Annotated in this window: 70 protein-coding genes (2 of these 70 only partly in view); 18 read left to right on the top strand and 52 right to left on the bottom strand. The window is 38.2% G+C overall.

Going from position 1 to position 55,756, the window contains the following annotated elements:
* Both J2X07_RS02770 and J2X07_RS02765 read right to left on the bottom strand, forming a co-directional pair.
* Positions 1–187 carry the beginning of an STAS domain-containing protein gene (locus J2X07_RS02770; RefSeq protein WP_396193559.1) on the bottom strand. The gene continues 635 nt to the left of window position 1, outside the view, so 187 of the gene's 822 nt are visible here — the first part of the coding sequence; the start codon lies at positions 185–187; the stop codon falls past the left edge of the window.
* Between the two features lie 89 nt (positions 188–276).
* Positions 277–525, bottom strand: coding sequence for a hypothetical protein (locus J2X07_RS02765; RefSeq protein WP_310256203.1), 249 nt, complete (start codon positions 523–525; stop codon positions 277–279).
* Between the two features lie 376 nt (positions 526–901).
* Here J2X07_RS02765 and J2X07_RS02760 point away from each other — a divergent pair, with 376 nt between their 5' ends.
* Complete coding sequence (locus J2X07_RS02760) at positions 902–1,693, top strand: TIGR00266 family protein (protein WP_310256201.1); 792 nt, start codon at positions 902–904, stop codon at positions 1,691–1,693.
* Positions 1,694–1,840: 147 nt separating this feature from the next.
* Here the strand turns inward: J2X07_RS02760 and J2X07_RS02755 are convergent, their stop codons facing one another.
* The gene (locus tag J2X07_RS02755; RefSeq protein ID WP_310256199.1) at positions 1,841–2,626 is read right to left on the bottom strand and encodes an STAS domain-containing protein; all 786 of its coding nucleotides are present in this window, start codon (positions 2,624–2,626) and stop codon (positions 1,841–1,843) included.
* Positions 2,627–2,778: 152 nt separating this feature from the next.
* On the opposite strand from J2X07_RS02755, the gene J2X07_RS02750 reads away from it, so the two are divergent.
* A complete protein-coding gene (locus tag J2X07_RS02750) occupies positions 2,779–3,660 on the top strand; it encodes a YegS/Rv2252/BmrU family lipid kinase (protein WP_310256197.1) in 882 nt (293 codons plus the stop codon).
* A gap of 307 nt (positions 3,661–3,967) precedes the next feature.
* Here the strand turns inward: J2X07_RS02750 and J2X07_RS02745 are convergent, their stop codons facing one another.
* Together J2X07_RS02745 and J2X07_RS02740 are read right to left on the bottom strand one after the other, a co-directional pair.
* Entirely contained in the window at positions 3,968–4,486 is a 519-nt protein-coding gene (locus J2X07_RS02745) for an AAA family ATPase (protein WP_310256195.1), read from the bottom strand.
* Positions 4,487–5,015: 529 nt separating this feature from the next.
* Positions 5,016–5,198, bottom strand: coding sequence for a hypothetical protein (locus tag J2X07_RS02740; RefSeq protein WP_310256193.1), 183 nt, complete (start codon positions 5,196–5,198; stop codon positions 5,016–5,018).
* A 110-nt stretch (positions 5,199–5,308) separates the two neighbouring features.
* On the opposite strand from J2X07_RS02740, the gene J2X07_RS02735 reads away from it, so the two are divergent.
* On the top strand, positions 5,309–5,701 hold the full coding sequence (locus J2X07_RS02735) for a hypothetical protein (protein WP_310256192.1): 393 nt from the start codon (positions 5,309–5,311) through the stop codon (positions 5,699–5,701).
* A gap of 160 nt (positions 5,702–5,861) precedes the next feature.
* Positions 5,862–6,314: an ASCH domain-containing protein gene (locus J2X07_RS02730; RefSeq protein WP_310256190.1), complete on the top strand. Its 453-nt coding sequence runs from the start codon at positions 5,862–5,864 to the stop codon at positions 6,312–6,314.
* Between the two features lie 237 nt (positions 6,315–6,551).
* On the opposite strand, the gene J2X07_RS02725 is transcribed toward J2X07_RS02730, so the two are convergent.
* Positions 6,552–6,941, bottom strand: a complete 390-nt coding sequence (locus J2X07_RS02725) for a VOC family protein (protein WP_310256188.1) — start codon at positions 6,939–6,941, stop codon at positions 6,552–6,554.
* A 151-nt stretch (positions 6,942–7,092) separates the two neighbouring features.
* Between J2X07_RS02725 and J2X07_RS02720 the strand changes: the two genes are divergently transcribed.
* The 3 genes from J2X07_RS02720 to J2X07_RS02710 all read left to right on the top strand — a co-directional run bounded on the left by J2X07_RS02720 (position 7,093) and on the right by J2X07_RS02710 (position 8,454).
* Positions 7,093–7,380, top strand: coding sequence for a hypothetical protein (locus J2X07_RS02720; protein ID WP_396193558.1), 288 nt, complete (start codon positions 7,093–7,095; stop codon positions 7,378–7,380).
* 136 nt (positions 7,381–7,516) lie between these two features.
* Positions 7,517–7,966 (top strand): GNAT family N-acetyltransferase, encoded by a 450-nt coding sequence (locus J2X07_RS02715; protein WP_310256186.1) that lies wholly within the window; start codon positions 7,517–7,519, stop codon positions 7,964–7,966.
* A 158-nt stretch (positions 7,967–8,124) separates the two neighbouring features.
* On the top strand, positions 8,125–8,454 hold the full coding sequence (locus J2X07_RS02710) for a hypothetical protein (RefSeq protein ID WP_310256185.1): 330 nt from the start codon (positions 8,125–8,127) through the stop codon (positions 8,452–8,454).
* Between the two features lie 149 nt (positions 8,455–8,603).
* Here the strand turns inward: J2X07_RS02710 and J2X07_RS02705 are convergent, their stop codons facing one another.
* The 7 genes from J2X07_RS02705 to pepT all read right to left on the bottom strand — a co-directional run bounded on the left by J2X07_RS02705 (position 8,604) and on the right by pepT (position 13,322).
* Complete coding sequence (locus J2X07_RS02705; RefSeq protein ID WP_310256184.1) at positions 8,604–9,461, bottom strand: aminoglycoside phosphotransferase family protein; 858 nt, start codon at positions 9,459–9,461, stop codon at positions 8,604–8,606.
* Between the two features lie 18 nt (positions 9,462–9,479).
* On the bottom strand, positions 9,480–10,064 hold the full coding sequence (locus tag J2X07_RS02700) for a GNAT family N-acetyltransferase (RefSeq protein WP_310256183.1): 585 nt from the start codon (positions 10,062–10,064) through the stop codon (positions 9,480–9,482).
* Positions 10,054–10,611 carry an NUDIX hydrolase gene (locus tag J2X07_RS02695; protein ID WP_310256182.1) on the bottom strand — a complete coding sequence of 186 codons (558 nt, stop codon included), beginning with the start codon at positions 10,609–10,611 and terminating at the stop codon, positions 10,054–10,056. The genes J2X07_RS02700 and J2X07_RS02695 overlap by 11 nt, the downstream gene beginning before the upstream one ends.
* Positions 10,612–10,890: 279 nt before the next feature.
* On the bottom strand, positions 10,891–11,241 hold the full coding sequence (locus J2X07_RS02690; protein ID WP_310256180.1) for a hypothetical protein: 351 nt from the start codon (positions 11,239–11,241) through the stop codon (positions 10,891–10,893).
* Positions 11,234–11,614: an NUDIX hydrolase gene (locus J2X07_RS02685; protein WP_310256178.1), complete on the bottom strand. Its 381-nt coding sequence runs from the start codon at positions 11,612–11,614 to the stop codon at positions 11,234–11,236. Before J2X07_RS02685 ends, J2X07_RS02690 begins: the two co-directional genes overlap by 8 nt.
* Positions 11,615–11,645: 31 nt before the next feature.
* Positions 11,646–11,873 carry a hypothetical protein gene (locus J2X07_RS02680; RefSeq protein WP_310256176.1) on the bottom strand — a complete coding sequence of 76 codons (228 nt, stop codon included), beginning with the start codon at positions 11,871–11,873 and terminating at the stop codon, positions 11,646–11,648.
* A 216-nt stretch (positions 11,874–12,089) separates the two neighbouring features.
* Positions 12,090–13,322, bottom strand: a complete 1,233-nt coding sequence (gene pepT / locus J2X07_RS02675; RefSeq protein ID WP_310256174.1) for a peptidase T — start codon at positions 13,320–13,322, stop codon at positions 12,090–12,092.
* Between the two features lie 139 nt (positions 13,323–13,461).
* Here pepT and J2X07_RS02670 point away from each other — a divergent pair, with 139 nt between their 5' ends.
* The 3 genes from J2X07_RS02670 (at position 13,462) to J2X07_RS02660 (ending at position 17,617) form a co-directional block, all read left to right on the top strand.
* The gene (locus tag J2X07_RS02670; RefSeq protein WP_310256173.1) at positions 13,462–15,048 is read left to right on the top strand and encodes a spore germination protein; all 1,587 of its coding nucleotides are present in this window, start codon (positions 13,462–13,464) and stop codon (positions 15,046–15,048) included.
* Positions 15,049–15,059: 11 nt separating this feature from the next.
* Positions 15,060–16,268 (top strand): Ger(x)C family spore germination protein, encoded by a 1,209-nt coding sequence (locus J2X07_RS02665; protein WP_310256172.1) that lies wholly within the window; start codon positions 15,060–15,062, stop codon positions 16,266–16,268.
* A gap of 248 nt (positions 16,269–16,516) precedes the next feature.
* Positions 16,517–17,617 carry a GerAB/ArcD/ProY family transporter gene (locus J2X07_RS02660; protein WP_310256170.1) on the top strand — a complete coding sequence of 367 codons (1,101 nt, stop codon included), beginning with the start codon at positions 16,517–16,519 and terminating at the stop codon, positions 17,615–17,617.
* Between the two features lie 272 nt (positions 17,618–17,889).
* Here the strand turns inward: J2X07_RS02660 and J2X07_RS02655 are convergent, their stop codons facing one another.
* The gene (locus J2X07_RS02655; RefSeq protein ID WP_310256168.1) at positions 17,890–18,903 is read right to left on the bottom strand and encodes a Gfo/Idh/MocA family protein; all 1,014 of its coding nucleotides are present in this window, start codon (positions 18,901–18,903) and stop codon (positions 17,890–17,892) included.
* A 168-nt stretch (positions 18,904–19,071) separates the two neighbouring features.
* Here J2X07_RS02655 and J2X07_RS02650 point away from each other — a divergent pair, with 168 nt between their 5' ends.
* Positions 19,072–19,368, top strand: a complete 297-nt coding sequence (locus tag J2X07_RS02650) for a hypothetical protein (protein ID WP_310256167.1) — start codon at positions 19,072–19,074, stop codon at positions 19,366–19,368.
* 59 nt (positions 19,369–19,427) lie between these two features.
* Here J2X07_RS02650 and J2X07_RS02645 read toward each other — a convergent pair whose 3' ends face one another.
* The 5 genes from J2X07_RS02645 to J2X07_RS02625 all read right to left on the bottom strand — a co-directional run bounded on the left by J2X07_RS02645 (position 19,428) and on the right by J2X07_RS02625 (position 23,262).
* Positions 19,428–20,114: a hypothetical protein gene (locus J2X07_RS02645; protein WP_310256166.1), complete on the bottom strand. Its 687-nt coding sequence runs from the start codon at positions 20,112–20,114 to the stop codon at positions 19,428–19,430.
* 38 nt (positions 20,115–20,152) lie between these two features.
* Positions 20,153–20,614 (bottom strand): hypothetical protein, encoded by a 462-nt coding sequence (locus tag J2X07_RS02640; RefSeq protein WP_310256165.1) that lies wholly within the window; start codon positions 20,612–20,614, stop codon positions 20,153–20,155.
* 102 nt (positions 20,615–20,716) lie between these two features.
* Entirely contained in the window at positions 20,717–21,976 is a 1,260-nt protein-coding gene (locus J2X07_RS02635) for an aminopeptidase P family protein (protein ID WP_310256163.1), read from the bottom strand.
* Positions 21,977–22,077: 101 nt separating this feature from the next.
* A complete protein-coding gene (locus tag J2X07_RS02630) occupies positions 22,078–22,533 on the bottom strand; it encodes a GNAT family N-acetyltransferase (RefSeq protein ID WP_310256161.1) in 456 nt (151 codons plus the stop codon).
* 39 nt (positions 22,534–22,572) lie between these two features.
* Positions 22,573–23,262 (bottom strand): VanZ family protein, encoded by a 690-nt coding sequence (locus tag J2X07_RS02625; RefSeq protein WP_310256160.1) that lies wholly within the window; start codon positions 23,260–23,262, stop codon positions 22,573–22,575.
* Between the two features lie 203 nt (positions 23,263–23,465).
* On the opposite strand from J2X07_RS02625, the gene J2X07_RS02620 reads away from it, so the two are divergent.
* Positions 23,466–24,545 (top strand): nitric oxide synthase oxygenase, encoded by a 1,080-nt coding sequence (locus J2X07_RS02620; RefSeq protein WP_310256159.1) that lies wholly within the window; start codon positions 23,466–23,468, stop codon positions 24,543–24,545.
* 342 nt (positions 24,546–24,887) lie between these two features.
* Here J2X07_RS02620 and J2X07_RS02615 read toward each other — a convergent pair whose 3' ends face one another.
* Complete coding sequence (locus J2X07_RS02615; protein ID WP_310256157.1) at positions 24,888–25,412, bottom strand: DinB family protein; 525 nt, start codon at positions 25,410–25,412, stop codon at positions 24,888–24,890.
* A 485-nt stretch (positions 25,413–25,897) separates the two neighbouring features.
* Between J2X07_RS02615 and J2X07_RS02610 the strand changes: the two genes are divergently transcribed.
* Positions 25,898–26,308, top strand: a complete 411-nt coding sequence (locus J2X07_RS02610; protein WP_310256156.1) for a DUF2809 domain-containing protein — start codon at positions 25,898–25,900, stop codon at positions 26,306–26,308.
* 118 nt (positions 26,309–26,426) lie between these two features.
* Here J2X07_RS02610 and J2X07_RS02605 read toward each other — a convergent pair whose 3' ends face one another.
* From J2X07_RS02605 to J2X07_RS02550, 12 genes are all read right to left on the bottom strand, one after another.
* Positions 26,427–26,945, bottom strand: coding sequence for a hypothetical protein (locus J2X07_RS02605; protein WP_310256155.1), 519 nt, complete (start codon positions 26,943–26,945; stop codon positions 26,427–26,429).
* Between the two features lie 11 nt (positions 26,946–26,956).
* On the bottom strand, positions 26,957–27,235 hold the full coding sequence (locus J2X07_RS02600; RefSeq protein WP_310256154.1) for a hypothetical protein: 279 nt from the start codon (positions 27,233–27,235) through the stop codon (positions 26,957–26,959).
* 147 nt (positions 27,236–27,382) lie between these two features.
* On the bottom strand, positions 27,383–28,327 hold the full coding sequence (locus J2X07_RS02595) for a Gfo/Idh/MocA family protein (protein ID WP_310256153.1): 945 nt from the start codon (positions 28,325–28,327) through the stop codon (positions 27,383–27,385).
* Between the two features lie 581 nt (positions 28,328–28,908).
* Positions 28,909–29,463, bottom strand: coding sequence for a hypothetical protein (locus J2X07_RS02590; protein ID WP_396193577.1), 555 nt, complete (start codon positions 29,461–29,463; stop codon positions 28,909–28,911).
* A gap of 161 nt (positions 29,464–29,624) precedes the next feature.
* Entirely contained in the window at positions 29,625–29,909 is a 285-nt protein-coding gene (locus J2X07_RS02585) for a hypothetical protein (RefSeq protein WP_310256150.1), read from the bottom strand.
* Between the two features lie 21 nt (positions 29,910–29,930).
* Complete coding sequence (locus tag J2X07_RS02580; protein ID WP_310256149.1) at positions 29,931–30,134, bottom strand: nucleic acid-binding protein; 204 nt, start codon at positions 30,132–30,134, stop codon at positions 29,931–29,933.
* 16 nt (positions 30,135–30,150) lie between these two features.
* Positions 30,151–30,291 carry a hypothetical protein gene (locus tag J2X07_RS02575; protein ID WP_310256148.1) on the bottom strand — a complete coding sequence of 47 codons (141 nt, stop codon included), beginning with the start codon at positions 30,289–30,291 and terminating at the stop codon, positions 30,151–30,153.
* A 15-nt stretch (positions 30,292–30,306) separates the two neighbouring features.
* Positions 30,307–30,732: a hypothetical protein gene (locus tag J2X07_RS02570; protein ID WP_310256146.1), complete on the bottom strand. Its 426-nt coding sequence runs from the start codon at positions 30,730–30,732 to the stop codon at positions 30,307–30,309.
* Between the two features lie 181 nt (positions 30,733–30,913).
* Entirely contained in the window at positions 30,914–31,369 is a 456-nt protein-coding gene (locus tag J2X07_RS02565) for an SRPBCC family protein (RefSeq protein ID WP_310256144.1), read from the bottom strand.
* Positions 31,362–31,682 carry an ArsR/SmtB family transcription factor gene (locus J2X07_RS02560; protein WP_310256141.1) on the bottom strand — a complete coding sequence of 107 codons (321 nt, stop codon included), beginning with the start codon at positions 31,680–31,682 and terminating at the stop codon, positions 31,362–31,364. The genes J2X07_RS02565 and J2X07_RS02560 overlap by 8 nt, the downstream gene beginning before the upstream one ends.
* 107 nt (positions 31,683–31,789) lie before the next feature.
* Positions 31,790–32,476: a hypothetical protein gene (locus J2X07_RS02555; protein ID WP_310256139.1), complete on the bottom strand. Its 687-nt coding sequence runs from the start codon at positions 32,474–32,476 to the stop codon at positions 31,790–31,792.
* A gap of 47 nt (positions 32,477–32,523) precedes the next feature.
* Positions 32,524–32,961 (bottom strand): GNAT family N-acetyltransferase, encoded by a 438-nt coding sequence (locus tag J2X07_RS02550; protein WP_310256137.1) that lies wholly within the window; start codon positions 32,959–32,961, stop codon positions 32,524–32,526.
* A gap of 302 nt (positions 32,962–33,263) precedes the next feature.
* Between J2X07_RS02550 and J2X07_RS02545 the strand changes: the two genes are divergently transcribed.
* Together J2X07_RS02545 and J2X07_RS02540 are read left to right on the top strand one after the other, a co-directional pair.
* Entirely contained in the window at positions 33,264–33,803 is a 540-nt protein-coding gene (locus J2X07_RS02545) for a tetratricopeptide repeat protein (protein WP_310256136.1), read from the top strand.
* Between the two features lie 185 nt (positions 33,804–33,988).
* On the top strand, positions 33,989–35,539 hold the full coding sequence (locus J2X07_RS02540) for an ATP-binding protein (RefSeq protein ID WP_310256134.1): 1,551 nt from the start codon (positions 33,989–33,991) through the stop codon (positions 35,537–35,539).
* Between the two features lie 479 nt (positions 35,540–36,018).
* Here the strand turns inward: J2X07_RS02540 and J2X07_RS02535 are convergent, their stop codons facing one another.
* From J2X07_RS02535 to J2X07_RS02525, 3 genes are all read right to left on the bottom strand, one after another.
* The gene (locus J2X07_RS02535; protein ID WP_310256133.1) at positions 36,019–36,504 is read right to left on the bottom strand and encodes a DinB family protein; all 486 of its coding nucleotides are present in this window, start codon (positions 36,502–36,504) and stop codon (positions 36,019–36,021) included.
* A 417-nt stretch (positions 36,505–36,921) separates the two neighbouring features.
* Positions 36,922–37,344, bottom strand: a complete 423-nt coding sequence (locus tag J2X07_RS02530; protein WP_310256131.1) for a DUF1801 domain-containing protein — start codon at positions 37,342–37,344, stop codon at positions 36,922–36,924.
* Positions 37,345–37,615: 271 nt separating this feature from the next.
* On the bottom strand, positions 37,616–38,851 hold the full coding sequence (locus J2X07_RS02525) for a molybdopterin-dependent oxidoreductase (RefSeq protein WP_310256129.1): 1,236 nt from the start codon (positions 38,849–38,851) through the stop codon (positions 37,616–37,618).
* A 146-nt stretch (positions 38,852–38,997) separates the two neighbouring features.
* On the opposite strand from J2X07_RS02525, the gene J2X07_RS02520 reads away from it, so the two are divergent.
* Positions 38,998–39,981, top strand: coding sequence for a D-2-hydroxyacid dehydrogenase family protein (locus tag J2X07_RS02520; protein WP_310256128.1), 984 nt, complete (start codon positions 38,998–39,000; stop codon positions 39,979–39,981).
* Positions 39,982–39,999: 18 nt separating this feature from the next.
* Here the strand turns inward: J2X07_RS02520 and J2X07_RS02515 are convergent, their stop codons facing one another.
* The 7 genes from J2X07_RS02515 to J2X07_RS02485 form a co-directional block, all read right to left on the bottom strand.
* Positions 40,000–41,295 carry an Nramp family divalent metal transporter gene (locus J2X07_RS02515; RefSeq protein WP_310256127.1) on the bottom strand — a complete coding sequence of 432 codons (1,296 nt, stop codon included), beginning with the start codon at positions 41,293–41,295 and terminating at the stop codon, positions 40,000–40,002.
* Between the two features lie 107 nt (positions 41,296–41,402).
* Complete coding sequence (locus tag J2X07_RS02510) at positions 41,403–42,056, bottom strand: 3-oxoacid CoA-transferase subunit B (protein WP_310256126.1); 654 nt, start codon at positions 42,054–42,056, stop codon at positions 41,403–41,405.
* Entirely contained in the window at positions 42,053–42,736 is a 684-nt protein-coding gene (locus J2X07_RS02505) for a CoA transferase subunit A (RefSeq protein WP_310256125.1), read from the bottom strand. The genes J2X07_RS02510 and J2X07_RS02505 overlap by 4 nt, the downstream gene beginning before the upstream one ends.
* Before the next feature lie 433 nt (positions 42,737–43,169).
* A complete protein-coding gene (locus J2X07_RS02500) occupies positions 43,170–43,505 on the bottom strand; it encodes a DUF3870 domain-containing protein (protein ID WP_310256123.1) in 336 nt (111 codons plus the stop codon).
* Positions 43,506–43,562: 57 nt separating this feature from the next.
* On the bottom strand, positions 43,563–44,132 hold the full coding sequence (locus J2X07_RS02495) for a nitroreductase family protein (RefSeq protein ID WP_310256122.1): 570 nt from the start codon (positions 44,130–44,132) through the stop codon (positions 43,563–43,565).
* A gap of 484 nt (positions 44,133–44,616) precedes the next feature.
* Complete coding sequence (locus J2X07_RS02490; protein ID WP_310256120.1) at positions 44,617–45,195, bottom strand: TetR family transcriptional regulator; 579 nt, start codon at positions 45,193–45,195, stop codon at positions 44,617–44,619.
* Between the two features lie 3 nt (positions 45,196–45,198).
* Positions 45,199–46,188 (bottom strand): aldo/keto reductase, encoded by a 990-nt coding sequence (locus J2X07_RS02485; RefSeq protein WP_310256118.1) that lies wholly within the window; start codon positions 46,186–46,188, stop codon positions 45,199–45,201.
* 180 nt (positions 46,189–46,368) lie between these two features.
* Here J2X07_RS02485 and J2X07_RS02480 point away from each other — a divergent pair, with 180 nt between their 5' ends.
* Positions 46,369–46,692 carry a MerR family transcriptional regulator gene (locus tag J2X07_RS02480; RefSeq protein WP_310256116.1) on the top strand — a complete coding sequence of 108 codons (324 nt, stop codon included), beginning with the start codon at positions 46,369–46,371 and terminating at the stop codon, positions 46,690–46,692.
* A gap of 46 nt (positions 46,693–46,738) precedes the next feature.
* Here J2X07_RS02480 and J2X07_RS02475 read toward each other — a convergent pair whose 3' ends face one another.
* From J2X07_RS02475 to J2X07_RS02460, 4 genes are all read right to left on the bottom strand, one after another.
* Positions 46,739–47,467, bottom strand: a complete 729-nt coding sequence (locus J2X07_RS02475) for an exonuclease domain-containing protein (RefSeq protein ID WP_310256115.1) — start codon at positions 47,465–47,467, stop codon at positions 46,739–46,741.
* Entirely contained in the window at positions 47,467–48,456 is a 990-nt protein-coding gene (locus J2X07_RS02470; protein WP_310256114.1) for a DUF294 nucleotidyltransferase-like domain-containing protein, read from the bottom strand. Before J2X07_RS02470 ends, J2X07_RS02475 begins: the two co-directional genes overlap by 1 nt.
* Before the next feature lie 81 nt (positions 48,457–48,537).
* Complete coding sequence (locus tag J2X07_RS02465) at positions 48,538–49,824, bottom strand: ammonium transporter (protein ID WP_310257370.1); 1,287 nt, start codon at positions 49,822–49,824, stop codon at positions 48,538–48,540.
* A 278-nt stretch (positions 49,825–50,102) separates the two neighbouring features.
* Positions 50,103–50,597: a lactoylglutathione lyase family protein gene (locus tag J2X07_RS02460; RefSeq protein WP_310256113.1), complete on the bottom strand. Its 495-nt coding sequence runs from the start codon at positions 50,595–50,597 to the stop codon at positions 50,103–50,105.
* Positions 50,598–50,723: 126 nt separating this feature from the next.
* Here J2X07_RS02460 and J2X07_RS02455 point away from each other — a divergent pair, with 126 nt between their 5' ends.
* Positions 50,724–51,056: a winged helix-turn-helix transcriptional regulator gene (locus J2X07_RS02455; protein ID WP_310256112.1), complete on the top strand. Its 333-nt coding sequence runs from the start codon at positions 50,724–50,726 to the stop codon at positions 51,054–51,056.
* Between the two features lie 72 nt (positions 51,057–51,128).
* Here the strand turns inward: J2X07_RS02455 and J2X07_RS02450 are convergent, their stop codons facing one another.
* The 6 genes from J2X07_RS02450 to J2X07_RS02425 form a co-directional block, all read right to left on the bottom strand.
* Positions 51,129–51,656 carry an NAD(P)H-dependent oxidoreductase gene (locus J2X07_RS02450; RefSeq protein ID WP_310256111.1) on the bottom strand — a complete coding sequence of 176 codons (528 nt, stop codon included), beginning with the start codon at positions 51,654–51,656 and terminating at the stop codon, positions 51,129–51,131.
* 101 nt (positions 51,657–51,757) lie between these two features.
* Entirely contained in the window at positions 51,758–52,195 is a 438-nt protein-coding gene (locus J2X07_RS02445) for a MarR family winged helix-turn-helix transcriptional regulator (RefSeq protein WP_310256109.1), read from the bottom strand.
* Between the two features lie 67 nt (positions 52,196–52,262).
* Complete coding sequence (locus tag J2X07_RS02440) at positions 52,263–53,297, bottom strand: aldo/keto reductase (RefSeq protein ID WP_310256108.1); 1,035 nt, start codon at positions 53,295–53,297, stop codon at positions 52,263–52,265.
* 32 nt (positions 53,298–53,329) lie between these two features.
* Positions 53,330–54,196, bottom strand: coding sequence for an SDR family oxidoreductase (locus J2X07_RS02435; protein ID WP_310256107.1), 867 nt, complete (start codon positions 54,194–54,196; stop codon positions 53,330–53,332).
* 26 nt (positions 54,197–54,222) lie between these two features.
* Entirely contained in the window at positions 54,223–55,098 is an 876-nt protein-coding gene (locus tag J2X07_RS02430) for an SDR family oxidoreductase (RefSeq protein WP_310256106.1), read from the bottom strand.
* 35 nt (positions 55,099–55,133) lie between these two features.
* Positions 55,134–55,756: the 3' portion of an SDR family oxidoreductase gene (locus tag J2X07_RS02425; RefSeq protein WP_310256104.1), read on the bottom strand. The gene runs 85 nt beyond the window's last position; 623 of the gene's 708 nt are visible here — the last part of the coding sequence; its start codon lies off the right edge, out of view; its stop codon occupies positions 55,134–55,136.

Here is a 55,756-nt window from a genome sequence, read left to right as displayed (position 1 = left end):
TATTGCCAATGAGTGCATACATGACCAGCTTATGTGCATTGTTTAATAGGTCTATGTTTCCGATAAATTGAATTTCTTCAATTTTATTGCGTACATTTTTTGCTTCGTTTAGCAGATTATCTTGAAATTCGCTCCTATTATTCGTGAAGAATTCAACATAATCCTTTTTCAGCGTTAGCCCCATCATTTTCACTCCTATAAATAATTATGTACTATTTCTATTATGGCATAACCCATAAAAAATGGTAGATTACATGCATAAAACAAGACCGCCTTTTACCTGGCAGCCTTGCTGTTTATTTGGAACAGATTTCTTATTTCATGTGCTTGATTAATTGTTTCAGCTTTAATGTCAACATTTAGTTTTCGAATATTGTCACAATAGATGTGGAGTTGTTTGGCTTTTGAATCATTAAGATAAGATGCGAAATTATCAAGTTTGTCTACTTCACTCAGAATTTCTGCTTTCGTGTCTGCATTCTCAATCCTTTTACAACAAGAGTTGATTTGATCATATACAGACATGAATCCCACCTCCTCTATTATACGTTCTATTCCCTATTTATTTTTTTTGAAACAATAACCATCAAAAAAATAGCTTTTTTATAATTAGGCCTCGGTAATCAATCGTGTTACTATTTAACGGAGTCAGAAAACCCGCTCCCTTTCCAGTATCGTTTCATTCATGGGTAGAAGAATTTTTTTGAAACCTATGCCCTCCTCGAACGTATTTTCTTTGTCGGCAAAAAAGAGGATCATTATCTATTCATCTTTGCTTAAGAAAAGATGTTCAGTACGCAGAGGTTTTCCAACTATTTGGCGAATTAATAAGTGTAGACGAAATAGTACCCTTTAGAAAAAATTCTAATTAAAACGATTAATAAAATGGAGGAATTGTAAAATGAACAATCACGAGATCGATTACAAAATTTATGGAGATGACATGCAGTTTGTAGAAGTAGAACTGGATGCGAACGAGACGGTTATCGCTGAAGCTGGTGCTTTGATGATGATGGAAGACGGCATCGATATGGAGACCATTTTTGGTGATGGCTCTTCTAACGCTGGCGGCGGCCTTATGGGTAAACTTTTCAATGCCGGGAAACGTGTATTGACTGGTGAGAGCTTATTCATGACAACATTCACAAACCAAGCACTTGGCAAGAAGCATGTGTCATTCGCTTCTCCCTACCCTGGTAAAATCATTCCGATGGATTTGAGTGAGATGGGTGGAAAAGTGATTTGTCAAAAAGATGCTTTCTTAGCTGCAGCTAAAGGCGTTTCCGTTGGAATCGAGTTTCAGCGTAAAATCGGGACAGGATTCTTCGGTGGTGAAGGATTCATCATGCAAAAACTTGAAGGTGACGGCATGGCTTTCGTTCATGCAGGTGGAACGATTCATAAAAAAGAGCTGGCATCAGGTGAAGTATTGCGCGTAGATACAGGCTGCTTAGTTGCCATGACAAGTGATGTTGATTATAGCATCGAAATGGTAAAAGGCGTGAAGACAGCATTGTTTGGCGGGGAAGGATTGTTCTTCGCAACGTTAAGAGGACCTGGAACGGTTTGGATTCAATCCCTTCCTTTCAGCCGATTAGCTAGCCGAGTATTCGCAGCTGCTCCAAGCCGTGGCGGTTCTTCTGATGAAGGAAGCCTCGCAAAAGGTGTTTTCAATATGTTGAATGGTGATTGATTAAACTTCTAACTACGATTCACATATAAAGAGCTATCCATGGCGGATAGCTCTTTTTTATTGCATTACTTTCTATTATCATTTAATGAAAAGCCAATATATGCTAAGGCTTGCTCTAAATTAGCTCGGATAATTACATTGTCAAACTCAATATTTGAATATAACCCTTATGGCCATGTCGGGTCTAATTCCTGTCAGAATGGGTGTAATCCCCAACAGCCTTAACGCTTTTACTAAATGTATTAAATAATGAGCCACATCACTATCAATATTGCTTACCCCAGATAAATCAATAACAAGATAATTCAGGGATAAAGTTTGACTTCTATTTAATACGATTTCCATAAGCATTTGAGCACGAGCTTGATATAAGTTTCCGATAATCGGTAAAATCGCGATCCCCTTCACAACAGGAACGATTGGAACGGATAATTGATGGATATCATTATTGGCTTTATCTAGCTCGAGTATATATGTGAGCAATGAAGAGAAGGTCTCGAACATTTGAATCTGTTTATCGGTAAATTCAATAGATTTAGTATCCAGCCCGCAAATGGTTCCATAATTCTCTCCATTTTCAAAATAAATCGGTATTCCTATAAAGGAGCCGCTGCCTAAATTTGCAGTTACATTTAGGTTCCGGGTTAATTCGCTCTGATTAATATCAGGAATCAATAAGGGGTTTCGGCCATTATCTACAGATAGCTTGCAATAAGTCTCGTTAAAAGGTAATGTACTTCCTTCTTCTAAAAGAACTTCCTCTCTATTAATCACTTTAACAATTTTATTCGTTTTTTTATCATTTTTAGCGATAAAAATCGTATTTACATCAACGAACTCGCTTATGAGCTGAAGAATACTTGTAGAGGCTTCTTCAAAAGACTTAAACTTTACTGGAACTAATTTTTCATGATCTGATAACATTGCTTCCATTTATTAATAACCTCTTTACCCAAAATTTTTGAATACTGATTTAATAGGTTGATTCTCTACCAATTGTACCACTCTATGAATCATTTCAAACGATTGTTACTTATTCGATGAATTCGGGAATAAAAGATTATGTTCGTTAGGGAGTGAAAACGATGAAAAAAGCGATGATTATTTGTAACCCCTCTTCTGGAAAAGAAGAAGCAGAAAAAAATGTAGACAGTGTGAAAGAGATCCTTACTAAAAAAGGATTCAAAGTCGATTTACGTATGACGGAAAAAGAAAAAGATGCTGAAAATTTTGCTAAGCTTGCTTGTGAAGAACAATTGGATGTTGTCGTTTCTATGGGAGGAGATGGAACATTAAATGAAACGATAAATGGATTAGCCGAACAAGAGCATCGGCCAGCATTAGGCATTATTCCTTTAGGAACAGTGAACGATTTCGCCCGTGCGCTTCAAATCCCGTTAGAGCCTGATCAAGCGATTGCATTATTAAGTGAAGGACATATGAGACCAGTAGACATAGGAAAAATAAACACGACTTATTTTATGAACATTGTTGCTGTTGGAGAAATCGCAGAGGCTTCGTTTTCTGTTTCAGCTAAGAAAAAAACACTTCTCGGTCCATTAGCTTATTTTATTGAAGGGATTAAAACCTTAACTTCAAACCGTTCCTTTTCAATAAAACTTCAGCACGATAATGGAACATGGGATGGTGAGGCTCTGCTGATATTAGCGACTTTAACCAATTCAGTTGGAGGGTTCGATAAAGCTGCACCTGACGCCAAAGTCGATGATGGACATTTAAAATGCATTATCATTAAAGATGCATCCGTTTTTCAAGTGGTGAAGTTAACAGCTTCACTCCTCAAAGGAGAGCATGTAAATCATGATTCAGTAGCGTATATCAGCACATCTTCTTTAAAAATTTCTTCTTCACGCTCTTTATGTTCAAATGTGGATGGTGATCAAGGCTGTGAACTGCCTTTAGAACTTCATGTCTTACCAGAACATATACAGGTATTTGTGCCTTAGATATTTTTCAAACTGCAAAAAAAATGGACAAATGCGATTATTCTAACGTCTTTTGGAGGAGAAATCGTAATTCACAAGCCTTTTTGCAGGTGAATTAGCGTGATAACCAGATATGTAATTATCATCAAAAATGACCAGATTTTCGTCTGGTCGTTTTCTTATGCACTTATTCATTTAAAGCACTTCTTTAGTTGAAGAACGAGTTTTTCATTATATCTAGTGTATTTCCTATGTAATGTAACATTGTCTGAAATAAAATTCTTATCCGGGTGCACCGTTATATTGGGCTGTCGCAACCGTAAATTATTTACTGACGTTGCTGTTTAGTTTCTTCTGCTTGACGGATGATCTCGTCAACGACGTAATCGATCGGTGCGGTAGCGTCGATTATAATCCCGTTTTTGGGAACGCCTTCTTTCGTTTGATGTAAGCGGGAAATCATCTCCCTTTCCTCTGGTCTGCCACCCCAGTCTGTTGGGTCCAGTGCCACTCGCTCATCAATCCGCTGGAGACAGGTTTCCAGGTCTACCTCAAGGACAAAAACGGCGTCAAAGAGATCGATGAATTTTGGAAAATTCCGCGAACCACCGCAGAAAAATGTTACCGCCTCATTCTGATTGGCGACTAAAGCTTTTACTTTATCTACATGCCAAATATGGTTTTCGGGTTTAGAGCCATCCGTCGGGGTACCCGTTTCCGGATCACCTTGATAAGCCAATTCACGGTCACCATGAATGGCATGGTAGCCGCGCCGCTGTAATTCGTTGCAGACCGTAGTTTTGCCGGTGCCGGAAACACCTTCAATCAAATAATTCTTTATGCCCATGATTAGACCCTCCATTCAACTAGATAAGCATATTATATGAGATAGTCTATCTGTTGCTAAAATTTACACGTATCTTCAATAACGTTCAACACAAAGAAGCGTTCATCCTTCTTGAATCAACGCACCCGAGTGCAAAAGATATTGAAAAAAACTTCGAATAAGAAAAACATAGAGAGAATTTAATCTTCCTATGTTTTCATTCATATTAGTTATCTGTTTGTTTTTGCTTCTTTTTCAAATACTCCGAACGTATTTTTTCAAGGTGCTTCTTTTTATCAAATTTCACAGGCGTCTGTTTTTCATGAAACTTTGTCACAGCTACCTGACTTTTGTAATCCAATTGATATTTCCCCACTTTGTTCACCTACTTTTCTTATCTTTAAAGAGAATCTATTCAACAAATATAACATACCTTATTTTACTTAAGTAAACCTTATTACTGTATTAGTGTACTGCTAACAATTACCTCTTTTAGAAAAGAGCCATTTTTTATTATTTAAGACTCCAGTTTCTCTGCTGATAAAGCACGCTAATGCTCTACCGATGAAGACAACCGTTCATTACTCATCATCAAAGCTGCGTTTCGACCCGCTTCTGTTACTTCATAAACGATAAGGTCAGGTTTTCCTTCATTCTGTTTCTTCCCTTGGATCGTTATGGCTTCCTCCCTAAGCAAACGATCAATGGTTTGATAAATACTAGATCGGTGCATACACCCGATTTCAGCTTGGACTTTATTTTAGGCTGTAGACAAGCTTCCCTTTAGAGTCGTACAACATATGAATATTCTAGAGTTCAAAATGAAAGACAAGGAGGTAAATGATGTATAACAACAATCCTTATAACCATCAACATCAGCAATCTTATGACGCCTACGAATTGGCACAAAACCTTGATCGTCCCGACGGTTTTCAAGATGACGTTCCAACTACTCCTCCCCCGCAGCAGCTAACACAGCAATTCAGCCAGCAAATCCCGCAAGGATTTTTCACAACCCAAGCACAAGCCTATCAAATTCGTTCCATGTTGTGCCGTTGCTTAGGCAATTGGGGATTATTAGGCTTACGATTCCAAGGACCATTCGGACGTGACATCTGGTTTTATCCAACGGATATCAGACGAAATAATGTATCTGGCTATACGTGGCAAAATGGCCGCACTCAGCGAGTACGCTATAACTACTCGCAAATCCGCAACTTTATGTGTTTTGGCTAAACAAAAAAACCGCTCTCTATTTTTCAGAGAACGGTTTTTTTATGCCTATAAACTATTACCAGAATTGTACATATGATGCCGTTATCAACATCGTCTATGGTAAATTTAAATAAAAAGAATGAAAACAGAATGAAAACATGCATAGTAAAGGAGAAAAACGATGAATTCAGCCGCACAAAAGTATTGGGATTCGTTTTGGGAGAATAAAGGTCAAGAAAAACCAACATCTGTTAGTGCATGGAAATTCGGAGCAGATCCTGACCATTTAGCTCAATTAGTCATAGATGGTGTTAAAACAGCCACGTGTTCAGGATTGATTTTTTATGAAACGGAAAACGAACCACTGCCTTCTGTTGGTGATTATAGCATTATCTTAAATAGTAAAGATGTGCCTTTAGCCATTATTCAAACAACTGAGGTTCAAATAATGCCTATGATTGAAGTCCCTGAAGATTTCGCAGTTGCAGAAGGCGAAGGCGACAGATCATATCGATATTGGAAAGAAGCTCATATCAAATTTTTTACCGAAGAATTAAGCAAATTAGATCTCGAATGGTCAGAAGATATGTTACTGGTTTGTGAGCGTTTTAGATTAGTAGATGTAAAATCATAAGTAAACCGCCTTTCTGAGAAGGCGGTTTATTCTCAGTAGTTGCCGGTAAACCTAAAAAGACCGTTGAAAGTACACAAAAAACTTACTTAATTATTCGTAAAAATAACATAGTACATGAGGATTATCCATCCCCATGATAGTAGTATTCTGATGCCTCTCGGTATGATTAAGTATTCTGTATAAATTTTATTGAGTAACTTGTTGATGGTCTCCACTCAACCTTTGTAAATATCATATTTAGCTTTTCGGGAAGTTCAGCTGCCACGAGACGCCGAATTTATCTTGCAACCATCCAAATTTTGCACTGAATGGAGACTCGCCCAATGGCATTAACACCATCCCTTCATCTGATAGTTTCTCAAATAAACGGTCGATCTCTTCTTCTGATTCACAGTCTACATATAAGGAAATCGAAGGGGTAAAATCAAAATCATGCTTTACTGAGCTGTCGATACACATAAACTGCTGTCCTTTTAGGGTAAAAGTCGCGTGCAGGACTGTTCCGTCTTGCTGGTGAAGTATATTTGTAACCTCACCGTCTTCAAAAATTGATATATAGAGATTCATAGCTTCTTCAGCTTGTCCTGAAAACATTAAGAATGTCGTGATCTTTTGATTTACCGTCATGTTGATCCTCTCCTTTTAACCATTATAGGTTCTTGATAATTTCGATATATCCATTTAATAACCTCTAAAAAGTTGGCGAATCGGACATTTTCCAATCTTTTCATGTTTTATGTTCACTATACACTACCCATAATAGGAGGATTAGGAGTGGTTGTTTGATATGCTAAGGGATTTTATTGATTTTATGTTTGACGTATTTTCAAATGGCAGTTTTTCCGGACTCGACACCAGAAGAATAGATGCTCACATAAAAGAGTTGAAAAAGTATGATTGGTTTCAACGAGTTTATCATGATGAAAAATATCGGAAACTCTTTTTTACAAATGTTCATGTTCGAAAATATTTACAGAGCAGACGTCGCGTAAATAAAATCATGGATAACCCAGCTGCACGTGAGAAGTTCATGATTTTCCTTGAGAAGCAATCAAAGAAAAGATAAGGGGTCTGTCCCCGGGACAGACCCCTTACATTTTTTACCAATAGGTGTTATTAAGGAATTATTAAGGAGTTATGAAGGAATTTTAAGAATCAAGTGGAATATGGAACAAGCCGCAATTTAGTGTTCAGGAGGAAATATGAATTATCATTTAGAAGTAAGTTTAGAAGAAAACAATGAGTTCGCAGCCTTTTTGGGCAGCCAAATCAGAGAATTTAATAATGAAAATTCATTACATCATAAAGAGTCTAGAAAAAAAGGCGCCGTCCAGCCTATTCATATAATGGTGTCGGATGAAAACAAAAAGTGGCTGGGAGGAATATCAGGACGAGTTTATTGGAATTGGCTTGAGATCGATCACTTCTGGTTTAGTGAACAGATTCGCAGTAAGGGACTGGGGCAAACCTTACTGAAACGTACAGAAGAAATTGCGCTCGAAAAAGGTGCAGTTAAAGCTTTGTTAACGACCTTTGACTTCCAAGCCCGTACTTTTTATGAAAAATATGGCTATACGGTTGTCGGAAAAATTGAAGATTATCCGCCAGGCAGCACATTTTTTACGATGGTAAAGCCGCTTAAGGAAGTGTAAAAATTGTCTAATCAATTAAAGTGTAATGTACAAGTGAACTCGGCTAGAGGAGATAAAAATAAGAAATTGTCTCCTGCTATCAGCATTCCCTCTCATTGGATTTAAGTTGTTTAATAGGCTACTATTATACATATGGTAATAAACGGAAAGGTGATTAAATGAAAAAGTTTTTCTTTTTGATTTGCCTCGTTTTCTTGATATTTGGAACGTATTCTTTAATTAACCAGTATTTCTTTTCAGATGATGCGGATATTCCGCAAACATTATCTTATAACAATCAGAAGTATGTGAGTAAGGACTTCTTTATTCAAACGAATGCAAATCGTCCCAAACCTGATTTTGAGCCTACAACAGATCGTCTAAAGGGTGATAAATATGGTGTGCTAAATGGCGGAAGAATCTTTGAAAATAGTAAAACAAGCGAAATTTATGTAGAAAATGACAGCGCAGATCCATCTAGATTTGTGCTTTATGAATTAAAAAAATAAAGACCGGCCCATTTACAGGAACGGTCTTCATTTTTAATTGGGTTATTTACATAGATTTATAGAAAGGGCATTCATCATTTGTTGAATCATGACCTTCGTTTGTTGGATCATGTGCTCCGTTTGCTCCGTTTGTTGAATCATGCCCTTCATTACTCTCCCTTAAGCACAGTGTCCTTCCAATAGCTCCAAGCTCGTAAATATTCTTCTAAATCGTCAGGATGATGTCTGACACATGTTGCTATTCTTAAGAATAATCCGATCAGCACCTCTTCATACAAGAACTTGTCATCACGACTATTATTTTTTAAATGACTCACTGCCGTATTGATTGTTTCTTTAGTTAGATCATCCGGTGAGGAGCAAAATGCATAAATGAGATCGTAAAGCGGTTCTCCATATACTGGAGTCGGATCAATCACACCGCATAATTTTCGATCATCAAATATAAAGTTGTGTACGCCGCAATCACCATGAAGTAAGTAAGGTTCTTTATTTGTGCTTTTCCTATTCGGGCTTTTTACCAGTTTAGCAACTATGTCGAGGTCTTCTTTTTGCAAATGAGACTCTAGTGTTTTACTTGCCTCCATGAATCGATGTTCTAAAAAGGCTTGCCATGAATCCACTGTTTCATCTGCCCAGCCCCAGCCTTCTGAATCAGATACGGGCTGATAATGATTGATTTGGTCATGCACGAGGTCAAATAAAAGCTCGTTTTTCTTGCTGCGATTATAGTGAACGGAGCCAGGAATAAACGAATAAACAATATAATGGAATGAAGGATCCACATAGACAAGCCTTGGCAACAAACTGACTTTTTTATAAAAGTTCAGAAAATGAGACTCCGCTTCCAGCACATGAGGTTCATTCATTTTAATCACAAATTTTGTGGTTTCATCTTTACAAAGATATAACTTACTTGTAGTACCTCCGTTAAGCTGTTCATATTGTATATTGGGCTGCAGCATTTTTTTATCCGTTAAATCTTTTATAATTTCCTGTATGTTCATTTTCTGCTTACCTACCTTCTAGTTGAATCTTTCGTTTACTTCCCACTCTTCCCTTAATAGCCCCATTCGAATCGAATCATAGTATTTTCCATTGTATAGTCTGCACTTTCTAAGTCTGGCTTCCATTGTCATACCAAACTTTTCACCAACCTTCATCATCCGTTCATTTCCGGACCAAGTCGTATATCCTACACGTACTAAAGGCATTGTTGTGAAAAGATGATTCATCCACAAACGAAATGCTCTCGTGCCATAGCCGCCGTCCCAAAATTTCGAATCGTAAATGCCGATTCCCATCTCAAGCCATTTGGAAGGTTCGTGCTCCCAATAATAACTCACCACACCTATAATCTTTCCATCTACTTCAATAGCCCAGCGTTTATCTGAGTTCACATATTGTTCTTTGTTTTTGATAAATGCATCATATGGCACATGTTTATGTTCAAAATAAGGTGCATCCCACTTTTTCCATTCTGGAGTATCGTCTTTATATAGCAATTCCCAAAGTCTCGGCAGGTCTTCATCTGTAATTGGCCGGATTGTTAGTTCGTTGTCAGACATTCCAGCTTTTTTTTCCTTTATAACACTATGACTATTTAACATTCATTCTCTCCTTATTGGATAAATACACTTTTGCCATGTAATAGGCACTAACTGTAAAAAGCTGTGTAATCTGCTTATTTTGAATCATTTCTTCCATGTCATCAAAATCTATTAACCTTACATTTATTTCTTCGTATGTATCCAGGGTTTGATTGGAAGCTTCAAAAGCATCTAGGATCAAATATGTAGCTACTTTATTGTTTTGTGTGGCAGGATTTGTCCAAAATTCCCCTAGGAGGATTGGTTTAGATTTAGAAATATAACCTGTTTCTTCTTTTATTTCACGAAGTATTCCCTCTTCATGACTTTCTTTATCTTCTACTTTTCCAGCGGGAATTTCTAGGAAAAAATCGTTTCCCGCATGACGGTATTGTTCAACAAGGACTACCTTGTTGCCTTTTGTTATAACAACAGCGTTCACCCAATCGGAATACTCATTCACATAATAATTCTCAATTACGCTGCCATTTGGTAACTTACATGAATCTATTCTTAAATTTCCGAATGGTGATTTATATACATACTTTGAACTGATTGTTTTCCACACTGGATATCATCCGCTCCTTATTCTTGGGAAGACTAGCCTCTTTCTTTCCGACCTCTATGTCTTTCCCGGATGAACAATCTTTTTTTAAAAGGTATTTTTGTCTGAATCTTATTGTTATCTGTTTGATTGAATCTATTTTTTTGTTCGATTGAACTGAATTTATGTATGATCAGTCCACATTTTTATTTTGATTCCTGATTCCAATGCTTAATCGTGTATTTCTGACCAAGAATACGGATCATTTAAGCTCCTATTATTAAAGGTTCAGCTTTTCATGTTCTATCCAAATATAACCATATAATATCTCGTATAGTATTGATAGCCAAAACGTCTCATCTCATTACCTTTTTTGAATTCAAGTGCATTTCCAATCTTGTCTCTTCCTGCGTATTCCCAGCCCTCTTTCACCATCTTCTTAATAAACGGCTCCATCTTCCCTCGTTTTACTAAATATTGTTCATCCTTCCACACTTCAACGATTCCTTTATCTTGCACAATCATTTTTGATATGGCTAAAGCATATGGGATGGGATTCCCCTGTTGGAAGATCACATCTCTTTTTTGAACGATTAAAAGGATGATTAGACAGAAAACAGCTAACGAAATAATAAACTTTTTTGATTTAAACATATCGTTTTCCCCTTTCCTGCATTGTTAATTTTCTAACTAACTCAACAATTGGCTTTGATACATCGTCAAAATAATGATCATCAAATAGACCTACCCACTGAACATCCAAAATATCTTCATCGTCTTCAATGGTAAGTTCACCGGAGACTACTTCACACAAGTAGGTATGTTTTGAATCGTTTGTATAAAGAAGTTCAATGATTCTTTCGGCATAGCCTGTTTCCTCTCTGACTTCTCGAATACACGCTTCTTCAAATGTTTCATCTTTTTCTACTCCGCCACCTGGAAAGTTCCAGACGGTGTCACCTCTTTTTACTCTTTGTTTAACCATCAATAATTGGTTGTTCTGAATAACGACTCCTTGAGATAACAAATTCCGCACCTGCTTTACTTCAAATGATTTTTTAAAAAAAGTTCAAGACCATCACGAGCAGCATAGAAAAACCGAGTAGACCGATTAAAACGCAGCCTAAAAACTTTATACTTTTAGGCAATCCGCTCACATTTTCTAAACCTTTTTTATTGAGCGGTCCGCCGGATTCGATATTTTGTAAGTTTTCAATCGGTGAATAAACCTTGTGTTCTTCGGTATCATTCGTTCTAATTGATTGTGTTTCGTGAATTTTTTTCATTACACAACCGCTCCTTTTGATAAGTCCGCTACCAGACTATACCTTTTCTACAAAACGCCCTTCCCTTCCTTTTATTTACATAGACTTTTGATACGAATTCAACACGAAAAGAAAATATAACTATATCTCGACAACAATCGACATCCCGTTCAACCATCAATAGTCAAAATAAAAAGCTAACCCGTAAATAATAGGGGTTAGCTCTCGTATTACAATTTAAGCTTCTTGTTCAAACAGCTGAACTAGCTCAATGATTACTTGCGTTGCTTTTACCATGTTGTCCACCGAGATAAATTCGTGTCTGCCGTGGTAGTTTTCTCCGCCTGTAAAAATATTAGGAGTCGGGAGTCCCATGTAAGAGAGCTGAGACCCGTCTGTTCCGCCTCGGATAGGTTTGACGATCGGTTCGATCTCCAAATTTTTCATCGCTTTATAAGCAAGATCTACAATTTCTTTTACGGGTTCGATCTTCTCTCTCATGTTGTAATACGTGTCTTCCATCGTTAAGACAATTTTATCTTCACCATATTTATCTTTAAGTTCATCAATGATTGCTTGCATCGTATCTTTTCTTTTTTGGAAAAGCGCCTTGTCATGATCCCTGATGATGTAAGCTAGTTGAGTTTGTTCAACATCACCCTTAATGCTGGTCAGATGATAAAAGCCTTCATATCCTTCCGTATGTTCTGGCGCTTCTTCTGCTGGCAGCTTGCTTTGGATCTCCATCGCAATTTTAACGGAGTTCACCATTTTATTTTTTGCAGAACCCGGATGGATGTTCTTTCCTTTGATCGTGATTTTTGCATCAGCGGCATTAAAGCTTTCGTATTCCAATTCACCAAGCGGTCCGCCGTCCATCGTATAGGCGAACTTCGCACCGAAAGCAGCAACGTCAAACTTATGCGGTCCTCTCCCAATCTCTTCATCTGGCGTAAATGCTACTCTTAGTTTTCCGTGCTTGATTTCAGGGTGATCAATCAAGTATTTCATAGCCGTCATGATTTCCGCGATGCCTGCCTTGTTATCAGCACCGAGCAGGGTTGTGCCATCCGTGGTAATTAACGTATGTCCCTTATAATTTAGCAAGTTTGGAAAATCTTTCGGTGAAAGTTCAATATGTAAGTCTTTGTTTAAAGAGATTGCTTCCCCATCATAGTTCTCAACGATTTGTGGTTTTACGTTCGTACCGGTGAAATCAGTTGCTGTATCCACGTGCGCTAAAAAGCCGATCGTCGGAACTTGTTTTTCCGTATTCGATGGGAGTGTGGCCATGACATAGCCATTATCATCAATCGTTACATCTTCCATACCAATTTGCTTTAATTCTTCGACTAATTGATTCGCTAACGTCAGCTGGCCAGATGTAGACGGCGTAGATTCACTGCTTGAATCCGATTGTGTGTCGATTTTTACATAAGAAGTAAATCGTTTAATTATTTCTTGTTTCAATTTTCAATCAACTCCATTGGTTTTGTTTCATTTTATCATGTTTTGCATGCAAACAACGATTTTAATGAATGATAGCAATCGAATAAGATTTCGTTTTTTGGTAAAAATATCAAAAAATGTCCATGGGGAGCTAAGTTCAATGGTATTTAAAAAAAGACGCGTAAAAAAACTGCTCGATAATGAAATGCCCAAAGAAAATTCAACAAAACCCGAGGAAGATCCTGCCACTGAAGACGGGCTGTATTCAACCCTTGATAAAAACATATCTCGGATCAAAACCTCGTTTGGAGATAGTTCGGATTTAGTATCTGCTAAATTTTTAGTAAATGAATCACTCAAACAAGAAGCAGCATTGATTTACATTGAGGGTTTAGTAAATAAACAGATTATCAATCATTTCTTAGAGAATATTACCGTTTCTTCGAGAGAACTGAAAAATCATACGTCACACACATTGAGTTCAGCTCATTTGATCGAGCATCTTTCCCTCCCAATCAGCCATTTAAGTGAATTACACGATTTTACTAATATTTATCGCTCGATGCTTTCTGGCAATGCTGTTCTTTTATTAGACTCTGTATCTATTGGCTATGGGATGGATACGTGCGGCTGGAAAGGTCGTGATGTTTCAGAATCTGAAACAGAAAGTGTTGTTAGAGGTCCTAAAGAAGCTTTTACGGAATCCATTCAAACCAATACAACATTAATTCGGCGTAAAATAAAAGATCCGCGATTATGGATCGTGACAAAACCAATCGGAACCGTAACACAAACGAGGGTATCAGTTGTATATATACACGGAATCGCGAATGAAAAACTTGTAAAAGAAGTTCATGAACGGCTGGACCGAATCGATATTGATGGCATTTTGGAGAGCAACTACATCGAGGAATTTATTCAAGATGAGACATATACTCCTTTTCCAACCGTATTTAACACGGAACGGCCCGATGTAATAGCTGCTGGGCTTTTAGAGGGACGCATCGCGATTGTTATTGATGGTACGCCTTTTGTACTGCTCGTTCCCGCCTTATTCACACACTTTTTTCAAGCAGCAGAAGATTACTATCAGAGATGGGATATTTCTACTTTGTTGAGGATTTTACGTGTTTCAGCTTTTTTTATTTCCTTGCTGGGACCTTCTGTTTATATCGCTGTCATTAACTTTCATCAAGAAATGCTGCCTTCCCCTCTATTAGTCAGTCTCGCTGCTCAACGGGAAGGGGTTCCTTTCCCTGCAGTTATCGAGGCATTAATTATGGAAATTACTCTTGAAATTTTGAGGGAAGCTGGACTGAGGCTTCCAAAAGCGATTGGTCAAACCGTATCCATTGTTGGGGCGCTAGTTATTGGCCAAGCTGCTGTTGAGGCTGGTATTATCTCAGCTGCGATGGTAATTGTCGTTTCCATTACAGCGATTTCGAACTTCATTTTGCCTGCTTATAATATTGGTATTTCCATTCGGATTCTGCGATTTGGTTTTATGATCCTGGCAGGAACTTTTGGTCTTTACGGTGTTGCGATTGGTTTATTCGCACTTGCTCTACATCTGTGCAGTCTAAGGTCATTCGGTATTCCTTATATGGCTCCGATTGCTCCATACATTAAATCTGATATGAAAGATACTTTATGGAGAAAACCAAGATGGAAGTTACTCACTAGACCGCGTTTAGTCAATCAAACCAACATTAACCGAGAACCTAAAAAGACATCTGATCAGAAATAGAGGTGAACCGTTTGTTCTATAAAAAACTGATCTTACTTTTTTTATTAACGCTAAGTCCGCTCCTTTCTGGATGCTGGAACAATAGAGAATTAGAAGAATTAGGTCTGGCAGTAGCTATGGGTATTGATAAAGAAGACGGCAAATATGTGGTTACGGTTCAGCTCGTTAATCCATCTTCAATTGCTTCAAAACAAATGGATACGACGAGAGCACCAGTCGTTACTTATCAAGAAAAAGGCGATACGATTTTTGATGCGATTAGACGTCTTACGAAAACTTCGCCACGGAAAACATTCTATCCTCATCTCAAAGTCCTTGTTTTAGGTGAGAAGATTGCAAAAGAGGGATTTTCTAAATCATTGGATCTTTTAGCAAGAGATCAAGAGTTTCGTTCTGACTTTTTTGTAGTCGTTGCAAAAGGTCATCGTGCAGATGAAGTGTTAAATATTCTTGTTCCTGTAGAGAAAATAGCCGCACAAAACATCTTCTCCAAACTCAAAACATCTGAAGAGGTATTCGCTCCTTCCTATGCTCTTACGTTTGGAAAACTAATTGATGATTTGACAAGTGAAGGAACGGAACCAGTCATTACAGGTTTAAAAATAACCGGAAATCCAAAGGAAGGCGAAAAGATGAGTAATCTACAAACCGCGAACCCAAAAGTCCGGCTGAAATATATTAATCTTGCTGTGTTTAAAAAAGATAAATTAAAAGGGTGGCTGAACGAGCATGAAAGTAAAGGCTATAACTATTTCAATGATAATGTTAAAAGCACCATTGTTACGGTCCCTTGCTTAGATAAAAAGAAAGATCGATTGTCTGTTGAAATAATTGACACTCACACAAAAGTAAAAAGCAAAATGGAGAACGGCATCCCCCATGTACATGCTGAGGTCAATGCCAAAGCCAATGTAGGAGAGGTTGGCTGTTCCATTAATCTTACGAAGCAAGCTACAATTGATGAAATTCAAAAATTAGTAGAACACGATATCCATGGAAAAATAACTGAAGCAATTATCGCGGCTCAAAAAAAATATAAAATTGATTTTCTCGGAGCAGGAAAAGTCATCCATCGGGCTGATCCAAAATACTGGAAAAGAGCAAAAAAAGGTTGGGACGAAAAGTTTGTAAATATAAAAATCACAAGCAAAGTTAATGTCCATATTGATAAAATCGGGAAAAACAGCAACTCATTCTTAAATGAGTTTGATAAGAAATAATGATGTTTAAATTTATGTTTCCAATGTTAATAGCCGCAGCCATTTTTTTTATAGATGGACCCACACTAATCAAAATAAAAAAATCAAATAAAAAAGATCTGTGGATTTACTTAGGACTGATTAGCTTTGGGTTTATCCTTTTAATCATTCAAATACTTGGTAAAACTATACCTACACCCCTTGAGTGGATTTCTTTTCTGTTAAGACCGATGACAGATGGGTTGTAACGATGTAATAGGAGGCACCGTATGCTTGAAAAAGGAATCATCAGCATCAGACAATTCACTATACTAGTTGCTCTTTATACAGTAGGCACAGCCATTTTAATTATCCCATCCATCCTAACTGCAAATGCAAAGCAAGATGTTTGGCTTTCTGGATTATTCGGTCTTGGTATCGGTTTACTATTGGTGCTCTTAAATTGGTCACTTTCTAAGCGATTTCATTTTATTAGCTTAGCAGAAATTATAGAGAAAGTGTTTGGTACGGTTTTAGGGAGAATAATCTCTATCATTTTTTTTGTAAGCTACGTATTTATTTTGGCTGTTTTTGTATTGCGTAATATTGGTGATTTCATGGTGACGGTAATGATGCCTGAAACACCGATTGAAGCCATTCACTTGTTGTTCTTGATCATCACGCTGTATGGTGTCCGATTAGGCCTTGAAACGTTTACAAGGACAACGGAACTCTTTCTGCCCTGGCTCGTTATCCTTTTTGTAGTGTTATTTTTTACACTTCTGCCTAAAATGCAAATCATTAATCTGTTACCAGTCTTAGAGAACGGTATGAAACCGGTATTTCGATCCTCGGTTTCTTTGATTGTATTCCCGTTTTTGGAACTCATCCTGTTCTTAATGATCATTCCGTATGTGAACCAGCCAGAGAAAACAAAAAATGCTTACTTGCTAGGGACATTACTTGGAGGAGGCATACTGGTTCTCATATCTACCTTGTCTATTTTAGTTATGGGTGTAAATGAAACAAGCCGAAGTATATATCCTACATTTGATTTAGCGAAAACCATCAACATACGTGAGTTCTTTCAAAGGGTGGAGGCATTTATGGCCCTGATTTGGTTTATTACCGTTTATGTAAAATTAATCGTACTGACCTATATTTTGTGCATTGGTCTATCACACTCTTTAAGAATCCATGATTATAAATTATTAACTTTTCCAATCGGATTATTGATGTTTGTTGTTTCACTAGTCATATTTCCAAGCAGTTCGTATTTAATTGAATTCACCCCAGTTTATGATGTCTATGCAATAATTTGGTTGTTCTTTTTCCCCATGATCATATGGGTTGTTTCCCTCATTAGAGGTAAGCCGGCAGCACCTCATTAGAAGTATTAATTAATTTAAGATTTTGTATCTGGACATGTTAACTAGCGGCCAGGTTGTAGGATTTTTTCGGTTTGTGATTAAATCGAATTCTACCATTGTATGGAATTATGGCTGATTTTCGTGGAATTATGAATGGCGAGGCTAAAATGAACCGGATTCGAGAGCATCGATTCCTTATTTATCATAAGATTCAGCCCAAAATTAAAAAGGAGAATAAAAAATGACTTAAAATGTGCCATTTCGAGACACATTTCAAGCCATTTTCTTTAAATTCAAGCGATTGTACACTTTGTAATCTCTGAAACCAGGACATGGCGTCCTTCTTCACTCGATAAAGCAGCCGCTTGGTTGATCAGCGTCAAATTGTACATATCTTCTTTAGTGATGGATGGCTGTTTTCCATTTTCGACGGAATCGACCCATTGCTGCATGGCAGATGGATTTGGTTCTGGTATTTCCGGTGTAACCCACTCATCTGTTCCTAGGTGTTTGCTTTTAATTCGTGCCACTCTGTCCTCGATTAAAAGCGTTCCTTCTGTTCCGTAAAGCTGCAATTGCTGCGGGCTTCCGTATGAAAGGAATCCTGTTTCAATGAGACCGATCGCGCCTGATTCATATTCCACCATCACGACAGCATTATCGTCGACTTCACGGTTCTGAAACCGGCTTAATTTTCCGCTGACGCTCTTTACCTTTCCTCCCAGGCGATTCGTTAAATAAATCGGATGTGCACCAAGGTCGATCAGCGCACCTCCGCCACAAGCTTCCTTATCAAAAAAGTGATCCGGGAGCCAGCCTTTTACGTTATCTTCTGACGGAACTGCTCCATTGTGAGCCACTCGGCATCTTACGTTTGTGATAGCTCCGAGCAAACCCTGCTCAACAACATTTTGTGCGTAGAGATAAAAGCTTTCTGTCAGCCTTGGAAGTGAGAGCATGAGATGAACGTTATTTTTTTCAACGGCGGAGAAGATTTCTTCACAATCCTCTACTGAAAAGGCTAAAACTTTTTCTGTGAATATGTGCTTCCCATGATTGGCCGCAGCAATGATTACATCTTTATGTAAGCTGGTTGGGGTTGTGACGATGATTCCGTCAATTTCTGGATTTGATAAAACCGCTTCCAAATCAGATTCAAATGGAACTCCTAACTCTTGAGCCCACTGTTTGCCGCGTAATGGATCCTCGTCCCAAACTTGCTTGATGGAAATCGATTCATTTTCTTGTGCTTCTCTTGCGTAATCCACTGCATGTACATGCCACTTGCTAATTAACGCTACATTCATGAAAGCACCTCCTATTTTTTAGCTGATTCCATTATTGCACATACGGAAAGCAAGGTGTTTATAAATATAACCTTTTTCATTGAATAAATCAGGAAAAATTCGCAATAAACTGTATAGAGTATATAAAGTAAAACAATTAAACAGGCACGGTTAAGGAGGCATTTTTTTTTGGAGGAGTTTCCGATCATTCATACAAATTTTTGGGATGCATTAATTGCAGTGCCTGCAATCATCATTCTGATCGAACTATTAAAAGTTTTTTTTCCAAAGCTTCATTCTTGGATTCCCTCAGTCGCAAATTTTCTAGGTCTTTTCATTTCGATATTTATCGCTCACCCGAATAACTTGTGGGCTGGAATTTTCATGGGTGTCTTTTACGGAAACGCAGCCATTGGTGCATATGCTGGTTTTATGATGGCAGTTCGTGCATACCGAAATCAGGATTCTCACAAACATTACAGATAAAATTGAGGTATCTGAACGCAAAAGCATTGCTGAATCCAATGCTTTTTTATTTCGCGTATTTAAATATTGCCCAAGGCAGCCCATAAAACGTCTTCACCTAATTCCTCATCATTACTATATTTACAATATCGAGCCGCTTCTCCAAGTAAAGGTATAAAACCATCTTTATTCAGACTGAAACGAAACTGTTTATTAAAATCCTTTTCTAATCCATTGCACAAATAGGAATGGAACTTACCAGATTCAAAACCGAGAATTTCGTAACCAATCCTTTCTGATCCATTGTGATCAACCCGAACATTGCTTAGTAATAATTTTTCGATCCCATTCCGTTCTTCCTTTGGTTTCGTTAATGTTTCCTCATATTCAATAAATTCATCTGCACAGTCTTGGGATAATCCGATTCCAATTATAGTGACATCATCTATATGAATAAGAAATTTTCTGCAAAATTCTCTTGCAAGATCTAGGGTTGTAAACATTTGAGGGTATTCAAAAAGTTCTTTTTCGGTCATACTCCCTACCCATTTTTCTATTTCTTCGTAGATGCTTTCTGTAATCTTAAATTGTTCCATGTACTTTTCTTTCTTATTTTGAGATCCGCCCCATAAAACATTAATATCAGGATGAAAGTCGCACAGACATTCACTAACAGACAATAGAGGATCAGGAATTAAGTTTTTATCCAAATAATCCGGCCGTTTAATAGGGGAAATAAGAAAATATCCTCCTGAAATGTATTTCATAGTTATCCCCCGAACATCACTAAATTTTGCAAATCAATTTAGATTCCACAATGATACAAGTAAAAATTGCCTGATTCTAAACGTCTTGCCATGGAAACTATCTTTTCAAGCAGGTTTATTACTTCCTCCCTATTCAAGAATACCTTTTCATAACCACCTTCCTGATTGTCCTCATCATAAATAAATTCTCCAGTGAGTTCAAATGGATTAGGTGCATTTAGAAATAGGTCTCTCCATGAGGAAAAAACTCTTCTCAAAGATTCTGCAGATTGTTTATCAAAAAGGGTTACTCCATGATAATTAATACCTTGACCCATTGGGTTACCTTTTAATGCAGGATTTTTACTCACGATCCATTTTAACGAGTCGGAAATATATTGAATAATGTCATCATGAATTACAACACTGTCTATAATGCACTCATTTTTTTCTCTATGCACCCAAAAATCCTTCGTTACAGTTGTTTTAGAAATAAGATAAAACTCATGTTCCAAACTCATATATTCCTCCTTATAATAGTCGGCAATCTTTTTTGACATTCCTTCACAAAAAAATAGCGTGAATTCCTATTAGAATACACGCTAATCTTAACTTTTCTATTATTATACTAGCAGCTTATTCATTGCCATATATTCTTCGATTTCTTCAACCGTTCTTATGATGTCTTTAGAAAGATTCTCGTGTCCTTCTTCTGTTACAAGAATATCATCCTCAAGACGAATTCCAATCGCCTCTTCTTCAATGTACAATCCTGGTTCGATCGTGAGCACCATTCCCGGCTCCAGCACGCGTTCTTTGTAAGATCCGACATCATGTGTGTCCAACCCTAGGAAATGGCCAACACTATGATAATAATACTTCGAGATTTCGGAATCTTCTTGAATGAGACCGATATTCTTGCACTCTTCTGCTAATATCTTTTTAGCATGTTCATTTAACTCAGCAAACTTTAATCCTGGTTTTACTAGCTTTGTCGTTTCTTTCAACGTTTTCAGCACGATGTTATAGATTTCTTTTTGACGCGGGGAGAATTTTCCGTCTACTGGGAACGTGAAACTAATATCCGCATTGTAGTAATCCTTTTGTGCACCAAGATCCAGCAGGATCAAGTCCCCTTGATTGATTTCAGCATCATTATCTTCATAATGAAGAACCGTTGCGTTTTTACCGCTTGCTAAAATCGTACCAAACGCAAAATCCTTCACCCCTGATGATTTTAAAACAAAATCAAAATGAGCTTCTAACTGGTATTCCCTCATACCTGCTTTAGCATGCTTCAATACGTTATAGATGCCTTCCTTGGTGATGTTGATTGCTTCTTTGATTTTTTGGATTTCAACGGCTGTTTTAACCACACGCAGTTCACAGATTTCGGGATATACGTTGCTGATCGTTATGTGCGGATAATGTTCGCGCAGATGCTTAGCAAACTGAAGTGTCTTTGTTTGTGTGCCAGACCACTCACGGCGTTCTAAGTCCAAGCATACGTGTTTCATATTTTCTAAGAAGAACGTTTGTGTCAGCATACTTTCAAAACTATCATGGTATACTACATTCTCAATTCCAGAGATTGCTTTTGCCTCTTCTTCTGAAACGGTTTTTCCGACCCATTTTTCCATAACCGGGTCTGCTTTTTGGATGTACATTGTTTCTTTTACTTCATTACCAGTCTTCTTTATTACTAAAGTAAGGTTCGATTCATTGATGCCTGTTAGGTAATAAAAGTTACGGTTAGGAACAAATTTGTGGCGTTCGTCGGCCGTCTTGAAAGGCGCTTCACCTGCAAAAAGTATCGTCACAGATTCATTTGGCAGCACTTCTTTTAAACGGCTGCGATTTTGAGTAAAAAAGTATTCTTTCATGTAGAATCCTCCTTTTTTTATGAAAATCGACTGATTGGTTTATTTATGTAATTCTATTATAAATTATTCGTCGTACGTTGACAGCCATTTTTTGAATTTTTTTATAATTCCTTTTTCATAAACACGCTATTAGAATCCTCTTGGTAATCTGAAAACGGCTTGCAATATTGGAATCCGAAACTAGCATAAAGTCTTCTTGCCGGTTCAAATGCTGCCTGTGATCCCGTTTCCAAACTTAATTTTCTATATCCCCTCTTTTTGGCTTCTTCTATTATGTATTGCAGCATTTGTTTAGCTACACCTTTTCTAAGATGTGATGAAGAGGTTCGCATGGATTTAATCTCTCCATGCTCAGCGTCCAGTTCCTTAAGTGCGCCGCATCCCATTAACTCTTTATCCTCCCAAGCACTCCAGAATGTAATATCCGGTTTCCTTAAGGAATCAAGGTTCAATGCATGTATGCTTTCAGGCGGTGAGAGAAGCGTCATTCCGTGAAGATGCGCATTTATCAATTCAACAATTTCTGGTCCGGTTAGATCGTCTTTTTTAATGTTCATAAAATATCCTCTCTTATTTTTTTTTCCAATATAAAAGTTTCAGCTTGTCTTTTTCAATCTTACTTGGAACGGAGCTGTGTACTTTTGAATAACCCATCTACAAATGGTAAAACTAAAGGCTGCTCCTGAAAAGTTTAAGAGTACATCATCAATATCAGTACTTCTGCCATAGCTCAAAGAATGCAGCGGAGAAGGAATGATGACTGAAAATAAAAATTGTAGAAATTCTATACCAAAAGCTATTGTTAGTAAGGTAATCATTCCATTCACGACTGATTTTTTATACAAAACAGAAATATAGATTCCTAAAGGCATGAGCATAATGAGATTTCCAATTACTTGTGTGTTAACCAATCCGTATTCAATAATTGTTTTAAAAGGAATGAGACTAATCGTTTGCAAATAATATGATTTATCTTCTAATACATCAGACCATTGAAACGGGAGAAAGAAATTTCTAAATGGGACACTGAAAATGGTTAAATAAAAGACTACCATGCTATAAAAATAAAAACTGGACATGATTAAAAGTTTAGCAGCTGATAGTTTTAAAGGTCTTCTGAAAACATCCCAGCTCGCAAAAAAGAGTATTGGTAATACATTTAATGCTATCTCAACAAACCCAAATATCCCTAAATCATTAAATTCCCATCGATATCTCGAACGGATAAAATTTAATGAGATGAATAATACGGGAAAAAGTGTTAATAGCTTTTTGAATGTGTTCACTAAAATCGACTCCTGTTTACAATTTAGAAAAGTTACCCATTAACATTACCATAAATTTCAAATAACTAGTTAATCTCTTCGTGCCTTCCTCTTCTAATAATCGTTCACTAATTGTTCTATCTCTTTTGCTTTGCTGCATGCTATTTTCCTGTAAACTTGGTTATTATGGTTAACATACACTCTCTATATTAGGAGGATGGAAATTGAGTATTGAACTTATAACCGAAGCAAAAGAATTTATTATTCCTTCCTATAAGGAAATGAATAGAACGCAGCAAGAAACAGAAGATAGAATAGCTGAAATCACTAAAGAGATAGAATTAAAAGGTTATTATGAACACACGAGCGATGAATTAGAATACGGAGCTCAGGTTGCTTGGCGCAACAGCAATCGCTGTATTGGAAGACTGTTTTGGGATCAGATGCACGTAATCGATATGAGGCACCTGGACACGGAAGACGCCATATTTAAAGCTTTAATAAACCATATCGATTTTGCCACGAACAATGGCCGTATCCGTCCTGCCATTTCTATTTTTTCACAAAAAACGGATCACCTTAAAATACGGATATGGAATCATCAGCTGGTTCGCTATGCCGGATATCAATCAGACCTTGGCGTTATTGGGGATCCCGATTCTATTGCTTTTACTGAACAATGTATACAGCTGGGGTGGCAGCCAAAGTTCGGCAAATTTGATATCCTTCCGCTCATCATTCAAATAAATGATAGGCCTCCAAAGCTATACGAAATACCGGATGATCTGATTGTAGAAGTACCTATCGAGCATCCTCAATATGAATGGTTTCCTGACTTGCAGCTCAAATGGTATGCTGTTCCTTTTATATCAGATATGTTACTTGAAATTGGTGGAATCACGTATACTGCTGCTCCATTCAACGGATGGTACATGGGAACGGAAATCGGAGCGCGAAACTTAGCCGATGAATCCCGGTATGAAATGCTGCCTCAAATTGCTTCGCTCATGGGCCTGAACACAAAAAGCAGTATTTCTTTATGGAAAGATAAGGCATTGGTCGAGCTCAACATCGCCGTTCTCCATTCGTTTAGAGAAAATGGCGTAAGTATTGTCGATCATCATACAGCAGCACAGCAGTTTAAAAAGTTTGAGGAAAATGAAACAGAAGAAGGACGACCGGTTACGGGAAACTGGGCATGGCTTATTTCCCCGCTATCACCCGCAACATCACATGTTTTTCATAAACCTTATAAAAACGAAATCGTTAAGCCTAACTATTTTTATCAAAAGAAGCCATACTAACTCTACCTAGTTGAAAGGGGTCTGTCCCGGGACAGACCCCTTTTTGTTTGGCGCGCATATTTTCCGTATAGCGCGCATAATTTTCGTACCGCGCGCTTATTTTCCGTATGGCGCGCATATTTCTCGTATCGCGCGCTTATTTCTCGTATGGCACGCACCGTTTTCCCAATCCGTATAAAAAAATAACCTAAAAAGAGTTTCACAATCTCTTTTTAGGTCATTAAATAGGAATTTTAATTACCTTTTGATTTTTTTTGTCCAAGTCGACTTGTTTTTCAAAGATGGATGATACTTCTTGGGCAAAAAAGAGCATACCCAGTGGATAGCTCTTTTTTATCATCTTCATTTCGTTCCAGACTCGTTCATCTGCCTGCTTTTTAATTCTATTAATTCTTCGATTTGTGCGATGTGCCTTTTTTCATGATAGCCGATAAACGGTATCCATTGATCAAGACTCATTAAACCGAATATGGGGTGAGGGAAACCTTTTTCTTGCAATTTCTCTTCCGACGTTTGTTCTATGACTTGTAAAAGAGCCGTTCGTGAATTCTTTAGTTTCTCTTTAACTGCCTCTAACGTTAAAAAGTCATCAGTAGGAGCAACATATGATGGCGCTTCTACTTTTGTGGAACGGTCTACTGTGTACTGAATGGGTTTAGGCGCTATTGATACCGTTTCACCGTTCTTCAGGATTTTCTGAATCGTTTTTGTAATGCTCATTTCTATTAAGTACAAATGATCCAGTACTTGCATAATGGACCATTTATCCTCTTTTACCTTTTCGTTTAACTGTTCATCTGAAAAACCAGCTACAGTATCAAGAAGATTCTTCCGCACATCATGGATAAATGTAATCTCGTGCTTCATTCTCGTACACTCCCTTTCAATCCGTTAACCTGACAATTTCATTTACGTTCAATTCTATCATAAGTTGTTTTTCACTCGTAAACTCGTTATATTGAAACTTACAAATATTGTTGTCTAATCCGTGGTAAAGGCTGTCTCTTTGTTGTTATTGGAAGTAGTTAATCTACGTAACAGGATGCTCGCTTTCCGCGGGGCAGGCGGTGAGCCACATTCGTACGTTTCACTTATAAGTGTCTCACCTGTCTAGCTGCAGCGGTTAGCCCCTCGAGGTCAAAAGTTTAATGGTCCCGAAGGTAAAAAGCGCCTTCTTAGCCCCTTCCCCTTTTGCTTGTCGGGGCTGAACAAACCGCTTCCCTTTTCGGACTGCCCGCCTGTCCCGCATGAGTCTCGCACCTTATACTCCAATTAACTTGTCATTGAAGTATTACAAAAAATACCCCAGAAGCAACACTTTAAGAAAAAGCCATGTTAAAAGAGGGATTTTATTGATTGTTAAAAGAGATTCTACTAAAAAGACACACCGCAATAAGAGAGTTATATATCATATGGCTATAGTAATTACCATCGTTTTAGGGTTAGCCTCCAGAACATATAGCCATTTGTTGGTGGAATTTTTGGCGGAGAATGCGGGGGATATGCTGTGGGCTATGATGGTTTATTTCGGGTTCCGCTTTCTCTTCATACACAAAAGTCTATCTGCCGCCATTTCGCTTAGTCTTCTATTTAGCTTCGGAATAGAGTGCAGTCAACTTTATCAAGAGGATTGGATTAACCAGATTCGCCATACACTCCTGGGATCGTTAATTTTAGGACAAGGTTTTCTGATGGTAGATTTAGTTCGATATGCTGCTGGAATCTTGATTGCTTCTTTAATGGATAAGGTGATTCTAATGTGAAATTTTTCTATAGTAAGAAGATAAATTTTGTTGTCTCTAATTTTTGTAAAAAAAGATCTAAAAACAAAAAACGGCTCAGAAGCGGTTTATTTTGGGTCGTCTTTGTTCAATCTCGTGATTACCTTTCAACTAGAACTTTCCCGTTATGATCTAGAACTTGATATCGTAATGTTACTTTGTCGCTATCTATTCCTTTAGGCAGCTTTTCTATCACAATATGATTTTTGTTTATTCTAATGCTAGATTCATATAAAATGTTTCCAGCCTCATCCTCTAAACTATATTTCACAGTTTCTGCACCTTGATAATTAAAAACAAATCCCCAGAATACCTTTATCGAACTGTTTCCTACAGGACTAACGGTGAGAAATTCATCTTGAATATCCCGATCAATATTTACTGCGAACTCACCATTTACATCATAACCATAAACATTCCCGGTTTTAGTGTATTTATTTAAACTAATCATCTCTCCACCTGCTGCGTTTTTGCTCAAAAAAATTACAATCTCATCATTATCGTCCTGATACAAAATAGAAACTTTCTCTAGGTCAGGTGAACTAATTGCGTCCTCTAGTTTGGTTGCTGAACAACCCAACAAAATACAAAATAATATCACTGAAATGAATTTCCTCATCACTTTCCTCACTAAAAAATAATCCATAAAATTGTTCCGATCATATAAATGACAGGTACGGTGATGATTAAAAGACCGGTTATTCTATTCTTAAATTGTACGACAAAACCTATAAACCATATTAACGGGTGAACAAAATGCTCGTATCGAATATTCGTTTCCTCACTGATTGCAAGTGCGGCAAAAGTACTGAGCATAAAAATCATAAAACCTGAAAGCAAAATATACGAATAGCGTAACCAAAAATATTTATCAGCTACAGACACCTCTACTTCTTTTGAAGAATCCACTTATTTTCACCTCTCTAAAAAAATCGGTCCCTATTTCCATTTCTATAAAATACCAATTAATTCCTTTTTGTCTTCAATCATTCTCTTTTTGTTTCACGAAAAAGGACACTTACCTTTTTCTGATAAGTGCCCTTCATTATTATTTTTTTATTCCGAGAGTATTTTTTCTAATACTTGCTGTATCTCGTATCCTTCTTCAAAATTGATTATTTTTGCGTCTTCCCCATTTATAGCTTTGATTAATTCGTCTACTAAACTAAGGTTTTGGTTAGTATTGCCAACTTCAACTGGCGAGAGGTCTTCACCCTTTCCAGCCGTCTCCAAAACTGTCCAGTTTCTTAGCGCAATCGTTCCCTCTGTTCCGTAAATTTTCAGCAGTACTTCTTCCTTTTCAGCTGTTTTGCTCAATCCATCGAGTAGAACCGGTACACCGCTCGCAAGTTTTAGACGGGCAATCACACTTGTTTCACATAACGCCGGATCTTCCGGAAACTCCATAAAAGCATCAACAGAGTTAATCGGTCCGAAAAACCTTTGAACCATCTGCAAATAGTGAGGAACAACTTCTCTCACGAATCCGCCTTGTTCCCGTCCAGCAATCCATGGATTTTGCTGCCATGGCCGTGGCCAATCTGGAAAATGAACTTTCACTTCTACTCGAAGCAATTCCCCAATATATTTGTCTTTGACCAGCTGATCTATTTTATGGAACTCTGATCGATAAAAAACGGGAAAGTTCATTGCATTTATAAGGTTCTTTCCGGCAACAGCATTCCTCATCTCATCTGCTTCTTCCAAACTATTCGCAAGCGGTTTTTCACAAAGGATGTGTTTGCCTTTCTTTACTGAATCCAGAGCAATTTGATGATGATATTTAGGCGGAACAGCTATATACACCAGTTCCACTTCATCTCGAGCTAATAGATTTTGATAGTCTGTATAAGCCGCAGCGCTTGGCAACACATCTTTCGTTGATTGTAATACTGATTCGTTTGCATCACAAATCGCCACAATCTCTGTTTCCTGATGTTCGTTAAACACTTTTATTAGACGCTGTCCAATCGCCCCTAATCCAATGATTCCTATTTTCAATGCGTTCAGCTCCTTATTTGCTTCTGGTTGTTTATTTCATATTACCTCTCATTTTAGCAAAAGAACTCATCAATAATTGCTCTTTTTGCAATCGCAATATTACAAATAAAAAAGACGCCTTGTTTAACAAACGCGTCCACTCTTAATAAGTATGAGGTTTTCTTTAAAGAGCTATCTCCTTCTTAATACTTCTCTAATTTTTTAATTCGTTCTTCTAATTTTTTCATCTTAGATTTACAATCCAATGCGAATACAAAAGCAACTATTCCTATTATAAAACCGAAACTCTCCATATCATTTACTCCCCTTTCAGTTAGAAAAATGATTTCACAAAGAATATTGAAATGGTCATTACAATTCCACTTATAATCGCTGAAACAAATAGAGGCATTTTAATAAAAAACTTTTTTGGATTTTTGTTAATTGCACTATAGGTAAACATTGTAGCTAGAACAATTACTAAAACACTCATTACTTCTACGATTGTGTTTTCCGAGCGTACAATCAACGTCAATAATGATGTAAAGATTATTGTATATCCCAATTGATACAAACTCACTTTTAAATCACCCCCGTTTGATTTATTTCACATTTGCATCATCAAATCGGATTTCAAAAACTTCATTTTTCCCATTCAGCCAAAATTCCATTGTTGATTTTTGTTTATGGTCAACGTAGCCGATAATTCCTACACCTTGTTCTGATCTTTTATAATTGTGTGTACCATATTTTTGGAGTACCTCTTGTTTGAAGCTGCCTATTGATATTCCTCGAGATGTCTTCAAATCTGGTTTTTCACCTTCATCACTGGAAAGAATTAAACGAACAATTTTACCTTTGTTTTTTCCTTTATTAATGGACGCTGTTTTTAATCCATTTTTCCAATGAAAATAGTCATACATGTTATTATCATCTTGGCTCAAAGCTTTTCTATATTTACTTTCAAAAGCTGGGCTATGAATGTTTTCATGTAATTTTATATTATCGATTTTTTCTTCTGATAGATTGATGGATTGATGATCTTTAAAATAATATTGCCTTCCTTCATAATCAACGTAAATCGTGTGAATAACAAATAACACTGCACTTATAAATAGAATCGTTATTATACTTATTAAACTGGATTTCTTTCTCATTTTATTCAACATTTTCTCCCTGATGATCAGTTTCTATTTAAGCTGAAAAGTTTCTGTATAGGACTTGCCTTGTTTCTCCCATGTAATATGTAATTTGTATTTATGATTTTTCATCGGATGTTCTCCTAAGTAGAAATCTGTTGAAAATGGATTTAGTCTTGTTACAAACCATCTTCCATTCTTTCTTCAATAAACTGTTTATCACTCATTAATGTTGTTTTGTTATCAGTAAAACGAATCTCTTTTATGTTGATTTTGTCCATTGATGTTTGTTTGATATGCCCGATCCAGCCGCCGACTGTTTGATCAAAGTTTTTTTGATATGTCGCTTTCCAGACCCCATCGTCAGATGTACCCCAAATGGCCATACTCGATAAGTACCAAAAGCCCCATAGAAACACCGCAAGACCCATTAGTAATGCTTTCATATAGCGTTTCTTTTTCATAATGAAAGCCTCAATCTATCGTTATTTTTTAAATGCTTTAAATTCATCGATATATAAAATAACATTGCCGCAATTCGGACAAACCGCTGATTTTGGCACAGCAGATACGTTATTAAAAAAACCTTTTCTTTTTTGACTAATTTTTATGCCATACATCGCTCTTTGAACTGTTACTTCACAATCTGCTATCATTTCCGTCTGGCATTGACTGCATATCCTTTTCATACCTCTTCTCCTAACTTTACAATTTAAACAAACAATAAAGTACGACTGCTAACACAACGATAAAACCGCCTATGGTAGGGCTGCCGTACAATGTTCGATTCCAGCTGTCATCTGTTTCGATTTTACTTTTGTCAAATCCCTTTCTTTCATCTCTCATTGGAGTATCCTCCCCTTATAAAACCTTTTTCAGATGTGTTAGATGTTTCTCTTCAACTTCTTTTAAAAATAATACAAGCTTTGCATGTTCTTCTGGAAATCCTTGTGAACTGAAGGTTTCTTTTTCTTTATGCGAGACAACAACAACCGGTATCTTTTTAAACAGAGCAAAAATTATATTCGTTTCTTTTATACTCGTAATCTCTTTATAATTCATTTCAAGAAAAAGCGGAAATGATTTTGAAAGCTCTCCATAAAAAAGAAGTCTTTGGTTAGTGGAAGCTAAAACTCCTCTGACAGGAGTACTTAAGGCGGATCCGTTTCCAGCCAGCCCTGATAATCCGCTTTCTGCTTTATAATAAGTCATCGTACTTGTCTCGATAACCTCATTTTCGTGTAAATGCGATTGTAGAGTCTCTAATACTTTCTTTTTTGTTATCATTCTTAGTCCCCACTTTCTGATAACTGCTTCTTTCATAATAACATTTATTGGTAAATGTGAATTCATTTTGTAAAACTTTGTAAATGATATAACGTGATTTTTCAGAAGAAGTTTCAACCTAAAATAAAAAACAGCCAAGAATCTTTTCCTGGCTGCTTTTCACATTTATTCTCTATACTATTTACACCACCACTGGCGGCAGTGTTACTCCTGTTTCTAAAAATGTTTTGAGGTTGCTCATAACGGCTGGCCAGCCATTATTAAAGCCTTCAAACGTATTTTCCTTCTCAACAAGATCTGTTTCTGCCAAGTTTTCATGCTTTAGTGTCAGCTTAACTGTCTCGTTCATCTGCTGCAGTTGGAACGTTACTACAGTCTCACTATCACGCAGAGTTTTGTCTCCTTTGTACGTCCATGTAAAAGATAATTTGCTATGAGGTTCGAAAGTTAGCACTTTTCCGTAATCGGTTACTTCACCATTGCGAGAATAGGTAATCTCTGAACCTTCACTCCAATCGGATTCTACTCGGCTGCCAAAAAAGTATTGCTCCGTAAAATCTCCGTTTGTTAATGCTTCCCAAAGTTTTTCGGGAGTTGTTGCAATGTAAGTAACATACACGAATTTTGGTTTATTCATTTTGATTATCCTCCTCAAGATTATTTTTCAACGAATATAATGCCTGTAAATGATGACTTTCATATTTGTTAATCCAACGATGATAGATCTCATTGATGGGAACTGGATTCAGATAATGAAATTTTTCTCTCCCATGACGTTCAACTGTTACTAAATTTGCCTCTTCTAATAATGCAAGATGCTTCGTAACGGCTTGCCGTGACATTTCGAGATGATGACATAGTGCATGCAATGTTTGTCCATTCTCCTTGTAAAGCTCATCAAGCAATTTTCTGCGGCTAACATCAGCAAGAGCTTTAAATACTTTATCCAATAGTTCCCACCTCCTTCTTTGTTTCAGTATAAGCAACTAAATGGTTGCGTGTCAATTGAAAAAAAATACGATTCTTATAATGCAAGAATCGTACCTCTTTAATCATTTTATTCAGGAAAAAATTTCCTGATCTCATTTGGTAAAACTGCGATATCATTAGGTGCCCAGAAGTAAGTGGTGCCATCATATTGTACGAAATACTTATATGCGATTGGTTCATTCGTATATAAGACACTATCATAATACGTTGGGTCGCCTTTCGATGCATCATATTGAAAATTAGGATCTTCCTTGCTGTTTTTTAACATGTTCAAAAAAAGACTTATTTCTTCTCGCTTTTTAATTTCATTTATTTTTCCATGTTCAGACTTATAGATTTCAATTGTTTTTACACTTTCTAAAGGGACACTTTTAAAATCCCAATGTGATTCTTTCCCTCTTGGTGCGTATATGCGATATCCATTTATTTCGTTAGACTGTTTTACAGCAATCAGTTCTTCCGTTCCTTTTATTGAATAAATGACTGTTCCTTTTTCGTGAAATGCAGCATCTCCATCTTTTATTTTGTAATGAGGGTTATTCACGTTTCCGTCTACTTTAAATTCCACTTTCCCTAACTTTTTGCCAATATACTTCTCATCAGCTAAAGTTGCATGATTAATAGCGTCGTATTTCACTCCATTCCATTTAACAAAATCAACCCAGTCAATGATGGTATGACTGCCAGGCATTGAAAAGTTATTACAGCCTGATAATAATGCCATTAACAACATAAACAAACCTAATCGCCTCATGGTATTTCCCCCTTTTTCCATTTAGACGATATTTCCAGCAAAAAGGTTTACACGTTCACCCCTTCTAAATTTGTAGTAAACACTTGCTGCGACTTAACATTCTCATACCCTATTTGTTTATAAAACGCGTGTGCTTCTTTCCGATGTCCTCCTGAACGCAATCTTAATTCTGAATAACCGTTCTCTGTTGCCCATTCTTCACATTTTCTCATCAGTCTCTCACCGATTTTTTGTCTTCTGCTGTTTTGATCGACTACTAATCCACCAATCTCTGCATACTCCGATTCTATTAAATGTTTTCCATAAACATGAACCCACCCCGCCAATCGAGGTACCTCTTGTTCAAAAACAAAAACTGCATGATCCAGATCGTGAAGTATTCGATGTAATCTAGATTCTACTTGCTCTTCAGATGATTCATATCCCAATTGTGAACATAGTCTCGCCAGTTCCTTTATATCCTTGTGATTTGCAAGTCTAATCACGTCTTTTCACTCCTCATTCCGTTCTACTCGCCTGAACCTTCTCTTTATTCGTTGTCTTCTCCTTTTGAAACCAAAAAGATATTTAACTATTTTAAATTTTAAAACTTTTGATTGACTCCTACGTAAGTATACAATATTATACAATTGAACTTCGTGTTCATTCTTGATTTTCAAGGAGGATTCGGACTTATGATGATGTTTTTGCAAAACCACAGCCAAAATTAATTAACTCCCATGAAAGTATTGTCTTACAAAGTTACTTTGCCATTAGCAGTACTAACACATTTGGGGAGATTAAAAAAATGAATAAAAGATTAATCCATTCTTCTGATAAAAATTTTTGTGAACGTTTCGATAAAGCAATAGCGTTGCGTGAAGAAGGGCGTGCTAAGCAGGATGAGACGGTTTTGAACGAAGCACGCACACTTCTTTTAGAATTGGCTGCTGCTTATCCTGATCACGCTCAGGTTAACTACCAAACAGGAATTGCTCATGACAATACGGGCTTAGGAAAAGAAGCGATCCCCTTTTACCTAAAAGCAATTGAGCTAGGTCTAACAGGACCTGACTTGGAGAGATGTTTACTCGGTCTTGGCAGTACGTACCGGGTTTTAGGTTTTTATAAAGAAGCGCTAGAAACATTGCGGCGGGGTGTGACAGAGTTTCCTGAGCATCGTGGACTTCAAATTTTTTATTCAATGGCCCTGTACAATTCTGGAAACTATAAAGAAGCTATGGAGATTGTTTTGATGAATTTGATGGAGACCACGAATGACGAAAAACTTCAGTATTTCAAACGTGGGATCACATACTATGCCCAGCATCTTGATGAAACTTGGTGATGAATTACAATAATGTAAGGCGTGCTGAAGAACTCAGTACGCCGTTTCTTTTGGCAAAAGAAAACTTTTTTATTAAAAGAGGAAAAATGGCCTATATTATCGACTAACAAAAAAAGGGATTTTCCTCCTAATTGTCAAATTTAATAGATAACCTACTACGTACTTTTGTCAGGAGATGACGAAACATGGATGATGATATCAAACGGTTTGGAAGTAAGATCATTCGTGAAAGTGAATGGCTAGCTGATAAAGTTACTCAAATGCATGATTCTACTCCTTCTGAGATCAATCATCAGAAATACAAGCATTGGGTAAAAATGCTTTTTCTTTGTCTTGGAAACGCATTATGCAAGGAAAATAACCATTCTCAAGAACAGATTAAAGTCTGGTCTAATATTTTTGAAGATACACAGATTGCTGAGATTCCACTACACGAGACGCTCGCTACCATCTTTCATACCCGGGCTGCTTTATTAGATTTGTTAGATCATGGAACAAAAAACAATGAACTCTCTTCAAACAGCGTTTTTCAAATTATTAAGGAGATCGATCCTCTTTTAGATTATGCTTCACATTCAATAACCTCTTTTTGCACAAAAAGTTTATTAAATACGAAGATTACTTTGTCTGAAACGAACGAAGATTTAAACATAACGTTGAGAGAAATGAAAGACTTTAAGGTTGCTCTAAACGAAGCTACCATATTTACGATTACAGATCCCAACGACCAGATTACATATGTAAATGACCGTTTTTGCAATATTACCCAGTATTCAAGAGAAGAGTTGATTGGAAAAAGTCATGGGGACATCTTAAATTCTGGCTATCATAGCGATGATTTTATAAAAAAGATACAAGAAGATATCCACAATGGTGTTGTTTGGAAGGGTGAGATTTGCAATAAAGCCAAAGATGGATCTCTTTATTGGGTCGATGTTACAATCGTTCCGTTCTTGGATAAGGAAGGAAAAGCTTATCAGCATATCTCGATCCAATACGATATTACAGAAAAAAAACGAACCGAAGAAATGCTTCTGAAGTCAGAAAAACTTTCGTTAGTCGGGGAATTGGCTGCGGGGCTTGCCCATGAGATTCGAAACCCGCTCACAACTGTAAAAGGATTAGTCCAAATCCTACAAAGCAGTACAGAAGAGAAAAGAGAGCTTTATACCGATATCATTTTAGATGAAATTAATCGAATCAACCTGATCGTCAGCGAGTTTATGGTGTTGGCGAAGCCGCACGCTGTTTACTTCAGTGAATTGAATGTAACAGACATCCTTAAAACGGTCATTTATTTACTGGAAGCAGAGGCGAACTTAAAAAATGTCGTTTTTATGGATGACTTTTCTGTTGAAGAAGCTCATGTATTCGGAGAGAAGAACCAGTTAACACAAGTTTTTATCAACTTATTTAAAAACGCGATGGAAGCTTTGCCTCACGGAGGTATAATCCGGGTAAGAACCCGAAGATCTGGGGATAACATCGTTCTTTCCATTGAAGATAATGGTGTTGGAATGGATGAAGAACAAGTAAAAAGAATTGGCGAACCTTTTTACACGACAAAAGAGACTGGTACAGGATTGGGATTGATGGTGAGCTATCGCATCATTCAAAACCATAAAGGCAGCATGACGGTTCAGAGTGAATTAAATAAGGGGACGAGTTTTAACATCTCGCTGCCTATTTTTAACGGGCAGCAGAACAAATTAGAAGAGAAATATAATGAGGTTTAACGTATCCTTTAGCAAGCCGATCCAAAAGGCTTAAATGTCTTTTGGATTGGCTTTTTTTAATGAGTGCTTTCCGCTTAGTTCATAGATATAATCAACATTCTTTTTAACACCTTTTTTAGGAAGTTTTCGTAACCTTTGTTGTTTTTGGAAGTTGTTGTTTTCCGTTCCAGATTGCTCGCTTTCCGCGGGGCAGGCGATGAGCCACATTCGGACGTTTCACTTTTGCTTGTCGGGGCTGACCAAACCGCTTCCGCTTTTCGGACTGCCCGCCTGTCCCGCAGGAGTCTCGCATCTTCACTCCAATCAATTGCCAAAGAAGAAAAAAATGAGATTTTAAAGTAACAATCTTTTAGAAAACAGCCTTTTTTTATAACTGTTGCCTTTTTGTACCGCATTATTCCCTCTTACCGCACACCCCGCTGAGTATCCTGGAGCGGATATCAATTTCAAGAGCAATAAAGTATGCGAAAACAAATAATTTAATGAACGCCGTTCTTTGGGTCCCAGTTTCCTGTTGTTTTTCGAATTTCGATAATCTGCCCGATATGGTATGCATTGTGAATGTTGATATTCGCGATAACGGAATACCATGGATCGTGACGGTCATCATGAGCAGAACGCTGCAAAAATTCATCATCAGCCTCTTTTAGAAGGCTCTTCCAGTCTGTGAGGACGTGTTGAAGGCGCTGTTTTGTTTTCTCCCAGTTTTCATTTTCCTCTTTTTCAAAAGACTCATCGTTGCTTTCGATTGATTTTGCAGGTGTGATTCCTTTGAACCTACTCAAGTAGCGCTCGTTCCAAAAAACCAGATGTGTAACGATCTCCCAGATGGAATTACTGTTTCCCGTTTTTTGGGAAGCTTGCTCCTCTGTCAGCCCATCCAACGCCTTCTCCACCGGAACAAACCAATTCGGTTCATTATGGTTAGCTTCCATTTGTCTCATCAACACTGTTTTATTATCCATTGTACCCTCCTGTTCAAAACTAGAATTAAGTCATTGTTTACATTCCCTTTTAACAAGAGATATCCTTTTTAAAATTAGTTTAAGATTACGGTACGTGAAATTATTGTTAAAATAAACACCTAAATTATTAAACTTCTTTCAAATGTCCAAACAACTTGTCCGTTTCTGCATAAAATGTATTAACCAACGCGAAGAACTAAGGTTGACGGAAGTTTCTGTGAGGTGAAATATGAATGTGCTGTAATAACTCTTGGAACTCTTGGAAAGACCATAAATGTGAATCTTCATCCTCTTCTTCAAGCTTTTTTCTTAAATGTAAAAAGTGCAGAAAGAAAAAGAAAAAAAGCTGTGACTGCGGATGCAAAGACTAATGAATTAAAATAGGAGTCCAATTATGGACTCCTTTTGACATACATATTATTGATTCGGATATGTTTTCTTTAGAAACGTGATCGATTGGCGAATGATTTTTTTTAATATCTCTACATCAATATCAGCTACTTTATTGATGTATACACACGCTTTTCCTGATGTATGTTTTCCAAAATCACGCAGCAATTCTTCACGCCCTGTATCACCTGTAGCAAAATACAAACTGATTTTCGCTTTACGCGGTGAGAATCCAACCAGCGGCGCATCTCCTTCATGACCGGAGTCGTATTTATAATGATACGATCCAAATCCGATGATACTCGGTCCCCACATCTTGGCCTCAAAACCTGACGCTTCAGTAAAAAGATCCAGCAATTTATAAGCATCTTCCCTTTTCTTTTGTTTTTCAACATTTTCAATAAACTCGATAACACTTTTGTCTGTTTCTTTTGTTTTCAATTCGTACATAAAAGTCACTCCTTTTTGTCATCTGCTAATCTATCAATTCTATATAAAGCTCTTTTTTCCTATTTTAATATGGCTGTTTTTGTATTCATTGTTGCTTTTGAATGTAATTGATTTCCGTTCCAGGATGCTCGCTTTCCGGTGCAGGCGTCTAATACCTTCCACTCCAATCAACTATCAACGAAGACAATAAAACAAGATTAAAAAGAAACAACCTTATAGAAAACACCTTCAATATAAGAAAGGAGCCCATAATTTACTGGACTCCTTTAACTTATACGCCTTTAACCCAGGCATTTTTCGAATAACCGCGCTCTTCCCAATATCCGGTGTGTTCTTCTGCGATCAGTTCAATTCGATTGAGCCATTTTACAGATTTATAGGCATACATTTTAGGTATGATCAGTCTGACCGGACCGCCGTTTTGTTGATCGATTATTTGACCATCGATCAGCATGGCAACCATAACATCATTCATCATCGCTTGTTTTACCGTTAATGTATCCGAATAGACGCCATCCGCTGAATAAAACTTAACAAATTTTGCCCCTTTTTTTATTCCTGCTTCTGTTAGCAATCTTTTTAACGGAATGCCTTCCCACGTGCAATTATATACACTCCATCCAGTCACACAATGAAAGTCACTTACTTGTACATCTCTCTGGACTTGTATAAATTGCCCCCAATTATATGTTTTTTTTCGATCAACCAGCCCATTAATTTCTAAATTCCAATTTTGATTGTTCAATTCTGGAACTTCGGTAACGGTATAATACCGGAACTCACCTTTCCTCCCGCCTCCGATTGGCGGTGCAGACTTTGCGTTCGGATCTGGCAATGGCGAGAAATCGTTCCCATCTGGAAGTGGTGTTTTCTTGCTCGACGAAGCCGGAACAAATGGCCGCACCCACTGCATAAATGAAGGCAAAAATGCTGCAGCGATAATACTTCCGCTCAATAGTTTAAGGAAGGTTCTTCTTTTATAAACCGGGTTTTCCTTATCAATGAACATAGGTTCTGATAAAGAATTTTCGACTCGCTTATTTTCGCCCAGTTTCTTAAACCAGCGGCTTCTTGTCACACTATGGTAGATGGCATAAGGGACGCCAAACCATGTAGCAGCATCATGAACGAACAATGAAACTGAACTAACGATTGGCGGGAATTGGCGGTGATACGTCAATTCCAAACCAGAGAGAATAAGAAGGAAGAGAATCGCCAGAACGACATAAAGATTAATTCTATGATTCTTCTTTTTGCGAAGTGTGATAAGATGCTTACCCAATTTAGGAAGATAGAACAAGAACGGCAAACAAAAGATAAACCCGCTCCATATATGAACATCCTTGACCCAAACTCTTAATGCCGGCAATGAAGATCGAAAAGAAGAGGAGAATAAGATAAAACCTGAAAGGCTTAACAGTAAAAATAAAACAGCGTTCCAATGGTGAAGCTGTATCAATCTTTTTCCGAATTTTAATTTTCGTTGAAAGAAGATTTTTGCGTTCATCCTTCTCCCCTTCTTTCCGAATTTTTATTTATCCTTATTTTAACATGCAAAAATAAGAATCGTTTTTATCTTGTAAAATTTCAGATATTACACTCGCTTATTGTAAAATAAAAGAAATGAAGGATAAAAAGAAAGGGGTATTTGATATGAAAGTAGTTATAATAGACGACTGGGAAAAATGCTTTGGGACAAACCCCGAGATTGATAGGTTAAAAGAACACTTCCATGTTGAAATCTATCACGATCAACCTTCAGCAGCTCTTTTGATGAAACGTCTTGAGGATGCGGATGTTATCCTTCCCATTAGAGAGCGTACAACATTCACAAAAGAGATTTTACAAAGTCTCAAAAAAATTAAACTGATCGCACAAACCGGTGCAGGACTTGCACATATTGATATGGATGAAGCAAACCGGCTGAAGATACCGGTTGCTGCAACTCCTGGCGGATCTTCAGCAGTGATCGAACTCATCTTCGGGTTTATGATTGCTCACTCCCGAAAACTCGCCTCTTTAAATGAAGAGATGAAAAGAGGAAATTGGATTCAGTCCGCCGGAATAGGATTACAAGGTAAAACCGTAGGGATTATCGGACTTGGAAAAATCGGTTCTGGCGTTGCCAAGATTGCGAAAGCCTTTCAGATGAATGTAATTGCGTGGGGTCCTCGTTTAACAGAAGATCGCGCACAGGCAGAAGATGTGGAGTTTGTAGAGCTTAATCATTTGCTGCAGTCTTCCCATTTTGTGGTGATCGCCGTTAGACTTGTTCCTAAAACAAGGCATCTATTAACAGAACAGCATTTTCGGCTGATGAGAGAGGATGCATTTTTAATCAACACTTCGAGAGGTGAAGTCGTCGATGAACAGGCGTTGGCAAATGCACTAAAGGAAAATTGGATCAGCGGTGCAGGGCTCGATGTATTTTCAGAAGAACCGGTCAATGCTGATAATCCATTCTTGCAACTGGATAATGTCCTCCTTACTCCCCACATTGGCTGGAAGACTGATAACATGTTTCATCAGTTCTTATTAACGAGTATTGATAACATTCTTTCTTATTTTGTAGATGGCACGCCTAAACGGATTGTGAATGGTGAAGTCTTAAATGCAAGTAAAAAACCCGCGTTATAAGACGCGGGTTTACTTCTTCTAGAAAAGCTTCTGCAGTTCATTTATTCCTAGAACGAGGAACATTAGCAGGCAGCCTATTAAGACAGCATTCGTCAGCCATTTGTTCCTGAATTCCGCTTCTACTTTTTTAGAATTTAATAGAATGATGAGTGAGATAGCGAGAAACGGCATAAACAGTGAACCGAGTGCTCCGTAAAGGATAATGAGCTGAACAGGCTTGCCAAAAAAGAATATCAGCATCGGCGGAAAAGTCAGCCATGCCAAGTAAGCGCGATAAGATGGGTCTTTTTCAGATACAGGTTTTACCGTATGCAAGTCCTCTTTCTTTGTGCGAATCGTTCTAACAAAGTCAGCGAATAAATAAGGTACGCCATTCCAAACACCGAGTAAAGACGTGAACGCTGCTGACCAGAAAGCTAAGAGAAAAAGCCATCTAAGCGGTGTACCAAATTCATCACCAAGCATTTCGCCTAATTGCAGCAAGCCTTGATCGCCTTGAAGCTTAACATCTGTGCCGTACAAAAATTTCGCTCCGATGATAAGGGCAGCCATACAAAAAATCCCCGTAATTGTGTAGGCCACTTTCGCGTCCAGTTTCATAACCGGCATCCAGCCTTTGCCGTTCCAGTTTTTTTCTTTTAACCAATACCCATAAGAGGCCATAGTGATTGTGCCGCCTACGCCGCCGATCAAACCAAGTGCAAGCATGAGCGATCCATCAGGCATCGTAGGAACTAATCCTCCGGCAAACTCTCCTAATGTCGGGAGGAACAGGACGGCTGTTCCGATAATCGTGATGAACATGACACCGATCAACACAGTCATAATTCTCTCAAAAAGCAAGTAACGGCCAGTCCAAACTAATGCAAATCCTAGTAAAGAATGGACGACTGCCCACGCCCAAATTGGCATAATCGGGAGCATCGCATGCATACCAAGTCCGCAAGTCAGAGCTGCTGCAGCACCATATATGTAACCCCATATAACAGAATAGACGCCAAAATAACCGGTTGCCCATTTTCCTAATGAATGCCAGCCTTGCAGGATCGTTTGTCCTGTGGCTAAATACCAGCGGCCGACACCTTCGTTCAAGTAGTATTTTAAAATAGAACCGATGATAATCGCCCAAACGAACGTCATACCAAATGATGTTCCAATGACAATCGCCGTAATCATGTCAGCTGTCCCTACTCCTGTTGCCGCAACAACAAATCCTGGGCCAATCATTCTTAGTTTTTGCCCAAACGTTTGAGGTGGTGAATTTTGAGATTGAATACTGTTCAAATCTTGATTTATGTTTACTTCGCTTTTCACATGCAACTCCTCCTTTTAATGATGAATGAACAGAAAACGTTTTCAAAATATTTTATAAAAATAGCATTCATCTATTATGACATAGTTCAGAAAATTCCATCAACTGTTTATCTGTTCATTGTATGGCTAACTTCAAATGAACCTTCTGTTTTTTTCACGACTTCATCTAGTTCTGTTTCAGGCATGAGTTCGGTCAAATAACATTTGCCATCTTTAAATTCAAACACGGCAAGTTCTGTAATGAGTACGTCAATTTTTCGAATGGAAGTAATGGGATAGGTGCACTTTTTAACGAGTTTAGAACGGTTCTCTTTATCTGTATGCAGCGTTGTGATAATAATTTTTTTTGCGCCTGCCATCAAGTCCATCGCACCGCCTACCCCAATGATGTTTTGTCCTGGAATCGCCCAGTTGGCGATGCAACCCGTCTCATCGACTTGTAATGCTCCTAATATAGCTGCATCAATATGTCCTCCTCGAATCATACTGAACGATTCGGCACTGTCGAAGTACGAAGCACCGATTGTTTCCCCGATCGGCAACTTTCCGGCATTTACGATTAAAGGATCGATTTCGTCGTTCTTCGTTAAATCTCTTACTCCTAGAAGTCCATTTTCTGTGTGCAAAAAGATATCATCGGACTTTATAAATTTACTAACGAGTGTCGGTATTCCGATTCCGAGATTGACGATAGACCCTGGTTTTATTTCTTCTGCCGCACGTTTGGCAATTCTTTCTTTTATGTTGATGATGCCGCTCATCGAGAAACCACCCCTTCCTTCGTCAGTACTTTTTTGCTGAGAACGATTGCATCGACATATAGGTGCGGTGTAACAATTTCTTCAGGATTCAGCATACCGTTTTCTACGATCTCATCCACTTCTGCTATGACGAAACGTGCGGCAGTTGCCATCATCGGATTAAAATTTCTCCCCGTTTTGTAATACACGAGATTTCCGAGCCGGTCTGCTTTATGTGCTCTGACTAGCGCAACATCAGCGGTTAGCGCTTCTTCAAAACAATAAAGCTCTCCGTTGATCTCTCTTGTTTCTTTTCCTTTTGTGATTTCGGTGTTTACACCTGTTTTCGTGTAGAAACCTCCGATCCCCGCTCCTCCAGCACGGATTGATTCTGAAAAAGTCCCTTGCGGCAATAGTGTGATGTCGATCTCCCCGGCATGATACTTCTCACCCACTTCCCGGTTACTTGTAAAATAGGAACCTATCGCACTTTTAATCTTCCCTTGACGCAGCAAAACACCTAATCCCTTTCCCTCTTCACCAAGGTTGTTCGAGATAATGGTCAGATTCATTGCATTATAACGGGTTAGCGCTTCGATCAAAGTTAATGGGGCTCCAACCAGCCCAAATCCCCCGACCATCACGGTCATTCCTGTTTTCACATGCTGTACGGCTTCCTCTACACTTCTTACTTTGTTCAACGCCTCCACCTCCTGGTTCATTAGTATTTCTTAGGCCGTTAAAGAATTTTTTAAGATTTTTAAGAAGTGCTTCACAGAAAAGTTAATTGAAGCGGAAGGGAGAGACTCCTGCAGGATGAGTGGGACAGGTGAAATCTCTTAATATCGCAAGGCGATAAGAGATCTCACCGCACACCCTGCGGAAAGCGAGCAACTGAAGTGAAAATTAACTTCATTCAAATCCATCTCTTTGAAAAACAAAAAAAAGCCCGCACTTAACCAGAGTAAAAAGGAAACAATTTCTTTCCCTACTTACAATGGATAAGCTAGGCTTTCTTAATTTCTGTGAAATGGGTGTTTTCCACCATTAAGAACACACTAATCCGTTTAGTAGACTTCTTATTTTTTTCGTTAATACGTTTACTATAGCAAACAAAAATTTGATTCACAAGTATTATTCTGAATGTTTCGTCTTTTCGTTGTAACGCTTGTAAGCTGCTTTTACTGCAACAACTACTGAACTGGTAGAAGGCGTGTAATAGTGAGTTTCTATTCGTTTTACCAAATCTTCAATACCGTTTGATAAATCATAATTAACAATGACTCTTCTTAAAAAATCTTTCGCGAGATCCGTAACAAACGTAAATTCTGCATTCACAATTTTGTTCGTTTCCGTGTTGATCTCCATGACGATTCCGGATGTTTTGTAGATTTCGTACATGGAACTCCCTTGAGGTGCTTTTGCATATCCCGTCACTAAAACCGTTTTCATCTCTGTAAGCTGACTCATGAAATCTTCCACCCTTTTTATTTGTTATTCTACCATTTTAAAAGATTCTGAGTTTAGTTAATCGATCCATTTTGTAAAGATTTCAAATCCTGTTTTATTAATCTTTGGAGGTTCCATGTCGGGATAACCAATGTAGACGAATCCGGCCAGTTCTCCTTTTGACGATAATCCAAAAAATTCAATGATTTTAGCATGATACGTGACATGACCTGTTCGCCAAATCGCCGCTAAGCCAAGAGCATGTGCTGCAAGCAGCATATTATGAATACAACTCGCGACAGCAGCGAACTCTTCTTTTATGATCACATTCTTCTTATCACTTGGTTCAACACCTACCGCGATAATGACAGGCGCTCTTAATGGATTATTCTTCGCTTTTTCGGTTTTTTTCGTTAATTCATCAGAGGGCAGCCCTGCGTTTTCATTTCTGGTAATTTCCTCTAAAACAGCGCCGAGCTTGTGCCTTCCGTCTCCTGTAATGACAAAGAAACGCCAAGGTTCTGTCCGATAATGATTTGGCGCAAATGTTCCTGCTTCGAGAATTTTTTCAATGTGATCAACAGGTACAGGAAGGTCTTTCACTTTCCCAATGCTTCTTCGCGTTTTAATCGCTTCGAATACGTTCAAATACGACCACACTCCTCTCTCTTTACAAATATTCTGGGACACAAACGGTTAGTAGCAAATTTTATAAATAATAATGGCTGTTTTCTAAATGCTGTTTTCGCAAACTTTGTAGCCCTTGGATGGGTTCATTTCCGCTACAGGACTCGCTTTAATTAACTGTTCAATGAAGAACTTTTCAAAAATATCTCTATAGCAAAAATCTTCTAGAAAAAATTCTTTCTAAAAGATTGTCGCTTGGTCAATTCTGTATTTTCCTCCAATGATAAGTTGTTTGGAGTGTAGGATGTGAGACTCCTCGAAAATGGGAATTCAACAAATCCGATATCTCCAACTCACAATAAAGCCTCTCAATGCCACTTGAGAGGCTCACTCCTATATTCGATACGGTGAAAATGGCGGGATTGGAACATTTTCAGGCGAAACCTTATGTACAAAAAAGAACCTTGTCCATAAATGCGAACAAGGTCTTTCATCATTATTCTTCTTAAAATTTCAATCCTGAAAGCAGCAGGTTCCAGACAAGTCTAAATTCTTCATCAATGTTGGGTGAAGTCCATTCTTTAGCAAGTGCAGGATGGTGAAAACGGGCTGTCCCATAAAATATCCCCGCCGCTACTTGACCCGCATCGCTCCTTTTAAATTCATTCTTTCGTATGCCTTCTTCAATAATCTCCGTTAATTGCTGGATCAATTCATTAATATGTGCCGTAATTCCCTCTACCGATTCTTCCGCAAGTGCGTTATACATGGAGAACAGTTCAGGATCTTCTATGGCTTTAGACCTTTTCGTATGAATCAATGTTTGAAACCATTTCTGTAATTTTTCCATAGAACTGCCGCTTTCTTTCACGATTTCAGCAAGGGGAATCGAGACTCTTTTCAGCCAGCGTTCACCAACCGCCTCTCTTAAAGCAGATTTACTAGGAAAATGCCGATAAAGCGTTCCATGGCTTACTCCTAAAGCACGAGCTACATCTACTACAGAGGCTTTTTCCAAGCCGAAGCGACGGAGAACTTCTTCTGCAGTATCCAGGATTTGTTCTTTTGCTAATGGTGCTGCCATCTTTTATTCCACTCCGAGCATTGCCATCTGCTCTTTTGCGTAACGAGTTCCTGCAACTTCTACTGCCGGTACAGCAGCTTCAATTTTAGCTAGGTCTTCGGAGTTTAATTTGAGTTCCAGTGCACCGAAAGCATCTTCTAAATGAGTGCGTTTGCGTGCGCCGATTAACGGAATGATATCCTCACCTTGAGAGAGGACCCATGCAATTGCAAGCTGTGCCACTGTTGTTTGTTTTTCTTCTGCAATTCCACGTAAAGCTTCAACAAGAGCCAGGTTTTTCTCTAAATTCTCGCCCATAAAACGAGGAGAGAACGAACGGAAATCGATTTGCCCTTGACGATCTTTGGACCATTTACCGCTTAAAAGCCCTCTGGATAATACCCCGTAAGCTGAAAGAGAGATTCCGAGTTCACGTAATGTCGGCAGGATTTCAGCTTCAATACCTCGGCTGAACAATGAGTATTCGATTTGAAGCCAGCTGATTGGATGGACAGCATGTGCCTTGCGAATCGTTGCAGCATTCGCTTCGGAAAGTCCGATTTGCTTCACATATCCCGCTTTTACCATGTCTGCCATCGCCCCAATCGTTTCTTCGATTGGAACATTCGGATCAACACGTGCAGGCTGATAAAGATCTATATAATCAACGCCCAAACGCTGAAGCGTATAAGCCAGATTGTTTTTGATTGCTTGCGGGCTATTGTTCATTCCGATCCAACCGCCATCCGGAGATCTTAGTACACCTGTCTTAACAGCGATGAATGCATTTTCTCGTTTCGTGCCCTGTAACGCTTCGCGCAGCAAGAGTTCGTTATGCCCTACACCGTAAAAGTCCCCTGTATCAAAAAGAGTAACTCCTTTTTCTAGCGCCTCATGGATCGTAGCGATGCTTTCTGATCTGTCTGCATTGCCGTATAAATCTGACATTCCCATGCATCCTAAACCTATGGATGAAACTTCAGGTCCATTATTTCCTACTATTCTCTTATTCATTTTCGTACCTCCACTTTTATGATGATTTTATTATAATTCATTAAATGACAAATGACAAATTTTTATTTTTGTCATTTTTTTAAATTAAATTTTCTCGTTAGAAATCAAATGTGAGAAAAACTAACATAAAAATGATACAATAGTAAAAATTTAAGCTATTTCACGGTAAAGGGGATTAGGATGGCAGCTGATAAAATATCTTACAAAGATAAAAAGGTCATTTCGATCGGAGTCATAAGCGAACTCACTGGATTGTCTGAACGCAAAATCCGCTATTACGAAGAAAGAAAACTGATTTTCCCTGAAAGAACCGGCAGAGGCACTAGAAAGTACTCTTTTTCAGATGTAGAAACATTAATGGAGATTGCAGATCGTATTGAAGACGGCGTTCAAACGTATGAAATAAAAAAAGAAATGACAAAAAAGAAAAATGAAAAAATGAGAGAAGAACGAAACAAAATGATCCGCGGTCAAATTAACGCACAGTTTAATATTAGAAAATAAAATAGCTGACTCCTCATCAATCAGAGAAGCCAGCTATTTTTCCGTATTATCTTGCTAACCGTTCATACACGTCGTGCAAGCATTTTAAGCCTTGATCTTGAATCTTCTTTATATAGATGCTCCATAATTCCGCCGTCATCTTCGCATCCCCTAATGCATGATGCCTTTCTACAACCTGAATATCACAATGATCACAAAAGTCCTCTAAACGAACGAGTTCTATTTGGGGTTCAGCAATCTTATATAAAAAGGAAGTATCCACGATTCGATGGATAAACTTTTTTCGAAACAGCTTCCAGTTCGCATGCTGCAGAAACTTCTTTTCATGACTGGCATGATGAGCAACAAGCACGTCTCCTTTTACGAATGCATAAAAATCGACCAGCACTTTCGATAACTCTGGCGCTTCTGCAATCTCCTCATCCTGAATGCCAGTCAGTTCCTTAATTTCAGCTGAGAGCACCTGTTTGCAGCGAGCCAGCGAATAAAATGTTTCATCGTGCTGAATTTTCCCGCCCTTTACTTTTACAGCTCCGATCGAAATGATTTCATCCCCTTGATCAGGGAAAAATCCCGTTGTCTCTAAATCGAACACAACGACATTCAATTCATTTAAAGGTATACTCAACGCTTTTTCACTTCTCGCTTCTTTTTCCAACTGTCTTATGAAAGCTAGCTGCTGTGCACTGGATTGGCCTTGCAATGAAGCGTAAACACTTGAATTCACTTTTCCTTGGACTTGTTTCATAAACTGGATAAGGGGATCAAATCTCATTACTGCATCTTCCCTTTAATAATGGACTTCGTATATTCTTGAAGTTTCTTACCATTTTTAAAAAGGTTTTTCAGCTCTTTTTTCTCCGCTTTATCCAGTTCCTTTATATCCAAGTAATGGACATCATCATAATCTTCCGTACTTTTCTGGTGCTGTTTAAGCCGGTAACTCAGCAGCTTTTCAAAATCAGCCCGATACACATCCAGTTCAGCTGTATATGCCGGTAAATTAGAAAGCTCATCAATCCTCGAAAGGGTAGTTGATGATGCTGCTTTTTCTTTTAAAGCAAATAAACGAATGCAATTCACAAAAGGAAGAAATCCAGAGTGCTTAAGATCAATACTGCCCGTATGAGCGCCATGCGTTTCCGTTAAAAATTGCTGAAAGACACCGACGGCTTTTTTTACATGAATAGTATTCTCTAATAATCGTTCCATAAAATAAGGTTTCGTCTCTATATAATCATGGATTTTCTGTTTTAATTCACTAACATACTTTTCTTCTCCGACTAAAACCCGTGCATCATAGAAAATCAGCAGAAAACGAATGGATTCAAAGCTCTCTTCCTTCAGCCACTTCGTCATCTGTGCTTCCCATTCTCTTTTTGACTTGCACCATACCGGGTTAGAGCTCATGACATGGCCATCGCAATATGGATAACCGACAGCATACAATCCTGATGTGATCTCTTTTCCTAGCTTCTGAAAATATTCATTTGATTTCTCGTCAGATTGCTCGTAAATCAGACCGTGGTCTTGATCACTTATTATTGCCTGTTCAAACCTTCCTGCACTTCCCATAAGAAACCAGGAAAATAAACAAGGCGGTTCGCCGCATTGTACTTTCATTCGTTCCAATGCAATTTCATATACGTTTTTCATTACGGTATCATGAAAATGATTCAATTCAGCCGAATCTGTCAAATGTTTATCAATTTCACTGTCGCGCCAGTTTTTTAATGAATCATACGAATTTATCACCATGCTCATTTCAACACATCCTATTTATGAAAAAACATAGGGGTCTGTCCCCGGGTCTGTCCCGGGGACAGACCCCTATGCCGTTCATCATTAATTCGCTAACCTGCTTTGCTCTTCCTTTTGTTCTTCTTTCCTTTGTTCTTCTTTCATGAAGGCTTCAGGATAACCGTAGCTTCCATGTTCACTTACATCTAACCCGATGATTTCCTCTTCCTCAGTTACACGCAATCCATTCATAACTTTTTTCATTACGTAAAGAATGGCAAACGATACGACGAAGGCAAAGAGTCCGCAAACCGCAACACCCATCGCCTGTACCCCAAGCTGGTGGAATCCGCCGCCATAAAACAATCCGGGCTTACCAACTGCTGCCAGTTCTTTCGTTGCGAACAAGCCATTGGATAAAGTACCCCAAATCCCTGCAGCACCATGAACAGAAAGCGCAAAGATCGGATCATCGATCTTCAGTTTATCGAATAGCTTCACACTATAAAACACGAGTATTCCGGCAACAAATCCGATGACAACTGCTGCCCAAGTTTCAACAAATGCACATGAAGCCGTAATGGCAACGAGCCCTGCCAATGCTCCGTTCAAAATCGTCGTAATGTCTGACTTGCCTAAAACCATCCAAGAGATGATCAACGCTGCAATTGCTCCTGCTCCAGCTGCAAGGTTTGTATTTAACGCGACAAATCCGAAAAAGCCATCATCTACAACAAACGTGCTTCCAGCATTGAAGCCAAACCAGCCAACCCATAATACAAGAACGCCTAACGCTGTGAAAACTTGATTATGACCGTAAATATTGTTCACTGTACCATTTTTATTAAATTTTCCAATTCGCGGTTTTAATAGAATCGTAGCTGCGAGCGATGCCGCTGCTCCCGTTAAGTGAACAACCGTTGAACCTGCAAAATCCTGCTTGCCGTGTTCAGCCAGCCATCCGCCGCCCCAAATCCAATGTGCGATGATCGGATAAACGATAGCGGAGAAAAGAATCGAAAACACAACGTATGCCGTTAGTTTGGCACGTTCCGCAAAACCACCGAACGCGATGGTTAAGGAGATGCCTGCGAATGCGAGCTGAAATAAAAAGTATGCTGACGTTGAATAATTCATTCCCTCAGCTTGTTTGCCGGAATAAAAGAAATCTGACAGACCGACAAAGAAGTTTCCGCTATTACCAAAAATAAATCCGTATCCTACCGCCCAGAATACGATTGAAGCCATTCCAAACGTAAAGACGGTCTTCCCTGCAATATGGCCGGCATTTTTCATACGTGTTGAACCGGCTTCAAGTAAAATGAAGCCTCCTTGCATTAAGATGACAAGTACAGCGCCTAATACAAGCCAGACACTATTTAATGAAAACATGATTTCTTTCACGAAAAACGCCTCCTAATTGAGTTAATACATTCCCGATGTTATAAAAGCTGACATGTAGTATTTTTATTCATTTTAAAGGGTTTTGGTGCTCAATCAAGAGTCGTGTCAGAAAATCTTACATAGTTTATAAATGGTATTTTTAATGATTTCATTTTATTTGTTAGCTGTCTCAACAGTGTAATCGCTTCCATTTTGATAGATCAATAAGAATAAAAATAGCACACACAATCCCTTTTAAGAATTGGCATGCTACCTTAGCTTATTATTTAGTAAGCTCCTTGTGAGTATGTGAGCTCATAGCTATGTGTATATATTTCAAAGATATTTCCAAACGGATCTTCGACATAAACCATTTTATAAGGCTTTTCATTTGGATAGTACTCACGAATCGGCATTCTTTGTTTTCCGCCGTATTCTTTGATTTTTTCTACAATCCCTTCAATGTCTGGGTCTTGGATACAAAAATGGAACAATCCAGTTTTCCAGTATTCAAAGTTGTTTTCTCGTTTTTCATTTTGAGGAAACTCAAAGAGTTCCACTCCGATCTTGTCCCCTGTTGCTAAGTGCGCAATTCTAAACGTCTCCCAATCGTTACCGAATACATCACGGCACATTTGTCCAATCGGTGTATCAACATTTTCTACATCAGAAGGTTCCATAATTACGTACCAGCCAAAAACCTTTGTGTAAAATTTGATTGCTTCCTCTAAGCTTGGTACAGATAGACCGATATGAGAGAATGATCTTGGATAAGTTGGCATACATCAATTCCTCCTTGATTATTTTTTATTTTGATATGGAGTCATTATACGAGACAAACTTTTAAAAGATAAGAACGTACTTTTAAGTGACATACTTACCTGCAAGTAAGAAAGGATGAGTGTATTTTGAATGTACATGTAAATGAAGATGGCAAATTGAAATGTTCCATTGAATATACGTTGCAAAAAATCGGCGGCAAATGGAAGACGTTTATCCTTTGGCATTTAGGTGAAGACGGCACGCTGAGATATAACGAGATCAGGAATTTGCTAAAAGGTGTAACTCATAAAGTTCTTGCTCACCAGTTAAAAGAACTTGAAGAAGATGGCTTCATCGGCCGTAAATCGTATAACACCGTTCCGCCAAAAGTTGAATACTCGCTGACCGAGCTTGGACAAACGTTAATGCCTATTCTTAAGCAAATGCATCTTTGGGGAACTGAGTATGGTGATTTTTAAAAATAAAAAAACATGCCCATTCATTACTGAATTAGCATGTTTTTTTATACTTCCACTTATTCCTTCTAATTTTTACAAATCTTCGTTTAAAACATACTGTGCATAGCTTTCTGCACTTTCTTTAACTTGTTCTTCTGATAGGAAACGTACGCCATGAACAGTAAATGGTGTGATGTATTTGGTTCCGATCAAATTGCTCGTTGCCTGCAGCGGACGAAGCAATTCACTGATTGTATAGTGGTTATAGCCTCCAGCAACGTAAGAAATTTCTGGTCCACCAGTAGATAATGCCAGCAAAAATTGCTTGCCGTGCAATTTATCCCCTCCTGGACCGTAAGCCCAGCCGAAAGACAATACTTCATCCTGCCATTTTTTTAGTAGTGATGGTGTGCTATACCAGTAAAACGGAAATTGGAACACGATTCTATCATGAGCCAATAGAAGTGCTTGTTCCTCTTCTACATCGATCTGTTCATTCGGATATACATCATATAAACGGCGCACCGTTACATTCTCATGCTTTTCAATTTCAGCTGCCCACGCATTATTCATAACAGATTGTTCGAGATTGGGATGTGCTACAAGTACTAAAGTTTTCATTTATAGTTCCTCTTTTCTATTCTTTCTTAGTTGTTTGTACAAACAACTATCATAGGTTTTAAAATCCTAAGCCAGAAGAAACCTAACCTAGGATTTTTAATTTATTTTTCTAGTTTATTTCCTGCTTCACGAATAAGAGCTGTCAATAAACGACTTTCTTCTTCCCCTAAAATTGCAGAGTACGTTTGAAAAAGATCTTTCCACGCCGCTCGAATTTCTTGCTGTGTGTTTTCCCCATCATCTGTTGGAAAGATAAATGATCTCTTTCCTTCTGCTTTTCGCTCAATCAACCCTTTCATAACGAGCTTGTCGATAAAACGCGTAATCGTAGAAGGCATCATATGCAGCTGTTCGGCTAACTCAGATTGCGAGATTCCCGGCTTATTATTCACTAACATAAGACAGAAAGCGTGTGTTGGAGATAAACCTGTTTTTTTAAACGAATCTTCTGCCATTCTTGTGATGGCTCGAGACAGTTTATTAACGGTAAAATATAGACAGTTATCTAAAATACAATTGTCCACATTGTTTTTTTCCATGATAAAACATCCTTTTCAGCATTGCTTGTACATACAAATTATCTCAATTAAAGTAAATTGTCAAATGTTAAAACTTTCTATGATTGTCTATTTTGTTATACGTTTTTCCATAGAGTGCATTCAATACTGGCTCCGATTTTAGGAAATCATGAGGGAATCCCAATTCGATCTTGCTCACTTCATTTAAACGAGTTAGATGCTCAGAATCTAGTGTGAAATCCAAACATTGCAGATTTTCTTTCATCTGTGATTCTTTCCGTGCACCGATAAGCGGAATGATTACACCACTTTGCTGGCGGACCCAATTCAATGCAATCTGTGATGGACTTTTATCGATTTCTTTTGCAATCTCAGCTACAACATCAGCAATGACTACATTTTTATCTTTTAATCTTGCACTATTCGGAGAAAGCCTTTTTGCTGTTTCGGTATCTTCATTTCTGTATTTACCCGTCAACGCACCGCCCGCCATTGGCGCCCATGCCGTTACACCAATATCCAGCGAACGTGCCATCGGCAATAGATCACGCTCAGGTGCACGCTGCATCAGGCTATATTCTACTTGAAGTCCAATAAAAGAGGTCCATCCTCTTAATTGAGCGAGCATATTCGCTTGAGATACGATCCATGCCGGTGTGTCTGAAATACCGATGTATAAAACTTTCCCAGATCGAACAAGGTCATCTAACCCTCTCATCACTTCTTCAATCGGAGTTGTAAAATCCCAAGCATGCAGCCAGAGAAGATCGATGTAGTCAGTTTGCAGCCTCTTTAAACTTGCTTCAACAGACTGAACTAAATTTTTCCGGTGGTTTCCTCCGCCATTCGGATCATTTGGACGTGTTGAAAGGGAGTATTTTGTCGCAATAACGAACTCTTCTCGTTTTGATTTCACGAATTCTCCTAAAAAAGCTTCACTCGTACCATTTGTATAATTTACCGCTGTGTCAATGAAGTTTCCGCCTTGTTCAACAAATGCATTAAAGATTTTTTCACTTTCTTCTTTTGAAGCGCCAAATCCCCAATCCTCACCAAAGGTCATTGTACCAAGGGCTAGTTCGGAAACACGGAGACCGCTTTTTCCGAGTAATTTATATTTCATTTTCTGATCTGCCTCCTGACATTGTTAATTTTTTAATCCTTAAAAGCTGATTTGTAATCATTGGCAAAGCTTTCAAATGTCACTGCTTTTTGCCCCGTGATCATTTCAATTGAATCTGATACTTCGGCTGTATACCCTAACTTATTGATATGGTATAGCTCTAACAAGGCGTCGGTTGTTTCTACCGGCATTCCAGCATCAAGCATAGATTGGCGTGCACTTTCAGCTGGAACATCTACATAGCGGATCGATTTACCTGTTACATCTGAAAGGATCTCTGCCATTTTTTGAAAGGAAATCGCTTCAGGACCTGATAAGTAGTAAGCTTTATTTTCATGACCTTCTTCCGTAAGAACATGAAAGGCAATTTTGGCTACATTTCTTGCATCGATCATCGCCACTTGTCCATCACCGATCGGGGCATAGAAAGCTCCGTGGTCTTTTATCGTATGTGAGCTAAAATTCACTACGTTTTGCATAAACGAATTTGGACGCAAGAATGTATAGGCGATTCCTGACTGTTCCATTTCTTTTTCAATAGCACGATGCCATTTAGCCATTGTGATTGCTTCCAAATCAGCTCCAGCGCCTGAAATTTTCACAAGATGTTTTACTTCAGATTCTTTTGCTGCCTTTATGATATTCATTGATAGCTCTACCATATTTGGAACGAAAGGTGTTGCAAAGTAAACTTTTTCAATGCCGTTCATTGCATTTACAAGTGATGTTTGGTCTTCAAGATTCGCAGAAACCAATTCAGCTCCAAATGCCTGCAGTTCTTCTGTTCTGCTTGCAGGTCGAATGGCAGCTCGAACTTTATGTCCATTTTCAGTCAAAAGCTTAACCAATTCTTTTCCGATATTTCCTGTTCCGCCGATTACTAAAATTTTTGCTTCCATCTAATGTTTACTCCTTTTTCTGTAGCTTAAAGCACACTGCTTAACAGCTCGGTTTTACTGAAATTATGATCTTTTACTTCTGGCCGTAGTAAACTCATACTTACATTCCACAGTCTTTCAGCTGTGTCTGGGTCGTTTGCATTTGGAAGGGTTTGAACAGCTTTACACTTTTCAAAGTATTCTCCACTGATTCCTTTAACGATTGGTGAGGTTGCCAAATACACAGGTGTTACGGCTCCGTTTTCTGTTTTTGATGACATTACACCAAATATTGATCTCAACAACCAAGGCAGCTGATGCATAATGTTTGATTTAATGATTCCTGGATGAAGGCTGTTCACAGTAATTGGTCTGCCTTTTAGACGTTTTGCCAGTTCTTTTGTAAAAAGGATCAATCCGAGTTTCGTTGGACCTACCGCTTTATAGAAAGCATAATTTCGCTCGACCATCAAATCATCAAAGTTCATTTTTATGCCATTGTGTTTGGAGGCCACATTGATGATTCTGCCTTCGCCGCTTGCTTCTAAAGAGTCCAGTAAAAGATGGGAAAGTAAAAAATGGGATAAGTAATTTGTTGCAAACGTCGTTTCAATACCGTCTTCTGTTACTGATCTCTTTGGCAAGAATACTGCAGCGTTATTGATTAAAACATCGAGCTTGCTGAATTTTTGCTTAAACTCTTCTGCAGCCTTCTTAACTTGCAGCTGGGAGGAAAGATCTGCAACGATTAAATGGATATTGTTATTTCCGGTCTCTTGCTTGATGATTTCTACCGCTTCTTTCCCTCTCTCTTCACTCCTTGAAAGAATAACAACGGTCATACCATTTTTGGCAAGTTCAAGAGCTGTCGCTTTACCGATGCCGGAATTGCCTCCTGTAATGAAAACGATCTTGTTTTCCAAACTGTTACCTCCTTATAACTTTTTTAAAATAAGTTCTACCAGCTGATTTCTTCACCATCTCTAAAAAATCCGCCATTTGGTCCATCTTCATCAATCTCAGCCAGCCAGAGAATGGATTTTGCTGCCACTTCCACACTTCTCGGTGCATTAGGACCTCCCATATCTGTTCTTACCCATCCGGGGCATACTGCATTAATTTTGATATTGCCGCTTACTTCTGAAGCTAGTACTTGCGTTAATCCGTTCAGTGCTAATTTTGAAATTTTGTATGAACCATTTCCGGAATCACTGAATTCTCTCATTTGTCCCATTCCAGAAGAAACATTGATGATCCGTCCGTAGTTTTTCTTCTCCATCAAAGGCAGGAATGCACGAACCATATGATAAGGAGCAAAAAAGTTTGTGTTCATCGTTCCTTCCAGCACACCTTCAGGAAGTTCCACTAATCGATGATTTCCATCACGGAAAACTCCTGCATTGTTAATTAATACATCGAGCCTTCCAAATTGTTTTTCTACAAAACGAAACGCTTTTTGCAGTGTGTCAGGATTATGTAAATCAAGTTCAACAGCCTCAGCATCGAGGTTCATTTTCGTTAATTGGAAAGCAGCCGCCTTTCCTTTTTCTAGATCTCGGCATCCTAAAAGAACTCGAAATC

The sequence above is a fragment of the Fictibacillus barbaricus genome (genome assembly GCF_031457135.1).
In the GTDB taxonomy this organism is placed as follows: Bacteria; Bacillota; Bacilli; order Bacillales; family Fictibacillaceae; genus Fictibacillus; species Fictibacillus barbaricus_A.
Note: the sequence above shows the minus strand (reverse complement) of the source record. Positions and strands in the feature narration are given on the sequence as shown.

Coding starts and splice junctions, on each gene's coding strand:
- J2X07_RS02535 (WP_310256133.1), bottom strand. CDS start 36,504: ATGGATAATAAAACAGTGTTGATGAGACAAATGGAAGCTAACCATAAT.
- J2X07_RS02680 (WP_310256176.1), bottom strand. CDS start 11,873: ATGAAAAAAATTCACGAAACACAATCAATTAGAACGAATGATACCGAA.
- J2X07_RS02690 (WP_310256180.1), bottom strand. CDS start 11,241: ATGTTTAAATCAAAAAAGTTTATTATTTCGTTAGCTGTTTTCTGTCTA.
- J2X07_RS02490 (WP_310256120.1), bottom strand. CDS start 45,195: ATGGCAGCACCATTAGCAAAAGAACAAATCCTGGATACTGCAGAAGAA.
- J2X07_RS02630 (WP_310256161.1), bottom strand. CDS start 22,533: ATGAACATTAAAAAAGACGATCTAACCGGACCAGAAATTGTTGAATTG.
- J2X07_RS02760 (WP_310256201.1), top strand. CDS start 902: ATGAACAATCACGAGATCGATTACAAAATTTATGGAGATGACATGCAG.
- J2X07_RS02660 (WP_310256170.1), top strand. CDS start 16,517: ATGCTTGAAAAAGGAATCATCAGCATCAGACAATTCACTATACTAGTT.
- J2X07_RS02510 (WP_310256126.1), bottom strand. CDS start 42,056: ATGAGCGGCATCATCAACATAAAAGAAAGAATTGCCAAACGTGCGGCA.
- J2X07_RS02450 (WP_310256111.1), bottom strand. CDS start 51,656: ATGAAAACTTTAGTACTTGTAGCACATCCCAATCTCGAACAATCTGTT.
- J2X07_RS02470 (WP_310256114.1), bottom strand. CDS start 48,456: ATGAGCATGGTGATAAATTCGTATGATTCATTAAAAAACTGGCGCGAC.
- J2X07_RS02520 (WP_310256128.1), top strand. CDS start 38,998: ATGAAAGTAGTTATAATAGACGACTGGGAAAAATGCTTTGGGACAAAC.
- J2X07_RS02530 (WP_310256131.1), bottom strand. CDS start 37,344: ATGTACGAATTGAAAACAAAAGAAACAGACAAAAGTGTTATCGAGTTT.
- J2X07_RS02715 (WP_310256186.1), top strand. CDS start 7,517: ATGAATTATCATTTAGAAGTAAGTTTAGAAGAAAACAATGAGTTCGCA.
- J2X07_RS02605 (WP_310256155.1), bottom strand. CDS start 26,945: ATGAGGAAATTCATTTCAGTGATATTATTTTGTATTTTGTTGGGTTGT.
- J2X07_RS02725 (WP_310256188.1), bottom strand. CDS start 6,941: ATGACGGTAAATCAAAAGATCACGACATTCTTAATGTTTTCAGGACAA.
- J2X07_RS02570 (WP_310256146.1), bottom strand. CDS start 30,732: ATGATAACAAAAAAGAAAGTATTAGAGACTCTACAATCGCATTTACAC.
- J2X07_RS02755 (WP_310256199.1), bottom strand. CDS start 2,626: ATGGAAGCAATGTTATCAGATCATGAAAAATTAGTTCCAGTAAAGTTT.
- J2X07_RS02655 (WP_310256168.1), bottom strand. CDS start 18,903: ATGAATGTAGCGTTAATTAGCAAGTGGCATGTACATGCAGTGGATTAC.
- J2X07_RS02730 (WP_310256190.1), top strand. CDS start 5,862: ATGAATTCAGCCGCACAAAAGTATTGGGATTCGTTTTGGGAGAATAAA.
- J2X07_RS02440 (WP_310256108.1), bottom strand. CDS start 53,297: ATGAAATATAAATTACTCGGAAAAAGCGGTCTCCGTGTTTCCGAACTA.
- J2X07_RS02705 (WP_310256184.1), bottom strand. CDS start 9,461: ATGAACATACAGGAAATTATAAAAGATTTAACGGATAAAAAAATGCTG.
- J2X07_RS02765 (WP_310256203.1), bottom strand. CDS start 525: ATGTCTGTATATGATCAAATCAACTCTTGTTGTAAAAGGATTGAGAAT.
- J2X07_RS02435 (WP_310256107.1), bottom strand. CDS start 54,196: ATGGAAGCAAAAATTTTAGTAATCGGCGGAACAGGAAATATCGGAAAA.
- J2X07_RS02555 (WP_310256139.1), bottom strand. CDS start 32,476: ATGAGGCGATTAGGTTTGTTTATGTTGTTAATGGCATTATTATCAGGC.
- J2X07_RS02485 (WP_310256118.1), bottom strand. CDS start 46,188: ATGAATAAGAGAATAGTAGGAAATAATGGACCTGAAGTTTCATCCATA.
- J2X07_RS02670 (WP_310256173.1), top strand. CDS start 13,462: ATGGTATTTAAAAAAAGACGCGTAAAAAAACTGCTCGATAATGAAATG.
- J2X07_RS02640 (WP_310256165.1), bottom strand. CDS start 20,614: ATGAGTTTGGAACATGAGTTTTATCTTATTTCTAAAACAACTGTAACG.
- J2X07_RS02585 (WP_310256150.1), bottom strand. CDS start 29,909: ATGAAAAAGAAACGCTATATGAAAGCATTACTAATGGGTCTTGCGGTG.
- J2X07_RS02580 (WP_310256149.1), bottom strand. CDS start 30,134: ATGAAAAGGATATGCAGTCAATGCCAGACGGAAATGATAGCAGATTGT.
- J2X07_RS02735 (WP_310256192.1), top strand. CDS start 5,309: ATGTATAACAACAATCCTTATAACCATCAACATCAGCAATCTTATGAC.
- J2X07_RS02745 (WP_310256195.1), bottom strand. CDS start 4,486: ATGGGCATAAAGAATTATTTGATTGAAGGTGTTTCCGGCACCGGCAAA.
- J2X07_RS02575 (WP_310256148.1), bottom strand. CDS start 30,291: ATGAGAGATGAAAGAAAGGGATTTGACAAAAGTAAAATCGAAACAGAT.
- J2X07_RS02445 (WP_310256109.1), bottom strand. CDS start 52,195: ATGGAAAAAAACAATGTGGACAATTGTATTTTAGATAACTGTCTATAT.
- J2X07_RS02540 (WP_310256134.1), top strand. CDS start 33,989: ATGGATGATGATATCAAACGGTTTGGAAGTAAGATCATTCGTGAAAGT.
- J2X07_RS02645 (WP_310256166.1), bottom strand. CDS start 20,114: ATGAAATACATTTCAGGAGGATATTTTCTTATTTCCCCTATTAAACGG.
- J2X07_RS02460 (WP_310256113.1), bottom strand. CDS start 50,597: ATGCCAACTTATCCAAGATCATTCTCTCATATCGGTCTATCTGTACCA.
- J2X07_RS02465 (WP_310257370.1), bottom strand. CDS start 49,824: ATGTTTTCATTAAATAGTGTCTGGCTTGTATTAGGCGCTGTACTTGTC.
- J2X07_RS02500 (WP_310256123.1), bottom strand. CDS start 43,505: ATGAGTCAGCTTACAGAGATGAAAACGGTTTTAGTGACGGGATATGCA.
- J2X07_RS02475 (WP_310256115.1), bottom strand. CDS start 47,467: ATGAGATTTGATCCCCTTATCCAGTTTATGAAACAAGTCCAAGGAAAA.
- J2X07_RS02565 (WP_310256144.1), bottom strand. CDS start 31,369: ATGAATAAACCAAAATTCGTGTATGTTACTTACATTGCAACAACTCCC.
- J2X07_RS02635 (WP_310256163.1), bottom strand. CDS start 21,976: ATGAAAGAATACTTTTTTACTCAAAATCGCAGCCGTTTAAAAGAAGTG.
- J2X07_RS02545 (WP_310256136.1), top strand. CDS start 33,264: ATGAATAAAAGATTAATCCATTCTTCTGATAAAAATTTTTGTGAACGT.
- J2X07_RS02750 (WP_310256197.1), top strand. CDS start 2,779: ATGAAAAAAGCGATGATTATTTGTAACCCCTCTTCTGGAAAAGAAGAA.
- J2X07_RS02700 (WP_310256183.1), bottom strand. CDS start 10,064: ATGTTAAATAGTCATAGTGTTATAAAGGAAAAAAAAGCTGGAATGTCT.
- J2X07_RS02740 (WP_310256193.1), bottom strand. CDS start 5,198: ATGCACCGATCTAGTATTTATCAAACCATTGATCGTTTGCTTAGGGAG.
- J2X07_RS02615 (WP_310256157.1), bottom strand. CDS start 25,412: ATGAAGCACGAGATTACATTTATCCATGATGTGCGGAAGAATCTTCTT.
- J2X07_RS02525 (WP_310256129.1), bottom strand. CDS start 38,851: ATGAACGCAAAAATCTTCTTTCAACGAAAATTAAAATTCGGAAAAAGA.
- J2X07_RS02710 (WP_310256185.1), top strand. CDS start 8,125: ATGAAAAAGTTTTTCTTTTTGATTTGCCTCGTTTTCTTGATATTTGGA.
- J2X07_RS02590 (WP_396193577.1), bottom strand. CDS start 29,463: ATGAGAAAGAAATCCAGTTTAATAAGTATAATAACGATTCTATTTATA.
- J2X07_RS02480 (WP_310256116.1), top strand. CDS start 46,369: ATGGCAGCTGATAAAATATCTTACAAAGATAAAAAGGTCATTTCGATC.